Source organism: Rhodospirillaceae bacterium (assembly GCA_018660465.1).
In the GTDB taxonomy this organism is placed as follows: Bacteria; Pseudomonadota; Alphaproteobacteria; order Rhodospirillales; family JABJKH01; genus JABJKH01.
Window position 1 is genome coordinate 1 of the sequence record JABJKH010000090.1, and the last position, 52,955, is coordinate 52,955.

56 protein-coding genes are annotated in these 52,955 nt (G+C 51.9%); 33 read left to right on the plus strand and 23 right to left on the minus strand.

The window, feature by feature from the left end:
- Positions 1-107 precede the first annotated feature (107 nt).
- Both HOM51_15190 and HOM51_15195 read right to left on the minus strand, forming a co-directional pair.
- Complete coding sequence (locus HOM51_15190; GenBank protein ID MBT5035857.1) at positions 108-1,214, minus strand: ATP-binding protein; 1,107 nt, start codon at positions 1,212-1,214, stop codon at positions 108-110.
- A 146-nt stretch (positions 1,215-1,360) separates the two neighbouring features.
- Entirely contained in the window at positions 1,361-2,410 is a 1,050-nt protein-coding gene (locus tag HOM51_15195; GenBank protein ID MBT5035858.1) for a cyclase family protein, read from the minus strand.
- 65 nt (positions 2,411-2,475) lie between these two features.
- Between HOM51_15195 and HOM51_15200 the strand changes: the two genes are divergently transcribed.
- From HOM51_15200 to HOM51_15210, 3 genes are all read left to right on the plus strand, one after another.
- Positions 2,476-3,615, plus strand: a complete 1,140-nt coding sequence (locus HOM51_15200) for an amidohydrolase (protein ID MBT5035859.1) — start codon at positions 2,476-2,478, stop codon at positions 3,613-3,615.
- Between the two features lie 12 nt (positions 3,616-3,627).
- Entirely contained in the window at positions 3,628-4,716 is a 1,089-nt protein-coding gene (locus HOM51_15205) for a 4-oxalomesaconate tautomerase (protein MBT5035860.1), read from the plus strand.
- Between the two features lie 212 nt (positions 4,717-4,928).
- The gene (locus HOM51_15210) at positions 4,929-5,333 is read left to right on the plus strand and encodes a hypothetical protein (GenBank protein ID MBT5035861.1); all 405 of its coding nucleotides are present in this window, start codon (positions 4,929-4,931) and stop codon (positions 5,331-5,333) included.
- A 4-nt stretch (positions 5,334-5,337) separates the two neighbouring features.
- Here HOM51_15210 and HOM51_15215 read toward each other — a convergent pair whose 3' ends face one another.
- The gene (locus HOM51_15215) at positions 5,338-5,922 is read right to left on the minus strand and encodes a cupin domain-containing protein (GenBank protein MBT5035862.1); all 585 of its coding nucleotides are present in this window, start codon (positions 5,920-5,922) and stop codon (positions 5,338-5,340) included.
- 230 nt (positions 5,923-6,152) lie between these two features.
- On the opposite strand from HOM51_15215, the gene HOM51_15220 reads away from it, so the two are divergent.
- Positions 6,153-6,575, plus strand: a complete 423-nt coding sequence (locus HOM51_15220; protein ID MBT5035863.1) for a group 1 truncated hemoglobin — start codon at positions 6,153-6,155, stop codon at positions 6,573-6,575.
- Positions 6,576-6,584: 9 nt separating this feature from the next.
- On the opposite strand, the gene HOM51_15225 is transcribed toward HOM51_15220, so the two are convergent.
- Positions 6,585-7,424, minus strand: a complete 840-nt coding sequence (locus tag HOM51_15225) for a taurine dioxygenase (protein ID MBT5035864.1) — start codon at positions 7,422-7,424, stop codon at positions 6,585-6,587.
- Positions 7,425-7,532: 108 nt separating this feature from the next.
- On the opposite strand from HOM51_15225, the gene HOM51_15230 reads away from it, so the two are divergent.
- Positions 7,533-8,927, plus strand: a complete 1,395-nt coding sequence (locus tag HOM51_15230; GenBank protein MBT5035865.1) for an MmgE/PrpD family protein — start codon at positions 7,533-7,535, stop codon at positions 8,925-8,927.
- A 208-nt stretch (positions 8,928-9,135) separates the two neighbouring features.
- Positions 9,136-10,935, plus strand: coding sequence for a thiamine pyrophosphate-binding protein (locus tag HOM51_15235; GenBank protein ID MBT5035866.1), 1,800 nt, complete (start codon positions 9,136-9,138; stop codon positions 10,933-10,935).
- Positions 10,936-11,000: 65 nt separating this feature from the next.
- On the opposite strand, the gene HOM51_15240 is transcribed toward HOM51_15235, so the two are convergent.
- From HOM51_15240 to HOM51_15255, 4 genes are all read right to left on the minus strand, one after another.
- On the minus strand, positions 11,001-11,516 hold the full coding sequence (locus HOM51_15240; GenBank protein ID MBT5035867.1) for a hypothetical protein: 516 nt from the start codon (positions 11,514-11,516) through the stop codon (positions 11,001-11,003).
- Between the two features lie 104 nt (positions 11,517-11,620).
- A complete protein-coding gene (locus HOM51_15245) occupies positions 11,621-12,772 on the minus strand; it encodes a hypothetical protein (GenBank protein ID MBT5035868.1) in 1,152 nt (383 codons plus the stop codon).
- A 469-nt stretch (positions 12,773-13,241) separates the two neighbouring features.
- Complete coding sequence (locus HOM51_15250; protein MBT5035869.1) at positions 13,242-13,538, minus strand: hypothetical protein; 297 nt, start codon at positions 13,536-13,538, stop codon at positions 13,242-13,244.
- 35 nt (positions 13,539-13,573) lie between these two features.
- The gene (locus tag HOM51_15255; GenBank protein MBT5035870.1) at positions 13,574-14,302 is read right to left on the minus strand and encodes a transporter substrate-binding domain-containing protein; all 729 of its coding nucleotides are present in this window, start codon (positions 14,300-14,302) and stop codon (positions 13,574-13,576) included.
- A gap of 201 nt (positions 14,303-14,503) precedes the next feature.
- On the opposite strand from HOM51_15255, the gene HOM51_15260 reads away from it, so the two are divergent.
- The 5 genes from HOM51_15260 (at position 14,504) to HOM51_15280 (ending at position 16,695) form a co-directional block, all read left to right on the plus strand.
- Positions 14,504-14,641 (plus strand): redoxin domain-containing protein, encoded by a 138-nt coding sequence (locus tag HOM51_15260; GenBank protein ID MBT5035871.1) that lies wholly within the window; start codon positions 14,504-14,506, stop codon positions 14,639-14,641.
- Positions 14,642-14,644: 3 nt separating this feature from the next.
- Positions 14,645-14,956 (plus strand): redoxin domain-containing protein, encoded by a 312-nt coding sequence (locus tag HOM51_15265; GenBank protein ID MBT5035872.1) that lies wholly within the window; start codon positions 14,645-14,647, stop codon positions 14,954-14,956.
- Between the two features lie 161 nt (positions 14,957-15,117).
- Positions 15,118-15,603, plus strand: coding sequence for a MarR family transcriptional regulator (locus HOM51_15270; GenBank protein MBT5035873.1), 486 nt, complete (start codon positions 15,118-15,120; stop codon positions 15,601-15,603).
- 4 nt (positions 15,604-15,607) lie between these two features.
- Positions 15,608-15,841, plus strand: a complete 234-nt coding sequence (locus HOM51_15275) for a hypothetical protein (protein MBT5035874.1) — start codon at positions 15,608-15,610, stop codon at positions 15,839-15,841.
- A 68-nt stretch (positions 15,842-15,909) separates the two neighbouring features.
- Positions 15,910-16,695: an aldolase gene (locus tag HOM51_15280; GenBank protein MBT5035875.1), complete on the plus strand. Its 786-nt coding sequence runs from the start codon at positions 15,910-15,912 to the stop codon at positions 16,693-16,695.
- Positions 16,696-16,978: 283 nt separating this feature from the next.
- On the opposite strand, the gene HOM51_15285 is transcribed toward HOM51_15280, so the two are convergent.
- From HOM51_15285 to HOM51_15295, 3 genes are read right to left on the minus strand one after another with little or no spacing between them, the layout of a single operon-like run.
- Positions 16,979-17,770, minus strand: a complete 792-nt coding sequence (locus tag HOM51_15285; GenBank protein MBT5035876.1) for a xanthine dehydrogenase family protein subunit M — start codon at positions 17,768-17,770, stop codon at positions 16,979-16,981.
- A gap of 3 nt (positions 17,771-17,773) precedes the next feature.
- Positions 17,774-18,250: a (2Fe-2S)-binding protein gene (locus HOM51_15290; GenBank protein MBT5035877.1), complete on the minus strand. Its 477-nt coding sequence runs from the start codon at positions 18,248-18,250 to the stop codon at positions 17,774-17,776.
- Positions 18,251-18,273: 23 nt separating this feature from the next.
- The gene (locus HOM51_15295; GenBank protein MBT5035878.1) at positions 18,274-20,604 is read right to left on the minus strand and encodes a xanthine dehydrogenase family protein molybdopterin-binding subunit; all 2,331 of its coding nucleotides are present in this window, start codon (positions 20,602-20,604) and stop codon (positions 18,274-18,276) included.
- Positions 20,605-20,776: 172 nt separating this feature from the next.
- Between HOM51_15295 and HOM51_15300 the strand changes: the two genes are divergently transcribed.
- From HOM51_15300 to HOM51_15325, 6 genes are all read left to right on the plus strand, one after another.
- Positions 20,777-21,100, plus strand: a complete 324-nt coding sequence (locus tag HOM51_15300; protein ID MBT5035879.1) for an XdhC family protein — start codon at positions 20,777-20,779, stop codon at positions 21,098-21,100.
- A gap of 15 nt (positions 21,101-21,115) precedes the next feature.
- Positions 21,116-21,811, plus strand: a complete 696-nt coding sequence (locus HOM51_15305; GenBank protein ID MBT5035880.1) for an XdhC family protein — start codon at positions 21,116-21,118, stop codon at positions 21,809-21,811.
- Between the two features lie 5 nt (positions 21,812-21,816).
- Complete coding sequence (locus tag HOM51_15310) at positions 21,817-23,445, plus strand: NTP transferase domain-containing protein (protein ID MBT5035881.1); 1,629 nt, start codon at positions 21,817-21,819, stop codon at positions 23,443-23,445.
- Between the two features lie 85 nt (positions 23,446-23,530).
- Positions 23,531-24,133, plus strand: coding sequence for a carbon monoxide dehydrogenase subunit G (locus HOM51_15315; protein MBT5035882.1), 603 nt, complete (start codon positions 23,531-23,533; stop codon positions 24,131-24,133).
- Positions 24,134-24,239: 106 nt separating this feature from the next.
- Positions 24,240-24,791, plus strand: a complete 552-nt coding sequence (locus tag HOM51_15320; protein ID MBT5035883.1) for a TRAP transporter small permease — start codon at positions 24,240-24,242, stop codon at positions 24,789-24,791.
- Positions 24,792-24,874: 83 nt separating this feature from the next.
- Positions 24,875-26,194 carry a TRAP transporter large permease gene (locus HOM51_15325; protein MBT5035884.1) on the plus strand — a complete coding sequence of 440 codons (1,320 nt, stop codon included), beginning with the start codon at positions 24,875-24,877 and terminating at the stop codon, positions 26,192-26,194.
- Positions 26,195-26,205: 11 nt separating this feature from the next.
- Here HOM51_15325 and HOM51_15330 read toward each other — a convergent pair whose 3' ends face one another.
- Both HOM51_15330 and HOM51_15335 read right to left on the minus strand, forming a co-directional pair.
- Positions 26,206-26,856, minus strand: coding sequence for a hypothetical protein (locus tag HOM51_15330; protein MBT5035885.1), 651 nt, complete (start codon positions 26,854-26,856; stop codon positions 26,206-26,208).
- 126 nt (positions 26,857-26,982) lie between these two features.
- A complete protein-coding gene (locus tag HOM51_15335; GenBank protein MBT5035886.1) occupies positions 26,983-27,180 on the minus strand; it encodes a hypothetical protein in 198 nt (65 codons plus the stop codon).
- 143 nt (positions 27,181-27,323) lie between these two features.
- Between HOM51_15335 and HOM51_15340 the strand changes: the two genes are divergently transcribed.
- The 3 genes from HOM51_15340 (at position 27,324) to HOM51_15350 (ending at position 30,140) form a co-directional block, all read left to right on the plus strand.
- Positions 27,324-28,151, plus strand: a complete 828-nt coding sequence (locus HOM51_15340) for a CoA synthetase (GenBank protein ID MBT5035887.1) — start codon at positions 27,324-27,326, stop codon at positions 28,149-28,151.
- Positions 28,152-28,157: 6 nt separating this feature from the next.
- Positions 28,158-28,886, plus strand: coding sequence for a CoA synthetase (locus HOM51_15345; GenBank protein ID MBT5035888.1), 729 nt, complete (start codon positions 28,158-28,160; stop codon positions 28,884-28,886).
- 63 nt (positions 28,887-28,949) lie between these two features.
- Positions 28,950-30,140 (plus strand): CoA transferase, encoded by a 1,191-nt coding sequence (locus HOM51_15350; protein MBT5035889.1) that lies wholly within the window; start codon positions 28,950-28,952, stop codon positions 30,138-30,140.
- Positions 30,141-30,152: 12 nt separating this feature from the next.
- Here the strand turns inward: HOM51_15350 and HOM51_15355 are convergent, their stop codons facing one another.
- The 7 genes from HOM51_15355 to HOM51_15385 form a co-directional block, all read right to left on the minus strand.
- Positions 30,153-31,577, minus strand: a complete 1,425-nt coding sequence (locus tag HOM51_15355; GenBank protein MBT5035890.1) for a multicopper oxidase family protein — start codon at positions 31,575-31,577, stop codon at positions 30,153-30,155.
- 7 nt (positions 31,578-31,584) lie between these two features.
- A complete protein-coding gene (locus HOM51_15360; protein ID MBT5035891.1) occupies positions 31,585-31,767 on the minus strand; it encodes a hypothetical protein in 183 nt (60 codons plus the stop codon).
- 72 nt (positions 31,768-31,839) lie between these two features.
- Positions 31,840-32,118, minus strand: coding sequence for a hypothetical protein (locus HOM51_15365; protein ID MBT5035892.1), 279 nt, complete (start codon positions 32,116-32,118; stop codon positions 31,840-31,842).
- Positions 32,115-33,554 carry a thioredoxin family protein gene (locus tag HOM51_15370; protein MBT5035893.1) on the minus strand — a complete coding sequence of 480 codons (1,440 nt, stop codon included), beginning with the start codon at positions 33,552-33,554 and terminating at the stop codon, positions 32,115-32,117. Before HOM51_15370 ends, HOM51_15365 begins: the two co-directional genes overlap by 4 nt.
- A gap of 18 nt (positions 33,555-33,572) precedes the next feature.
- Positions 33,573-34,700: a PrpF family protein gene (locus HOM51_15375; GenBank protein ID MBT5035894.1), complete on the minus strand. Its 1,128-nt coding sequence runs from the start codon at positions 34,698-34,700 to the stop codon at positions 33,573-33,575.
- Between the two features lie 4 nt (positions 34,701-34,704).
- A complete protein-coding gene (locus HOM51_15380) occupies positions 34,705-35,100 on the minus strand; it encodes a rhodanese-like domain-containing protein (GenBank protein MBT5035895.1) in 396 nt (131 codons plus the stop codon).
- A 4-nt stretch (positions 35,101-35,104) separates the two neighbouring features.
- Positions 35,105-37,006, minus strand: a complete 1,902-nt coding sequence (locus HOM51_15385; protein MBT5035896.1) for a propionyl-CoA synthetase — start codon at positions 37,004-37,006, stop codon at positions 35,105-35,107.
- Between the two features lie 120 nt (positions 37,007-37,126).
- On the opposite strand from HOM51_15385, the gene HOM51_15390 reads away from it, so the two are divergent.
- The 7 genes from HOM51_15390 to HOM51_15420 all read left to right on the plus strand — a co-directional run bounded on the left by HOM51_15390 (position 37,127) and on the right by HOM51_15420 (position 44,095).
- A complete protein-coding gene (locus tag HOM51_15390; protein ID MBT5035897.1) occupies positions 37,127-37,996 on the plus strand; it encodes an alpha/beta hydrolase in 870 nt (289 codons plus the stop codon).
- A gap of 58 nt (positions 37,997-38,054) precedes the next feature.
- Positions 38,055-39,359: a chromate efflux transporter gene (gene chrA / locus HOM51_15395; protein MBT5035898.1), complete on the plus strand. Its 1,305-nt coding sequence runs from the start codon at positions 38,055-38,057 to the stop codon at positions 39,357-39,359.
- 77 nt (positions 39,360-39,436) lie between these two features.
- Entirely contained in the window at positions 39,437-39,760 is a 324-nt protein-coding gene (locus tag HOM51_15400) for a hypothetical protein (protein MBT5035899.1), read from the plus strand.
- Between the two features lie 3 nt (positions 39,761-39,763).
- On the plus strand, positions 39,764-41,782 hold the full coding sequence (locus tag HOM51_15405) for a tetratricopeptide repeat protein (protein MBT5035900.1): 2,019 nt from the start codon (positions 39,764-39,766) through the stop codon (positions 41,780-41,782).
- A gap of 37 nt (positions 41,783-41,819) precedes the next feature.
- Positions 41,820-42,299 (plus strand): peptide-methionine (S)-S-oxide reductase MsrA, encoded by a 480-nt coding sequence (gene msrA / locus HOM51_15410; protein MBT5035901.1) that lies wholly within the window; start codon positions 41,820-41,822, stop codon positions 42,297-42,299.
- A 39-nt stretch (positions 42,300-42,338) separates the two neighbouring features.
- Entirely contained in the window at positions 42,339-43,262 is a 924-nt protein-coding gene (locus tag HOM51_15415; GenBank protein MBT5035902.1) for a DMT family transporter, read from the plus strand.
- A gap of 74 nt (positions 43,263-43,336) precedes the next feature.
- Positions 43,337-44,095, plus strand: a complete 759-nt coding sequence (locus tag HOM51_15420; GenBank protein ID MBT5035903.1) for a DUF4197 domain-containing protein — start codon at positions 43,337-43,339, stop codon at positions 44,093-44,095.
- Here HOM51_15420 and HOM51_15425 read toward each other — a convergent pair.
- Entirely contained in the window at positions 44,092-44,853 is a 762-nt protein-coding gene (locus HOM51_15425) for an ABC transporter permease (protein ID MBT5035904.1), read from the minus strand. The genes HOM51_15420 and HOM51_15425 overlap by 4 nt on opposite strands.
- Positions 44,850-45,776, minus strand: a complete 927-nt coding sequence (locus tag HOM51_15430; protein MBT5035905.1) for an ABC transporter ATP-binding protein — start codon at positions 45,774-45,776, stop codon at positions 44,850-44,852. The genes HOM51_15425 and HOM51_15430 overlap by 4 nt, the downstream gene beginning before the upstream one ends.
- A gap of 161 nt (positions 45,777-45,937) precedes the next feature.
- Between HOM51_15430 and HOM51_15435 the strand changes: the two genes are divergently transcribed.
- Positions 45,938-47,269: a TAXI family TRAP transporter solute-binding subunit gene (locus HOM51_15435; GenBank protein ID MBT5035906.1), complete on the plus strand. Its 1,332-nt coding sequence runs from the start codon at positions 45,938-45,940 to the stop codon at positions 47,267-47,269.
- Here HOM51_15435 and HOM51_15440 read toward each other — a convergent pair.
- Complete coding sequence (locus tag HOM51_15440; protein ID MBT5035907.1) at positions 47,266-49,332, minus strand: 4Fe-4S binding protein; 2,067 nt, start codon at positions 49,330-49,332, stop codon at positions 47,266-47,268. The two genes, HOM51_15435 and HOM51_15440, sit on opposite strands and share 4 nt — an antisense overlap.
- 123 nt (positions 49,333-49,455) lie before the next feature.
- Here HOM51_15440 and HOM51_15445 point away from each other — a divergent pair, with 123 nt between their 5' ends.
- From HOM51_15445 to HOM51_15465, 5 genes are all read left to right on the plus strand, one after another.
- On the plus strand, positions 49,456-49,980 hold the full coding sequence (locus HOM51_15445; GenBank protein MBT5035908.1) for a DUF3305 domain-containing protein: 525 nt from the start codon (positions 49,456-49,458) through the stop codon (positions 49,978-49,980).
- 1 nt (position 49,981) lies between these two features.
- The gene (locus tag HOM51_15450; GenBank protein MBT5035909.1) at positions 49,982-50,551 is read left to right on the plus strand and encodes a DUF3306 domain-containing protein; all 570 of its coding nucleotides are present in this window, start codon (positions 49,982-49,984) and stop codon (positions 50,549-50,551) included.
- Positions 50,552-50,903: 352 nt separating this feature from the next.
- Positions 50,904-51,527 carry a molecular chaperone TorD family protein gene (locus HOM51_15455; GenBank protein ID MBT5035910.1) on the plus strand — a complete coding sequence of 208 codons (624 nt, stop codon included), beginning with the start codon at positions 50,904-50,906 and terminating at the stop codon, positions 51,525-51,527.
- 102 nt (positions 51,528-51,629) lie between these two features.
- On the plus strand, positions 51,630-51,833 hold the full coding sequence (locus HOM51_15460) for a twin-arginine translocation signal domain-containing protein (protein MBT5035911.1): 204 nt from the start codon (positions 51,630-51,632) through the stop codon (positions 51,831-51,833).
- Between the two features lie 23 nt (positions 51,834-51,856).
- A partial coding sequence (locus HOM51_15465; protein ID MBT5035912.1) for a molybdopterin-dependent oxidoreductase occupies positions 51,857-52,955 on the plus strand: 1,099 nt, incomplete at its 3' end.

A 52,955-nucleotide genomic window follows, 5' to 3' on the forward strand; every position in this document is an offset into this window, starting at 1 on the left:
CCTTGATTGCCTTGGCTGCACCCGTCTGACGTGTCTGCGATTTCTGTCTCATCTTCGTTCCCTTCGGTCACTACGATGAGCTAAAAATCCTCTCTTATGCAATCCCGCTAATTTGTTCCATAGGCGCTGACGTTAGACACTCCGTAAGTTTGTTTGTCTAAGCTCGATTTTGCACCCTCAACAAGAACAATTTTTCTTCCTAACGATATAATTCCGATGGATTGACCAAGAAGTTTTAATGCCTCATTAGTTTCATCATCATCTTTTACAATTATGGCTTGGTTATTCTCACTCGATTTTACCGGCGAGATAAAAACAACTGTGTTGTCAAGAGAAGCAGTGATGATATCAGGTGAGTGCGTACAGAAAACAAACTGATTCCTTTCTCCTACTGAACGTAGGGTTTGAATCAGTTTATAACTTAACTCAGGGTGCAAATGAAGTTCAGGTTCATCAAAGAAAACAATGCAGTCACTTGGGTTTCGGAGCAGAAAATCAAAAACAATATTTACGACCTCTCTTTCTCCAGAACTTAGGGCATTAATAGAGTGCCGAGAACCTTCAGATTCAAAGAAAAGGTCTTGTTCTTTTGCGGTTGCATCGAGAAGAATTTTTGGTGCAAGAAGTTGGCTAAAGGCTTCTTTGAAAGGAGCAAGAGGGTCTTTAAAATTAAGCTCCATGTTCTCTTCGCCAGCTAGTATTAAGGCTTCCGCTTTATCAGCGATTTTTTTACGTCTAGCCTCAACCTTTCGCAGGATGGCATGAAGTGTATCTTGCCACCTATTCTGAAGGCCGCCAAAAGTAAAATTCCAACCAATTGATTCTTCGTCAGGATCCGTAATATCCCATGAAAAAGCATAGGGTTTAATTTTTTGAATCGTCCTATTGCTTTCAAAATTGAGAACACTACTTTTCCAATTTCTCCTAAGTCTATTAGACTGAAGGGTTGCTGTAAGTTTTGTGCAATCTTCTGGAACTGATGTATTCAGTTCCCTCTGCCCCCATGCATCTAATTCTTCTTTCGTTGTGGCCTCAATGATGAGTGTAGACGTAAGTACAGGAGTGGGATTCTGCAGATGTGAAATTAGGGAATTTATTAAACGGCTTTTTCCTACGCCATTTGGCCCCGCAAGCACTACGACATCAGATAATTCATCAACCGAAAATGTCTGAATAGGCAACACCCCTTCAGATTGAATTGATTTTAAATACATAGGTTATCCTTCTGTAGTAGTATTTTATTTCTAATATTAATAAACATACAGAATGTAAAAATTCAATCATCGGTTTAATTGCAATGTATATCAAGACATAAAAAAAACTTAGTTTTAGGGGGCAAGTCTTGAATTGTGAATATCCCCTAAACAGTCCCCACCGGCATAACCGGAGACCCCACCGCCCCCGTCAATCTCAACGGCGGTGCCGTCAGTAACAGCCTCGACCGCTCATTCTCCCTCAGCCATCCAGCCAACTCCGTCAGATACCAAATCTCGCCTAGGTGTATCCCCAGTTTGAACAAACAGTGTTCGTGCAGCGGGAGTCTTGAGCCTTTTATGTTCTGGCGGGGCGGGCCGCCGATGTCTTCGACGGCCATGTTGTCTGAGGCGATGACAGCGATCCCGGAGTCGGTCACCCATTCGAGAATTTTGGGGTCGAGGGAGTCGAGCACGGCGCAGGAGCGGTGGAGTTTTTCGGCGTCCGGGTCGAGGTTCATCTCTAGGATCATCTGGCCCCAGCCGGTGTGGATCAGCAGCATGTCGCCGGGCTCGATTTCTATGGCGTCGTCGGCCATGATTTTTTCGAGCATGTCGTAGTTTACCCGCACCCGTTCGTCGCCATAATGCGCGTGGAAATCGAGCATCACGGCGCGGCCTTGCACGCAGGTTTCAGCCATGTTGTGAATGCCGAGTTGGTGCGCGGCGACGCCTTCGAAATCGCCATCGTCCAGAGCCATGACATCGGTGCCGGCGCGAAAGCCGTTGTAGTACATGCGTTCGGGTGTGCCGTCGTCCATGGCATCGAACTCGCCGCCAAAGTGGGCGAGGCTGTCCCATTGTGTCGAATACTGGGTATGAATGATCGCGACATCATCGGCGCTGACATCGGTCAGGCCGGGCACCAGTTTGGACCACGCCATGTTGTAGTATTCGTGGCCTTCATGATACGTCGGGCGCAGTTGCGGCGGGTGGCGTTTTGGGTTGACCGAATTGCCGCCAGGGTAATCCAACGGCAGGCTGAGGCAGAAGGATTTGCCTTCCTTGACCTCGGCCACGCCTTGCATGACTTTCTCAGGCGTCAGCAGGTTCAACCGACCCTTTTGGTCATCCGGGCCAAAATCTCCCCAGTTCGAGCCCCTGGGCCTAATTTTCCATCGTGAGTTTTTTTGGCGATTGTTCTCGTGATTGGCCATGGACTCCCCCTTTGTGTTGGGGGAAAGTATGCGATGGTTATTCCTCACCAAGAAAGAATAAAAAAATGAAGTACGAGATTATTTCCGCAGACTGCCACGTCGATCTGATCTGGCTGCCGCCTGATCTTTTTACCGCCAACGCTTCTGCCGCCCTAAAAGACCAAATGCCGCATGTGGTTGATGGTGAGATCGGGCCGGTGTGGGTGACCGATCAGGGCGCATCGTTTGGGCTAATGAACGGCATGGGCTCTGGCGGACGCGAATATAAGCCGGGCGAAATTCAACGCTCTGACCGGATGGCAGAAACCGGGCTTTATTCGGATGGCAAGGCGGGCATTCGCCGCCTGACTGATCCTGATCTACGGGTGAAGGACCAAGACTTGGATGGCATCCAAGCCGAAGTCCTGTTCGGTGTCTTGGGTGCCGCCCAGCGCATGGGCAATGCGGAAGCGGCGGTTGAGGTCACGCGTATTTATAACGACTGGCTGGACGGGTTCTGTAAGACCCATCCCGAACGCTTCGCAGGGTTGGCCTGTATCCCCAACAACGACATTGATTATGCGGTGGCGGAGATCAAACGGGTCGCGGCCATGGGCGGCGTGCGCGGGATCGAAGTGCCGCTGACCACCGGTATGGTGCCGTTGTATGATCCGGTGTGGCATCCGCTCTGGGCAGCGGCAGAAGACTCTGGCTTACCACTCAACTTTCACACCATCGGCGGCGGACGGCCCCCGATGGAGAAGCTGCCCCCCTTGCAGCAACGCCAAGCCTGGGCGGTGTATGTCACCGGGTTCCAGTTGGGCATGGGCCGGGTGTTGATGGAAATAATTTATGGCGGCGTATTGGAAGCCTTCCCGAAACTCAAGATCGTGATTGCGGAAAGCGGCATCGGCTGGATTCCCTACATCCTCGACCACATGGATTTCGAATGGGAGGAACAGTTCAAAGACCTGACCCTGACCATGAAGCCGTCGGATTACTGGAAGCGTCAATGCTATGCGACCTATCAAACCGACCCGATCGGGATCAGGTTGCTGGATGTCTTGGGTGAAGACAACATCATGTGGGGGTCAGACTTCCCACACCCTGATGGGGTCTGGCCGGATTCGAAGGAATTCATCCAACAAGAATTGGGCGACGTCCCCGAAGCAACCCGCCAGAAGATCATCTGCGGCAATGCGGCAGCGTTGTATGGCTTTGCATAAAGGAGGTTCAAAATGACAGACCAACGCGCGATACCTTTCATGTTCATGCGGGGCGGGACGTCCCGGGGGCCTGTGTTCAAGGCAAGCGATCTGCCCGAAGATCGCGATACATTGGCAGCGCTCCTGATCTCTGCTGTTGGGTCTGGGCATCCTTTGAATATCGATGGCGTTGGCGGCGGAAATGCGGTGACAACGAAGGTTCCCATATTATCGCCCTCAGATGATGACTGGGCCGATATTGACTATTTCTTTGCCCAGGTTCAGGTCGAAGACCGGCTCGTTGATTTCAGCGCCACGTGCGGGAATATGCTCAGCACCGTTGGACCGGCATCGATTGAAATGGGTTACATCGCGCCCGAAGGAGAAACGACTGAAGTGAAAATTCGCTCCGTGAATACCGGTGCGCGATTTGTTTCCACTGTGCAAACGCCTGATGGCAATGTGAAGTATGAGGGCGATGCGGCGATCGATGGTGTGCCCGGCACTCACGCCCCGATTAAGCTTAGGTTCATGAAGGTCGTCGGATCAAAGACCGGAAAGTTCCTGCCAACGGGAAATCTACGCGACACCTTTGATGGGACAGAGGTCACCTGCATGGACGTGACGATGCCGTGTGTCATTGGCCGGGCGTCAGATTTTGGGATCACGGGTTATGAAACCCAGAAGGAGCTTGATGCGAACAAAGGGCTCTTTGCCAAAATGGAGTCCATCCGCTTGCAAGCCGGTGAAGCGATGGGCCTGGGGGATGTGAGTAAATCAGTTGTCCCAAAGTTTGGTTTGTTCTCACCCGCCAAAAATGGCGGCACAATTTCTGTGCGGTATTTTATGCCCTGGCAAACCCACCCAACCTGTGCCGCGACATCATCGCAGTGTTTGGCGGCCTGTGCCCTCACGCCAGGGACGATTTCGGATGGGTTATTAGACCGGCCCGACGGCACGCCTGCGACAATTCTGATCGAACACCCGCTTGGTGCGATTGAGGTTGGTATCGATTATGAACTCACCGGGGACGATATGGATGTTCGTTCCGCTGAAATTCTCCGCACAGCGCGAAAGCTGGCCCAAGGAGAAATCTTCGTTTCGTCAGAAATTTGGGAATAAATCTGCCGATCCAGCGTTAATCTAAGTATTCACACATCTGTGATGCTGATTTGAGGGGCCGAAGGTTTGTAATTGGGGCTGTGGAAACCTAAATAAAGACCATTACAGCCATGGGCGGCAAAAAAATGGAGATGAAGATGTTAAAGAATACCGGTTTTAAAAGTTTAGGGGGCGGTGTCGCCCTTGCGGGTGCTTTTGTGATTTCATTTGCAATGGGCGCCCAGGCAGCAACCCCGACTGTCATTACGCTGACCCAAACGCCGTGTCAGTTTGTCGAGCCGGAACACGGCACCGACCATAAATTTAAATCGACTAAGAAAGCCGATTGCGATGCGATCAATGCCAAGTCGGGCAGTGAACGCCTGGCGAAGTCCAAAGTTATGAACCTCAAGGCTGGCGATTACATTTTCCGGGTGACCAATAAAAACGTGCCGTATTCACTCGGGTTCTGGATCCGGGGAGCCTCTTTGGTCGACCGGGCCTTGCTGCCCAGTACCTCCGGCGGTGGCCTCACGACGGGTAAAACCAAAGACTACAAGATAAAGTTGAAACCCGGGAAGTATGTTTTCTCGTGCCCGCTAAACCCCACCGTTAATCATAAGGTCGTTGTCGAATAAGGCGTTATTTGTCCGCCATGCGGTCGGCGAATTTAAAGCCAACGCTTCCCATAGCGTCGACCGTCTTTTCACCAAACTTATCGGCGATGGCCTTGCCCACATGGGGATGAAAAACAACCTCATCTCGGGGGTCGCCTTCGGGGATTTGTATGGTCACCAGAAGTCGCGCTGTTTCATCAGATATGTTCTCAAAATCACGATAAACACCGGCAGGGACGGAGATAAAGTCGAGCGGTTCCAATTCGGTTGAGTTCTCACCGTCCTCGCCCCAGGAAATTCTAAAGCGGCCGTTCAGGCATAAGAAATTCTCAACCGTCTTGGCGTGACTATGAAGCCCTGGTTTGTCGCCCGGCAGGCATTCAGCGATAACCACCGTCAACCCATCTCGGCCTTTGATCGGCGCAACTGCGGAGCGCCCTGTCCAGCCTTCCGGCGACATGATGGGATACACCGCCTTGGGTGAGACAAATCCAATCGCCTCGGCCGGAACCCCCGTACTTTCCATGATCGACTCCTTGTAAGGTTTCAAGTCCTTAAAGCGCGCAATTCGCTTCGTCATGTCTTCGGGGGATATGTCGATGGATGTCATTGGTTTTTCCTTAGGTGAAAGCGGTCCAAAATATCTTTGCGGAATTCGACTCCAAAGGCCAGAAACAAAAAATAAAGGCAAAGTCCCCGCCTTTTCGCGGTTAATTTAATGCTTACTGTTTTTTCATAAGTTGTTGTCTATGATGCGTGAGCCGTGTTGCCATTGATCTTGAGACTTCTTCCCACGGCTCGCGATTTGCTTGAGAACGCTAGAGACGGATTTTAATTAACATGACGACAAATTTATACGACGATGTTGGCGGTCGGCCGTGCATCGAACGGGTTCATAAAAGATTATACGACAAATTGCTCAGCCATCCTTGGCTTAAGGATTTCTTCAAAGGCAATGACCGGAACCATCTGGAGTCCCAGCAGACCGAATTCATGATGATGATTTTGGGCGGACCAAAAATTTACGGCGGGCGGCCACCGGCGACGGCCCATTGCCATATGTTCGTTACCGAAGAGGTTTTTCTGATCCGCCACGAACTCCTCAAGCAATCCCTCACCGAGGCCGGCGTAAGTCCAGAGCATAAACTGCGATGGCTTGAATTCGATTATGGTTTCAAGGCGGCATTGGTTAAGAAGTCGATCGACGACTGCGAAGGTCGCTATAAGAACGAACCGATTATCGTGGTGGATAAACCACGCTAACTTTATCTCCTAAACAGGACGATCTCCGGCAATTGTGATCCGGTGCATGACGCGTTTGTAGCCGTGATAATCGTTGACCGGATTGTGCTGACTGGCGCGGTTGTCCCAGAACGCGGCGGCACCTTCGGACCAGCGGAAACGGTATGTGAATTCCGGTTTATTCAAGTGAGCAAAAAGGAATTCTAGAATGGGCTGGCTTTCTTCGATGCTCAGTTCCTTGAAGCGGACCGAATGGGCAAGATTTACGAACAGCGCCTTTCGCCCGGTTTCCGGATGGGTGCGAACAGCGGGGTGCTCGGCGATGAGTTCTTTGGGTGCAGGTTCTTCTTGCTCAGCAACGCGATGTTTGCGGGTATCGCTGACGCGGGCCTTGGCCGATGTATTGACCACTGTCAGGCCGTCTAGAAATTTTTGATATGCGGGCGACAATGCTTCATAAGCCAAGTACATGTTTGCGAATTCTGTATCCCCACCGGATGGTGGCAATTCCCGGGCGAGCAAAAATGTACCTAACGGTGGTTCTTCAAGATACGTGGTATCGGCATGCCAAAGACCGCCGAAGTTAATTTTTTCTTCGGGCAGTTTTATGACGGGAATGACGTGGGGAGCCTCCTCAAGGCCCTTCACCAAGGGATAATCAACCAGCGGGCCAAACCGTTCCGCAAACTTCGCTTGCTGGTTGGGCGTGATATGTGCCTGATCGCGGAAAAAGATGACCAAGTGTTCAAGCAGTGCTGCGCGAATTTCAGCGATGGTTTGATCGCTCAGGTCTTCCCCCAAATCGACGCCGGAGATCTCAGCCCCTAACGCACCTGAAACCGGTTCGATTTGGATCGTTTGATTTGACATCCTCTGGATCTCCTTCTCACGTTGTAAAATCATACCCCCAAAAACCTTGCATTTGAAAGGCCGACTGCGCACGATTAAGGCACGTTTGGAAAAGATGAAGGACTAGCCATGACCATCGCTCACGACCTCGCAGAACGAATTCTGGATTTTAAGTATGCCGACCTGCCGGAACAGGCGGTGCGTTGGGCGGAGATCGCATTTCTAGACACGGTTGGTGTGACCTTGGCGGGGGCGACGGAAGACTGTACGCAGATTCTTGAACGGTTGCCGGGTGCTCTGGCGGCAGGCGGTCCTTGCCTCGCCTATGCTTCGGGCCGACGGACCGATCCGATGAACGCGATGCTGATCAATGGCACCGCGTCTCATGCGTTGGATTTCGATGATTTCGCCTGGGGGATCGGCGGTCATCCGTCAGTGCCGCTGGTCCCGGCGATTATGGCGGTGGGGGAGATGCAGGCGGTTTCGGGCGAAGACGCGATCACCGCCTATGTTGCTGGGTTTGAAACCGAAAGCCGCTTCGGCCATGCGCTGCATCCGTATCATTATAATCGTGGCTGGCATCCGACGGTGACGCTGGGAATTTTCGGCACGGTCGCCGCAGCCGGGCGCTTGATGGGTTTGGATAAAGATCAAATGGCAACAGCACTCGCCATCGCCGCGTCCATGGCCAGTGGTGTGAAGGCGAATTTTGGCACCATGGTCAAGCCGCTGCATGTTGGTCATTGCCTGCGGGACGGGATGATGGCGGTGATGATCGCCAAGGACGGTTTCACGGCCAGGGACGAAGCGTTCGAACACAAGCAAGGGTATTTCCAAGTCTTCAACGGCGAGGGCAATTTTGATGCTGCCAAGCTGTTTGAAAACTGGGCCGACCCGTTGGAGATCGTCAGCCCTGCGTTTGGCTTGAAACAATTTCCTTGCTGCGGCAGCACCCACACGGCGATTAATTGCCTGATGGAACTGAGCGATGAACATGACCTAACGCCGGACAACGTGGTGAAGATTGATGTGCTGGCGAACCCGAACCGGTTGCCGCATACGGATAACCCCAATCCGGAAACCGGGTTGGGTGGGAAATTTAGTCTGCAATACTTGATGGCGAGGACACTGACCGACCGGCGTGTTGTCCTGTCTTCGTTTGAAGACTCCGCCGTTCAAGATACTGCCGTGCGCGACCTGATGCCGATGGTTTCGATGGGGGCGCACCCTGACATGGCGTATGACGGCGACAATCAGTTTGGCGCGGAAGTTACCGTGACCAAGAAATCAGGCGAGACCTTCAACCGCCGGATCGATCACCGCCTGGGCCGTGGGCCGGATCACCCGATGAGCCGGGATGAGATGTGGGACAAGTTTTCTGACTGCGCCGGGCGGGTGCTATCAACAGAGCGCATCCCGGCGCTATTCGATCAATTGGATACGTTCCGGAAGCTGCCCCAAATCAGCGCCGTCAGCGATGCCATCGAAACCGCCTGGACCCAAAACGCGGCTGCGGCGGAGTAAGGCGCTTTACTCAGCATCCTTCGAGACACCGCTTCGCGGCTCCTCTGGATGAGGTTTATTTTTGAATGTAAAAAAATCCTCGTCCAGAGGAGGGCCACTTGGCGCGTCTCGAAGGATGCTGAGTAGAACTCGCTCGTCGCCCTTTACCCTTCCCGAAGAATGGTTAATAGTTCGCCTTTGATTTACCAATATTTCGGAGACCCTTCCCATGGCTAAAACCAACGAACTCAACGGCGGTCAGGTGATCGTTGACCATCTCATTAAAGAAGACGTGCCGTATGCCTTCGGGCTCTGTGGCCATGGCAACATTGGTTTCATCGATGCGTTGTATGAACGCTCAGACGAGATCGAAACCGTCTCCGTCCACCATGAAAGTGTGTCGGGCTTTATGGCCGATGTGTATTACCGGGTGACCGGCCAAGCGACCGCGACGTTTACGTCTTGCGGGCCGGGCTCGGCCAACATGCCGATCAGCCTTGGCAACGCGTATTTGGACTCTGTGCCGTTCTTTGCCGTCACCGGCAACGTGCCGACCAGCCAATTCAATCGCGGCGCGTTTCAGGAACTCTACAGAAAATACCAAGCCGATTTCCCCTCGACCGTGCAGGCCTACTGCAAACAAGTGTTCCAGCCAACCCGCGGCGAACAGATGCCACAGATGGTGCGCCAAGCATGGAAGACCATGGTCACGGGACGGCCCGGGCCGGTGGTGCTGGACGTGCCGTTTGATATCTTTAAAGAAGCCGCGGCGGAAGAAGTTCCTGATCCGAAAGAATGGAGCGGTAATATTTCGTGCCGCTGTGGCGCCGACCCGGAAGGGGTTGAGAAAGCCGTAAAAATGTTATTGGCAGCCGAACGTCCGGCGATCATCGTCGGCCAAGGGGTGAAGTACGGCGGGGCGACGGACGACCTGTTGGCGCTGGCTGAAAAACTCCACATTCCGGTAACTTGGTCGGCCAGTGGAGCGGGGGCGATCAGCAGCGATCATCCTTTGGCGATGGGGCTGGTTGCGCGGAACGGGTTCTATCAGGCCAATCAAACAACGCGTCAGGCCGATGTCTTGCTGGCGCTGGGCGTGCGGTTTGATGATCGGACGTCGAGCACTTGGATTCAGGGCTATTCGTTCAACATCCCCCCGACCAAGCTGATCCATGTGGACATTGACCCGGACGAAATCGGGCGAAACTACCCGGTTGCCTTGGGGTTGATGGCGGACGTGCGGACGTTTATGCGCCAAGTGTTGCACGCGGTGGACGGTCATGCGGAATTGCCCGCCTTGCCGGAACGCCGGGCCAACTGGCTCGCTGCCCTCAATGGCTACAAAGATGAATGGAACGCTTTCATCGCCCCTGGGTTCAAGGACGATTCCAGCCCCATTCACCCGCAACGCGCCGCCCATGTGATTGACAATGCCCTGCCGGAAGACGCGATTTTGGTCTCCGACATTGGCATCCACCACAACTGGCTGTTGCAGTTCTGCAATCCCAAACGCCCCGACTCGCTGATCGGCTCCATGGGCTTTGGCCCGATGGGCTTTGGGGTTGCGGGCGTGCTGGGTGCCGCGCTCGCCGCGCCGGATCGGCCTTGTGTTTCGGTCTGCGGCGACGGCGCGTTCTTCATGCACGCCAACGTTTTGGGCACCGCCGTCGAATACAACATCCCGGCGGTGTGGGTGGTGTGGAACAACTACGCCTATGCCTCGATCCGCGGCCTGCAACGGGGATATGTGGGAGGCCGCGAACTCGCCACCGACTTCAAGCACCCAGAAACCGGCGAACCCTACAACCCCGACTTCGCCGCCATGGCCCGCTCGGCGGGTGTCACGGGCGTCAGCGTAGACCGCGCCGACGACCTAGGCGACGCCATCAAAGCCGCCATCGCCGCCAAAACGCCGTACCTGATTGATGCGAATATTCAGGCAGAAAATAACCCGGCAGGGGCAGGGGTTTGGGAACTGCCAGGATTGGGGGTGAGTAAGCCTGGGATTGGGGAGCGGTTTGAACCCTAGGGTTGCGGGAGTAAATGGAATGATTATGTCTTAAATATTACCTAAAAAGTGGTCCAATGACTCGTTTAAGATGCATTGCATTGAGCATTCTCTGGAATTTTATAAACAGGAATAGCCTCTATATTTAACTCTACCTTTCGAGCAATTTTGCGGAGTATTCGATGCGATGACATTACAAAATTTCTTGTACGACATAAGACTAGCTTTGGATTGATTCCTTTCTTCGACCTTATCGTTTCCGTTAGGCGGCTTAAGTCAATCTGATATGACTTGATTTGATCGTTGATATCCTTAGTGCCAAAAATTATATCGTACTCCACTACACGCCATTGTAGTTTTGTAATTTGTTCTTCGATAATTAAAATAATTTTCTTTTTCTCTTTCTTATTTTCTAAATTATTATTTAGTTTCCGAATATTATTAAGGATATTTGTTGTTTCTTTATTTAAATCATTCAAATTATTAAGGATATAGGCAGAACGAATTTTTTCTTTTTCAAAATCTTGGTTTAATTTAGGTACGTAATAATTCGTAAGTATTGCGCCAACGATGATAAGAACGAGAGTTAGCCATACTGGCATACTTTCTTGCCTAATGATTCTCCATAGATACTTAGCAAATATTTTACCAAATCTCATAAAATTACTTTCACATGTCCTCGCTATCAGTAGTTACGAGCCATCGATTATTCGGTTCTTCTTACTGGTGTATCTAATCCAATTGTGGATCGAGCACTCATGCACTCAGTCCTAACTTTTTCAAATCCTTCCTCTCCAATGGACTGCATAATGCCTCTGTATAAATCGCAGGATTGGCGTAATTCTGGCAATTCGATTGTTACTCCGCCATTCGTAACATTTAAATTGTTTGTTGCTTCACTGAAGCTAATGTTATCAAGAGCAACTGCAATTACCAAAACAACGAAAACTGCGCCCATAGTATTAATGGCAACTTTGATAGCACCTGGCGAATTAAAGTTAAAACTAAAATATTGAACTGCAGCGGGGTCATAAAATTCCGCTATCGCACGTTCGTAACTTAGATTCGCAAATTCTTGTTGGCGCCCTAATTCCGCTGCCAGGTAAGCAGAATAGAAATATTTTATTATGGTTGCCGACGCAATTATACCTTCTGGGTCACGTGAATTATAGCGTTCTCCAAAGAACGTCGCTTTCGACCTTCCAGCAATCGTAAAATTGTCATAGACGCGCTGGTAAACTTCCATGGATATATCATTTAATGAAGAATTCACTCCTTCGTTTAGATTTATAATTGCGTGACGATTTTCCAGTCCTCTCGAAATGGCCCGGCTGAAACGCCGTTTTTCTATACTTTTTGATATCCACTTAACTTTACGGATTGGTACGCTTTCTTCATCAAACTGCACAACCCGGATTTCGTCGCGGGGCGAAAACTCAGAAGTAAATTCGCCAATTAAGACCCCCGCATACTGACCAACACCAGGGACCATCACCAAATCACCAACCTTTGCCTCTTTATATAGGCTCCGTACGTTCCCTATTGCGGAGTTAAACCCCCTTTCTCTTGCAATCTCCCGGTTTGCAGGACCAGAACCATAAGTATTTGGATTGTAAGATGGGGGTGTGTCAGTTCTACCCTCGCAGTATTGCTTTACGGAATCAGACATCCTCAGATGTTGCCGTATTGTTTCAATACTATCAAAAGTTGAAGGCGTTGCAGAAAATCCAGGGACTTCTAAAAACACACAATTGAATTCATTAAAGTTACTGTATTGCCGTTTCCTCCGCCCGGAGTGCAATGCCCAAATGCTATGATCATCGGGAATAACCCTCGTGGTTAGGTCAAATGTAGCCATTATTCTATTCCAAAATTAACAGATTATCTTCATGTAATATCATACAGTAATTGTGAGAAAATATCTATTAATTAATTTCTTGAATTAGTTATAACCTTATTTTTTATGCAGGTGTTAAATATCATTTTTACTAGTAAAAAAGGCAGGCCATGACCAACCCCATGGGGTCGGTCACACACAATAAGCCATGGGGTCAAGTCTTGAATTGAACCACGCAGGACCACGGGGTCAAGGACCACGGGGTCAATTCTTGAATTGTGAATTTATTGATTTAGGTCCTGCCTCTTAGCATCCTTCGAGTCCCGGCGCTTTGCGCCGCCTCTGGATGAGGTGGGGGAGGGGGATGTTATTTAAATCAAAAAAGAACCTCATCCTGAGGAGCGCTGGAAGCGCGTCTCGAAGGACGGGGAGTAGATATAGGTCTTCTTATCGGCTTAGGATTTTAGGGAACTCAGGTCGGGTCTTCTTCCTAACCCACTTTCCCCAACACCCCATTCGCCCGCTCTACCACTTCCTTCTGCGCCGCCTCTAATTCTTCAAAAGATATGCGGCCGATCATGCCCAGCGTGTTGTTCATGGGATCAGAGGCCTTTCCCGGCAGGGCGGTGAAGACGGCGATTTTGACTTCTTCGGAGGCGGTTCTTAAGGCGACCGCCAGGGTGCGTTCGTCAACCGATTGAATGAGGCGGGTCAATTGGGCCTCGCTCAGGGTGACGAGGTCTTCGATATCTTTGATCCCTGAATTTTCATTATCGGTTGGGGGCATGGTACTTTCCGTTGGGGCTTAAATATGGAATGCGCTTAGTTGATTATTTCGGGCAATAGCATCGGGTCAATTATTTCCTGGTAGGTTCGGTCCGCCTTCATTGCACGCAGAACCCTCGATATTTTAGAGACGAGGCCTTTATGCTTTTTATTTAGGTACAAGAACATATCCACCTTTTTAAGGGGAGGTTGTAGAATTCTTATCCCATCCAGCTTATTTTTCCGGATATAAAACTGTCCTGGCAATTTACTATAGAGTACAAGGTCTACGCGGTTGTGGACTAATATTTTGAATAGTTGATCCGCGTTCGTGGCCGTTGCAACTTGTCCCATAAGGGAGGATTTTTGTTCAAAGATTTTCCAGCCAGTAATAATGCCGACCGAAAAAGGACGGAGGCTTTTCCATCCATTGAGGCTAACGTTATTTTTTTTGGTAAATCCGACAAATGAAATTGTGTACAGGCTCTCGGGTACGGAAATTAAATTTGGGTATGATTTCTCTAGCCCTCCAATCCGAAAAGCATCGCCGTCGTCAAGGCCACTATTTGCGTTTAGCAGGGCTCTTTCCGCAGGGAGTTTGATAACTTTAAGGCGATGACCCAAGCGCCTGAATGCTTCCTTGAGGAGGCGATCAATTATGCCCTTCTCATCGGCAGTGTGAAAGGGAGGGTGCGCGGCAGTATTTATGATAAATGTTTGTTGCCCAAACGAAGGTTCGGCAAAAAGTAGAAGGGGCAATACGAGTATCACATAAGTGAATTTCATATTTCACACCAGACATTAATTAAAAGAAATCCTACAACATTATTATTAACTCCCCATAGAGTAACAAAAGTGCCTCGCCGTTGGAATAAAAATAGAGGCGCTGAGTAAAGTAACCACGTCTGCCAATTTCCCCTGGCGCAATCCGCTCCTCCTGCTAGCATGTTCCGACACGATCTAACTCAACCAAATAAAGGATACAAAATGGGTTTATTAGCAGTTGGCGAAGCGGCGCCGGCGTTTACGCTGCCCAATCAGGACGGCTCAGATGTGGCGCTTGCGTCATTTTCTGGCAAGTATGTTCTGATGTGGTGGTACCCCAAGGCTGACACGCCTGGGTGAACGATTGAAGGCAACGGGTTCCGTGATCGAATCCAAGATTTTAACGACAAGAACGCCGTAATCGTGGGGCTGAGCTTTGATCCCACGGGCGATAATAAAGCGTTTCGGGATAAGTTCGATTTCCCGTATGACCTGCTGAGCGACGTGGATACGTCGGTGTCGGCATCCTTTGGTGCGGCGGAGCAGGGTCAGGAGAAGGCGAGCCGGGTTTCGGTGCTGATCGCACCGGACGGCACGATTGCGAAAACCTACGCAACCGTCACCCCCGCCGATCATCCCGATCAAGTCTTGGCGGATTTAGACGCGCTCGGTTAAGGCTTACGAAAATTTAACCGTCAATAAGGGCCGCTCTCAAATTTGAGGGCGGCCTTTTTTTGTGCCGATACACCCGCTTATAAATTTCTTCAAAAAATATATTGACAATCTACTTGTCATTATGACATATAACTTGTCATTAACGAATTGTAGGTAGGCACATGAACCGTCAACAGGCTAAATCTTTCTATCCGTTATCCCTGTCCGTCAGATCGTTGTTTCACAAGATGGGAAACGCGGTCACGTTGTTGCACGAAGGCAGCGGGATTTCTGGCGGCATGCGCGCGGTTATGGAAAGCCTGATCAGCAATGGTCCCAAAACAGTTCCAGAAATTGCGCGGGCGCGGCCGGTGTCTCGCCAGCACATTCAGACGTTGATTAATGAATTGCTACCGTTGGGCTTTGTCGAATATCAGGACAATCCCGCACATCGGCGATCAAAACTCGTCGCCATTACCGAAGAAGGCCGCGCCGCGTTTGCTGCGCTGCGGTCGCGGGAGATGGAGGCGTTATCCAAGCTGTCGATCAATATCTCACCAAAAGAATTCGAAGATGCAGAACGCATATTAACCCAGCTAATCGACCGCTTTCAAAGCGCCGAATGGCATTCAATCGTTGAAGACCTCTCACCAAATGAAAAGGAATAATACAATGTCAAATCGAATACCCTTCAAACACTATGCAATCGTCACGGCGAAAGTCGTCGGCTGGAGCTTTCTGCTGGCGGCCCTAGTGCATATTTCCTGGAACATGTTTGCGCCGGACATGTTCGGGCTCGAACCCATCCGAATGAAACAAGCGCTTGGCTTGGTTTTGTTTGCGGCAACGTTCTCATTTTTAATTAAGCGCGGCGGTCACCGAAACGCACATTCTGCATCTGCGTAACAATTGCGGTTGCGCGGGCATGGCCTCTCCCGGCACTATCATTAAATTGATATCCAGGAGAACCCGCCATGCCCGACGCTGACCACAAATCGAAAGAAGAATACGACGCCGTTGCCACCCAGCAGATGAACCAGCATCTGATCAGCACCGATGAATGGACGCTGAAAGAAAAGCTGGCGCTGAGTTGCCGGATTTTGGATCGCCAAGACCAGGGGTCTGCACTGGCCGGGCACGTGACCGCACGGGGGCCGGAGCCTGAGACATGCTGGACCGTGCGTTTTGGTCTTGGCCTGGATGAGGTGACGCCGGATGATTACCTGCTGGTCGATAACGAATTAAATGTGCTGGAAGGCGAAGGCATGCCAAGCCCGGCAGCGCGGTTTCATCTCTGGGTGTTTCGCCGTCGCCCGGACGTCATGGCAAGCATTCATACCCACGCACCTTATACGTCTGCGTTGTCGATGATCGGCGAGCCGCTGAAGCCGTCGCATATGGATACGTCGATGTTCTTCGATGACTGCGAATTCTTGGCGCACTGGCCGGGGCCGCCGATTGGCGACGAAGAAGGCGATATTATCTCCGCCGCCTTGGGTGATAAGCGATCAATTCTACTGGCCCATCATGGCTATCTCGCGGCCTGTTCGACGTTGGAGGAAACCTTGGTGCTGGCGTACTATTTTGAGCACGCGGCCAGGCTGCAACTGCTGGCGATGTCGGCCGGGACCATTCAAGACCTTGATCCCAAAGCAGCCCAAGACGCGCATGATTATCGGCTGAAGCCGGCACCGATTGCGGCAACGTTTCATTACTTTGCACGGCGGGTATTGCGGGATGATCCGGGGTGTTTGGGCTAAGTTAAGTTCTTCGCAAACTAAAGCCCCATCAACTCAAAGACACATTTTAAGTGCCCGGATGGGGCTTTATTTACATGCTCGAAGCATGACCCGATTTTAGAACCGGGTGTTGTTATGTTTGGTTGGATATGTCTGTTATCTGGTCAGGTGGCGTCAATTTTTTAACCTCCATCACTGTTTCCAGCAGTCTAGCAGAAACAGGGTCCCGAAGGTAGATTGAACAAATTCCGATCCTAGGTACAAATGCCTGAATACTTGGAAAATAATGCTTGCGCCGGGAATATTATGCTAATGCCACCGCCCGCTTTGCCATGACCGTCACCAAGTGCGCGCGGTACTCTGCACTCGCATGAATGTCGGCATTTAGATCATCGGCGGGAATAGAAATATTCGCGACCGCACCGGCGGAGAAGTTTGCGGCCAAGGCCGCTTCCATCTCCGGGATGCGGAAGGCGGATGCTCCGGCACCCGTCACGGCGACCCGCACATCATCCCCGAACTTCGCAACCATCACGCCCACAACGGCGTAGCCAGAGGCGGGGTTGGGGAATTTGATGTAGCCCGCACGATCTGGGATTGGAAAGCGTACGGCGGTAATGATTTCCTGTTCGTTCAGGGCGGTTTCAAATAGATCGAGGAAGAAATCGTCCGCGGCGATTTCACGTTCATTGGTGACGACCGTTGCGTTTAGGCCCAACACACCTGCTGGATAGTCTGCCGATGGGTCAGAGTTGGCGATGGAGCCGCCGATGGTACCCCGGTGCCGGACGGCCGGATCACCAATGCCGCCTGCCAATACGGCAAGTGCCGCAATGGCCTTTTTGACATCGTCAGAGGCCGCGACATCCGCATGATGGGTCATGGCACCGATGGTCACGGTGCTGCCGTCGGTGGAAATGCCGGCCAAGTTATCGACGCTGGCCAGATCAATAAGATCGCTCGGCATGGCCAGGCGTTGTTTTAATGTCGGGATTAGCGTCATTCCGCCCGCCATTACTTTTCCATCTTCCGAGCCCTTTAACTTTTCGACTGCATCATCGACGGAGTTCGCCTTGGTATATTCAAATTCATACATCTTTTAGCCCTCCGCCTGCATGGCTTTTGCGCCAGCAACAATTGATTTCACGATGTTCTCATAGCCGGTACAGCGGCAAAGATTGCCTTCTAGCTCATGACGAACAGTGTCTGCGTCCACATCGGGAATGCGCCGCGCGATATCCAACGCCGACATCACCATGCCAGGGGTGCAGTAGCCGCATTGGAGGCCATGGTTTTCCTGGAACGCAGCCTGCATGGGATGGAGTGAGCCATCCGAGTTGGCGACACCTTCGATGGTTTTGATGTCGGCGCCTTCCGCCTGAACCGCCAACATGGTGCAGGATTTCACCGAAACCCCATTTACATGGATCGTGCAGGCACCGCATTGGCTGGTATCGCAGCCGACGTGTGTTCCTGTTAGTTGTAAATGCTCACGGATGAATTGGACCAGCAGGGTTCGATCTTCGACATCGCCCGAAACCTCCTTGCCATTCACGGTCATGCTTACTGTCGTCATCGTCTCATCTTTCCTTATTAACTTTATTTAGCGGCCTGAATTGCCTGCCACACCCTGAGCGGTGTGAGCGGCATGGCCAAATCTGTTACACCTAAATCTTTTAAGGCATCCAACGCTGCGTTCACGATTGCCGGTGGTGCACCACAGCATCCACCTTCGCCAGCGCCCTTAACACCAAGGTCATTGGTCTCGCACCGCACTTCGTTCGATCCAACGTTCAGGTCCGGAATCATGCTCGCGCGCGGCATGCAATAGTCCATGAACGTGCCTGATAGGAATTGCCCGGTGTCATCGTCATAGACCGTGTGCTCACACAATGCTTGGCCCAACCCTTGGGCAATCGCGCCGTGGACCTGACCATGGAAAAGCATCGGATTGATAATCACGCCACTGTCGTCAACGGCGGAATAACGATCAACCTCAATCACGCCGGTTTCCGGATCGATTTCCACTTCGGCAATGTGCGCGCCGTTGGGGAAATTATAATCCGCTTCCCGCTCATAATGTTCATTTTCATCGAGACCTGTGTCCGAGCCTTCCGGCAATTTATCAGGATCGTGTGCCGCCATGGCGACTTCGGATAAGGATATGCTGGCACCACTGTCCGTCGCGGTATAGACGCCGCTGGCGAACTCGACTTTGTTCTCGCCGGTTTGCAGCAAGTGGGCCGCAATGACTTTGCCTTTTACGATCACCTTCTTCGCCGCTCGTAAGATTGAGACCCCGCCCATCTGAGACGACCGCGACCCGCCGGTTCCATGACCACGGGGGATTATGGCCGTGTCACTGCCATCGATGAAATTCATCTTTTCGAAGGGCAGCCCTAGAGCGTCGTGTGCGATTTGTCGAAACGCCGTTCCGTGACCTTGGCCATGGGAGAAGGTGCCGACCAATATCGTCGCCGACCCGTCAGCTTCCATGCGAATCCGACCAAACTCTTCTGGCTTGCCGCCGGAACTTTCCATGAAGTAACCAAGACCAATGCCGCGCAACTTGCCGTTCCTTTTGGACTCAGCCCGACGAGATTCAACTCCGTCCCAGTCAGCCTTTTCCATCGCCATGTTCATGGTCTCGGTAAACTTGCCGCTGTCGATTGCGAGGTTTTGGGAATTGGTATAGGGGAAATCTTCTTCTTGGATGAAGTTAAGATTACGCATTTCGATCGGGGTCATGTCCATGACCTTGGCGGCTTCTTCCATCAAGCTTTCCATGATGAAGGCGGCTTCTGGCCGCCCGGCCCCCCGATAGCTGTCCGTCGGTGTGGTATTGGAAAACGCAACGCGTACCGATTGATAGACTTCGGGAAGTTTATAGACAGTGCCTGTGATCCGGCGACCGTTATGGGTTGGAATGGCAGGGCCATTTTCTAAAAGATATGCACCTACGGACGCAATTGTTTCAATCTTCAGGCCTAAGGCACGGCCATCTGCGTCCATCGGCAGTTCAGCATGGGTCACGTTGTCACGGGAATGATTGTCTGAAACCATCGATTCAAATCGATCACCCTGCCATTTTACCGGCTGCTTTAACTGCTTGGCCGTCCACATGAGAACCAAAAGTTCAGCATAGGCTTTGCTTCTGACCCCGAAGCCACCGCCGGTATCTTTTGAAATGATGCGAATTTTTTCAGGCTCAAGGGGAAACACCTTGATAATGTTAGAATGCATCCGGTTGGCACCCTGGCTGGGCGCATAAAGAATCATCGTTCCCGTATTGTCATCGTAATCACCAATGGCGACACGGGGTTCCATCGGGGCTGCGATCAAGCGATTGTTGATCAGGTCAACCTTAGCGACGTTCGGCGCAGACTTAATAATTGCATCAATCTCGGCGCTATCTTTATTCTCAAAATGGACGCAGAGGTTTCCTTTGGCTTCCGGCCAAATTTGCGCCGCACCTGGCTCCAGTGACTTGGCAGTATCAACAACCGACGGAAGTTCTTCGTACTCGATCTCAATCATCTCAACCGCATCGCGTGCTTGAACGTGGGTTTCAGCAACAACAATGGCAATCAAGTCCCCAACGAAGCGCACCCGTTCCGACTCCAAGGGCCTGCGGCGTGGATGATACATGGGATTGCCCTGTAGATCCTTGATGTTCGCGTTGCAAGGAACATCATTCACGTCACCCGCCGCGTCGATATCCTTGCCTGTATATACAGCGATGACACCGGGGCTACTTTTCGCCACTGTCGTATCCAAGGAGAGGATTTTTGCGTGTGCATGGGGCGAACGTAAGAAACAGCCAAAGGCCTGGCCCTCTAAATTAAAATCGTCCGTATAAACGCCTTGTCCCGTCACCAGACGCACATCTTCCGCGCGACGGACCGGCTGGCCCATTCCAAATTTTTCCATTTTTGCTTAACCGTTCACCGACTATTTCGAATGTTTAGATGAGGAATTATCCACGGCGCTTCCTTGAATGCAAATTATATTAGTTTTATTTCAGTTGGACTGGATATCACTTAATCATTTTCGCAAGTCTCTTAGGTGATTAGGATGTTAGCTTGGTAAGGGAGTTAATGAGATGACAATAGATAGCGAAGACGTCTTAGAACAAGCTTCAGCTTGGAAAGAGGCCGGTCGTGGCGTTGCTGTGGCGACGGTCATTCAGACCTGGGGATCGTCCCCTAGGAGAGCCGGGTCGCAACTGGCGGTCGATGACAAGGGCGCAATGATTGGGTCTGTATCTGGCGGTTGCATCGAATCCGCCGTGGTTCACGAGGCCCAACAGGTCATTGAAGACGGTGAGCCCCGGACCCTTAGCTTTGGCATTACCAACGAACAAGCCTGGGAAGTCGGCCTAACGTGTGGTGGCAAAGTAAAAGTCTTTGTCGAACGCCTCGATTGATTAACAGAGGACCTTATGAAAAGCACCACACTCAATACCCTTCTTGAAGCCCGCAAGGCAAAGCGTCCGATGGCGATGCTCACAGACCTGGCGACCGGCATTCAGCATTTGGTCTTTGGCGATGACGACGGCAATCAGCATGGCTTCAGCGATGAAATATTGAACGCGGTCCAAAAGTCCATCAAAGACGACAAAAGCGGTACACTGGAAACCGACGCTGGCAGCGAATATTTCGTTCACGTCCACAATCCACCGCTTCGTTTGTTCGTCGTGGGGGCTGTTCATATTACCCAAGCCTTGGCTCCGATGGCGGCGTTGGCGGGGTATGATGTGACGGTGATCGATCCCCGGGGTGCCTTCGCCACGGACGAGCGATTTCCCGGTGTGACCCTATCAAACGAGTGGCCCGACACTGTGTTGGACGCTGCGGACTTGGATGCGCGCACGGCCGTCGTGACCCTGACCCATGATCCCAAGATCGATGATCCGGCACTGAATGCGGCCTTAAAGGCGAATGTCTTTTATATTGGTGCGTTGGGCAGTACCCGAACCCATGCAAAAAGGGTCGAGCGTTTGCAGGAAGCGGGATATTCGGAAGATGACATCGCCCGCATTCATGCACCCGTGGGGCTTGATATCGGCTCTGTTCTGCCAGCCGAAATAGCAGTCTCCGTCGTTGGTCAAATGACCGAAGCCCTGCGTCGGGGTTGATGTGAATGCTGTTCGGTGAAACACCCCTGGATGAGGCAGAAGGTGCGATCCTGGCGCATAGCGTCCGATTAACAAATGCGACTTTTAAAAAAGGCCGTGTGTTATCAGCCGAAGATATAGATGTCTTACAGGCAGATGGCATTGCTTCCGTCATTGCCGCACGCCTGGAGAAAACGGATGTCGGAGAAGATGAGGCCGCCAGTCGAATTGCCGCAGTTTTAGCAGGCGATAATCTCCGTGCTGGCCCTGCCTTCACCGGGCGTGCGAATTTGATCGCGGAAACGCCGGGATTGGTGACTTTCGACAAGGATGTGGTTGAGCGTATCAATTTGGCACATGAATCTTTGACAGTCGCGACCTTGGCTGAATTCGAATTGGTGGAAGAAGGCGGCCTCGTCGCGACGATAAAGGTTATTCCGTTTGCGGCTCCGGTTGATGCTGTAGAGGAAATTGAGTCGATTGCTAAGTCTATGGGGGTGACTCCATTTATTCCGACTGTGGCGAGTCTCATCCAAAGTCGCTTGCCGCAAACCAAGGACAGCGTTCTCGATAAAACAGCGGATGTGACCCGGGAACGCATGGAACGATATGGCGGATCACTTGCTTTTGAGCACCGCTGCAATCACGACTCTGCAGACATTTCTGACACTATTGCCCAGGCGACCCAACAAGAAATTGGGTTGCTTCTAATCGCGGGAGCGTCCGCCATTACAGATCGACGCGACGCCATCCCTGCAGCGATTGAGCAGGCGGGGGGACGGATTGAACATTTCGGCATGCCGGTTGATCCTGGGAATCTTTTGTTGCTGGGGCGGTTGGCGGACGATACCCCGGTCATCGGTCTGCCTGGATGCGCGCGTTCGCCTAAGACCAATGGCTTCGACTGGGTATTGGAACGATTGTTGGCAGGGCTGGACGTCGCTGGAGATGATATAAAACGCATGGGCGTGGGGGGGTTGTTAAAAGAAATCCCGAGCCGTCCGCTTCCCCGCGATGAAACTGCTAGGGACACTGATATGACGGCAACTGCCCCGCGTGCACCCAGGATTGCAGCGCTGATTATGGCCGCAGGCCAGTCCCGGCGCATGGGGGCCGAAAACAAACTGTTGGCCGATGTGAATGGCACACCCATGGTCCGACGGGTGATGGATCAGGTCATGGCTTCAAAAACAGGCCCAGTCGCAGTCGTTCTGGGGCATGAGCCTGAGAGGGTCAGAGAATGTTTGGCAGGACCCGATGTTACGTTTGTGGAAAATCCAGACTTCGAACAAGGGATGAGCACGTCGCTGATAAAAGGGCTCGACGTGTTGCCGGACGATATTGATGGTGTGGTTGTTTGTCTCGGCGATATGCCGCGCGTGGCAGCAGAAGATATTAATCATCTCATCGCAGCGTTTAGTCCCATCGAAGGCCGTGCAATTTGTGTCCCGACCCACCGCGGCAAACGCGGCAATCCTGTTCTCTGGGCACATCGTTTCTTCGACGAAATGCGCCACCTTCATGGCGATGTCGGCGCGAGACATCTCATTGGCGAATACGCTGATGTGGTCGCTGAGATCGAGATGGAGGATGACGGGGTGTTATTAGATGTGGATACGCCCGAAAAATTATCTGATATCACGGCCCGCTCGTAAGTTTTTAAGGGCTGTTCTTGTCCGCCTGCCCGGATTGGTATACGACGTGGCTTTGAATTAGCTTAAATTTGGAGAACACCCGATCATGGATATGAACGGTGAATATCGCATCGCCGCCTCTCAACAAGTTGTTTGGGACGCTTTGAACGACCCTGAGGTTTTGCGTGCCTGTATTCCCGGCTGCGAAACCGTGGAAAAAGTTTCTGATACGGAATTTACGGCCAAGGTTACGTTCAAGGTCGGCCCTGTAAAAGCCAAGTTTACAGGGGATGTTACCTTGTCTGATATCAATCCCCCGGACAGCTATACCATTTCCGGCAGTGGTAAAGGCGGTGCGGCTGGCTTTGGTAAGGGCGGTGCTCAGGTTTCTTTAAAAACGGACGGTGATGAAACCGTTTTAACCTACACTGCAAATGCGTCAGTTGGTGGCAAACTCGCCCAAGTAGGGCAACGTTTGATTGATTCGACATCTAAAAAACTGGCAGCAGAATTCTTTTCCAGTTTCGCCGCACATTTGAGTGGTGACGCTGAGGTCGAGCAAGATGCACCTGCTAACGTTCAGGAAAAAAGCGCAACCCAGGATAAGAAAGAACCTGATGCTGGGGCAACCTCGAGCCAGTCGACTCTGCCATGGATAATAGCCGGTGCCAGTGTGGTGCTGTTGGCTGTTTGTTATTTTACCCGCTGAATGCGCGCCTGTTTCATAAACTTGTTTCCCTTTAGGTGGGCTCCCTCTATAAGTATCGCGGCCCGGAAAGGGCCAAAATGCTTAATAAGGACCAACAGGGGCTCAGATGGCGGGAAATAATCGGAAAGCGTTCGAGCAAAATCTAACGAAAGCGGCAAATGGTTTGAACGTTTTGGCGGCCGGCTGGTTGATGGCAATTGCGGTGCTTATTCTATACGACGTCCTTGTTCGCGAGGCTGGAATTCCGGCGGGTCTCTTTAAAGAGCCGTTTTATGGAACCAACGAAATCGTTTCAAATTCAGTCGTTGCCATTCTTTTCCTTCAACTTCCCCTCTCTATCCTGAACAGGAGTTCGCTCCGCACCACAATTTTTTATTCGCAAGCCGGTCAAAAAGGCAGAGGTTATATTGATGCCACGTCCTATATAATTGGCGCCGTAATGTTCCTCCTGATCGCCTGGGGTAGTTGGGATAATATGATCGAAGGGTGGGAAATTGGCGAGGTCGAAGGATCAGGCATTATCACCATTCCTGTCTATCCGATTAGAACACTGCTCTTTGCTGTCAGTGGAATTGTTGCAGCCGTTTGTTTGCTTCTGGCCTACGACGCCGTGGCGCACCCGGAAGAGACTGAAGAAGATTCTATCGTAGCAGGTTAATAGCAACATCAAAATTCACATCGAAATTCATGAAGTTTAGTACGGCGCATGCCGGGATTTTATTCGAGAGGGATCGTTAGGCGATGGATCAAAATACGATAATTTTGCTGATGTTAGGGCTTATGCTTGTCGCCATTACATCCGGCGTCCACATCGCCTTTGCCTTTGGCATTACCGCCTTTATCGGCAACTGGATCATGTTCGAAGAATTTGACGTAGCCCTCGCATCTGCGGGTAACGTTGCCTACGAACAACTCAGAAGTGAGGTCTTCGCGACCATCCCGTTGTTTATCTTGATGGGAGATTTCGTCAGTCGATCAGGATCTGCCCGAGATTTATATAATATTATCAATCATGGCTTGAAGCTGGTGCCCGGACGTTTGGCAGTCGCCACTGTTGCAGGTAACGCAGTCTTTGCAGCGGTTACTGGTGTCAGTATTGCCGCTGCCGCCGCGTTTAGCCGCATCGCCTATCCGCAAATGCGCCATCATGGGTATAGCCGAACCTTTGCCTTGGGGTCGGTTGCAGGGAGTGCCTGTTTGGGGATGCTAATCCCGCCCAGCGTCTTAATGATTGTTTGGGGCATCATTACGGAAAAATCGATCTCTCAGTTATTTATCGCGGGCGCGATCCCAGGGCTGCTGCTGTCGGCTTTCTTTATTGCTTACACGGTGATTTGGGCGAAGATGCGGCCCGATGTCGTGCCAAAAGTTGATCGTATGGATGACGATGATCAACAGTTATCGCGGGCAGAAGTCATTAGCGGCATCGGAATTCTTGTCCTTATTTTGATGGTTCTTGGCGGCATTTGGGGCGGCTTGTTCACGCCGACCGAAGCCGGTGGCGTCGGCGCAATTTGCGCGATGATCTTGGGATTGATTAAGGGGATGAAGGCACGAGCTTTTGTCCATGCGGTCATTGATGCGGGTAAAACTGCGGCACCGATTATGCTCCTCCTGCTGACGGCGGCGATGTACGCAAAATTCTTGGCTGCTGCCGGCATTTCTGACCTCATTCAAGCAGCGTTCTCCAGCTTCCAATTAGGCGAATTCGGCATTGTCATGGTGATGGTCATTATTTGGCTGATCCTTGGCATGATATTGGATTCAATTTCGATCATTCTGCTGACCGTGCCAATCTTCGCGCCGGTAGCCGAAGCCGTTGGTTTTGATCCCATCGCGTTCGGTATCTTTGGCATCTTGGCAATTGAAGCCGGTTTGCTGACACCGCCGTTCGGGCTGCTGGTCTATACGGTCAAAGGGGCCGTTGATGATGATGCCGTGACCCTATCGGAAATATTCGCGGGCTCAATCCCGTATTGGATATTGATGCTGGTTGTTATGACCATGATCTGGATTTGGCCTGAAATCGCCCTTTGGCTGCCGAGGTTGGCTATATCCTAGAGCGGCCCCAATCATTTTGCCTTAACGCGGAATTTCTTCGGCAAAAAGTAAAGGTGGTCATGGCGCTCCTTGGCGAGATGACAGCCAATGCAGTATTTAACCTTTTGCGCGTCGATACCTTTCGTTTCGCCCATTAGGCTGCCGTCTGGCATGATCATGATATAGCGCCAATCGGCGGTGACGTAATTGAACCCTTTCTTCATTTTTTCCATGATGAAAAGAGGGCCGTAGTTAACTTTACCATCCTCAGTCACCGAAAAGCTGTCTTTGGCAATTATCGACCCCACGGGAAGACGGCCTGCGTTTTCATATTTCCCATAGGCGTGAGCCTTTTTATTCGCGTAGTTATTGAGGTAGCGCTTGCCGTGGGTTGCCGAAATATAAGGTGACGTGTTGTATTTGCGCCAGTTCAAAAATTGTTTCGCAACAGGATGATTAGATATCCGATACAATCCGGCCATCTTGTCCCTGAGACCACTGTATATTTTCTGGGCCTCTTCTGGGCTTAGAGCAGCGGAATTTCGAACTCTGAAATGGCGCTTGGGTTTGTTGGCATCGCCACTGAATTGAGCAATTTGCAGATCAGCTTGGCTTGATGAGGGCCCGACAAGAGCCAAAGCGACTGATATTCCTGAAATTACGGTGAGTACACGCATATACATATGCGACCTCCTTCGCAGTTGAATTCACACTTTACAATTGAATAATAAGGCGGGTTTGACCCTGATTAAAATCAATAGGGTTCAAACCCGCGTGATGAATTCGCGATGAGGTTGGGAAGGGCTCTTTTATACGCGACGCTTCTTCCGAATGGCCGCAAAGCGCCAGTCTGCGTCGTTTCGCCGTTCCGCGCCGTTCCAGGAATTTCTTTTTGCGCGCCGGTCTTCACCGTATTTATAATCCATATTAAACCGCGTGTAGTTCACGTTGTCGGTAACGTGTAGGGGAACAGCGCGGAAATCTTCAAACTCATTCCAGTCAAACATTTTTAAATTCTCCATTTCTTGGATAAACCACAACGTTTCTGTTGTAAGGTCACCATATTGGGATGGCGTCTTGCCCGCTGTGACATCCGTCACATTGGCAATAAGTTTGTTGATAATTTTTGTTTGGGAGGCGACAAAAGAGAATGAGCGAGCGGGTTTATAGCACTGTAGACGATTTGGTGGCAGGCGTTCCCGACGGTGCCAAGATCGCCGTGGTGAAGGATGAATGCGGCGTGGCCATGGAAGCGACCCGTGCGCTAATCCGCAAAGGCATCAGACGACTTCACATTGTCACTGTCCCAACCAGCGGCCTTCAAACCGATCTATTCGTTGGTGCAGGTTCTGTCGCGACAGTAGAAACATCTGCGATAACTTTGGGCGAATTTGGCGCGCCACCTAATTTTGTTCGTGCCGTGAAAGCAGGCTCCATAACCCTTAAGGATGCCACGTGCCCAGCGGTATATGCAGGTCTACAAGCGGCGGAGAAGGGTATTCCCTTCATGCCGATGCGGGGGCTGATCGGCTCCGACATCGAAGGTCACCGCGATGAGTTCAAGATTATAGAAAATCCCTTTGCCGACGATGACCCGGTCATCGCTTTGCCCGCCATCCAACCCGATATCGCGCTCGTTCACGCGCCACTGGCTGATCGTCATGGCAATGTTTGGATTGGCCGAGAGCGAGCGTTGTTGACCATGGCCCATGCCGCCAAGGAGACATTGGCGACGGTAGAAGAAATTATCGATGGCAGCCTGCTTGAAGATGAAAAGCTGGCGCCGGGGTGTATTCCGTCACTTTACGTTTCAGGTATCGCCGAGGCCAAAAACGGCAGTTGGCCAATGGGCTTGCCTGGACGCTATGCGGTCGACGCGGAACACATGGCGCTTTATTGCGACATGGCAAAAACTAAAGAGGGCTTTCGCGACTACCTGGACCGGTTTGTCATGAACAGTCGCCAAGCGGCTGAATAAACCACCATGGAAATTAAAACCGAAGAAGTCATGATCGCCGTGATAGCGCGCTTATTAGACGGTGTGCGTCATGTGGCTGTCGGGAATTCATCGCCCGTTCCGGGCTCAGCGGCTTTGTTGGCTGAGGAACTGTCGGGCGGGTCTATGCGGGTTTCAATGTTGGGATCAGGCCGGGATCAATTCTGGACCGATGGCGGCGTTGAACTTTTCGATTGCGCCGGCCAAGGGCGGATCGATGCGTTCTTTCTAGGCGGCGGCCAAATCGACGGACAGGCGAATATCAACTTGGTCGGCATTGGCGATTACCCGCAACAGAAAGTCCGTTGGTCCGGATCGTTTGGATCGGCGTATCTGTATTTCGTTGTACCTCGGGTGATCTTGTTCCGCGATGAGCACACCCGCCGGGTGATGGTGGAAAAGGTCGATTTCATCAGCGCTCCCGGCGTGAGCAAGGAAAATGTCTATCGCCCCGGCGGTCCGCACGCCCTCGTGACACCGCTTTGTCACTTCTCGTTCAATAAGGAGAAGGGCCGTTTCAAACTCGAAAGCATCCATCCTGGCCATACGGTGGAAGAAGTTAGAGATAACACAGGCTTTGATTTTGAGTGCCCGAAATCGGTTATAGAAACGCCGGTGTTGGACGAGGCGACTACGACGTTGCTACGGGAAACTATTTCAGCCCGTATCGCCAAGACCTATCCAAAATTTGCAGAACGGGTGTTTGGAAACGATTGACGCGGGGTTCTTCATCAGCAAGGATTTTAAATATACTTTAAAAATACTCAGGGGGATTTCTAGATGTCTGACACCATGCCGCTATCGCGGTTCCGCGTGATCGATATGACTCAGGCTCGTGCAGGGCCGACGGCGGTGCGCCTGATGGCCGATTGGGGCGCTGATGTCATATTAATAGAACCCCCTTTGGATACCGGAAAAAACCGCGCGGGTCTCACCGGAACGCGTCATGAATTCGATTTTCAGAACCTGCACCGCAACAAACGCAGCATCACGCTTAATTTGAAGACGGAGGAAGGTAAGGAGGTCTTTTTCAAGCTCGTCAAAGATGCCGATGTCTTGATCGAGAACTATCGTTCCACGGTGAAACACAAGCTTGGGGTCGATTACGAAACCGTGCGCAAGGTGAATCCACGTCTGGTGTACGCCAGCATTTCCGGCTTCGGACAAAGTGGTCCCTACAATAACCGTCATGGTGTTGATCAAATTGCACAAGGCATGGGCGGGTTGATGTCAGTCACTGGTGAGCCGGGCTCCGGACCCATGCGTGTCGGCGTTCCCATTTCTGATTTATGCGCAGGGATGTTTCTTGCGCACGGCGTCCTAATGGCGCTGTTGGACAGAGAAGTCACCGGCGAGGGGCAATGGGTCCATACATCTTTGCTTGAAAGCATGATCAATATGATGGACCTGCATGCGGCGCGCTGGTTGGTGAAGGGAGAGGTCTCTAAGAGCGCTGGCAACAATCACCCGACCGGCATTCCCATGGGCCTGTTTAAGGCCAAGGATGCACACATCGTCGTCGCCGGTAGCGGCAATTTGTACCCCCGCTTTTGCAAAGCCGTGGGCTTGGAAGAATTTATCGACCACCCAGATTATGACACTGTTGATAAACGCTCAAATAACCGCGATGCGCTGAATGAAATCATCCAGAATAAATTCAACGAATTTACGCTCGCCGAATTAACCGAAATTCTGATTGAAGCGGGTGTTCCATGTGGACCTGTTAACACGTTGGATCAAGTGTTCGATAATCCGCAGGTGAAGCATTTAAAGATGAGCCGGACACAAGAGCATCCGACCCTTGGCGACCTCGATTTGGTCGGGTCGGCGATTAATCTCTCAAACGCGCCAAAGCCGGATACCTTCAAGCGCCACACCCCAGAGGCCGGGGAGCATACGGCGGAGATATTAGGTGAGCTTGGTTATTCCACCGACGCCATTGAAGAGTTACAAGGCAAGAAGGTTATTTAGATTAAAATTTGTCTAAGTCGTCACCCGAATAACCCCGGACATACCCGCCGCGTGGTGTTCTAGAATGTGGCAGTGATAGAGCCAATCCCCCGGGTTATCTGCAACCAATACGACTTCGGCGCTCTCGTTTGGTCCTAGCAGGACGGTGTCGACCCAGGGCGTATAGGGTTCTGGCTTGCCATTTCGGGTGCGAATTTGGAAGGCGTAACCATGAAAGTGCATGGGGTGAACCCACTGGGTGTCGTTTCGCATGGTGATGATGTAAGTCTGATTTTTCTTAAGGGTGAACATGGGGGGCATGACCGAACCGTGCGCGGCGATACCGTTCAAGGCCCAGATCTTGCCGACACCGACCAAATCCCTGATGCCCATCGCCTGACCTTTGTATGTGGCTTCGCGCATGCGCCCCATGGCACCGCCAGAAATGACGATCTCATGGCGACCAGGAGCGTTTAAATCGGGCTTGGCGAGAGGATTTGGGGGAAGCGTAATCGGGGTGCCCAAGGGCTTCTTTCGAAGCGGTTCTTTGGCATATACCACGGGCCCCAACTCGTAGGCAGAACGCGCATAATAGGCATCTCGGATGGGGTGCTGTTTGGCAGGGTCGGCAGTAAAATCGATGATGACATCTGCGCGTTGGCCCGGGCCGAGTATAATCTTACTATCTTTCGGCGCGTGCGGCTGAACAGGGTGGCCATCGAGCGCAACGATTTGTGGATCGTGCCCGTCGAACATTAGCCCAAAAATTCGGGCATTGGCGGTGTTGATGATCCTGAGCCGAATGCGCTCGCCAAAGCGCACAGGCAGGGTGTCTAAAAGCTTGCCATTGACGGTTACTGAATTACCGATACGCCCGCCATGACTGAGGTCCATCATGTGGTTAAAAGGCTCGGCAATGGCGGCTTCATTCGTCAGGCGCCAATCGTCCAGTACCCAGGTAATATCGCGGTCGACTTTGGGTGGATTTTTCTCTTCGATGATGAACGCGCCGTAAAGCCCGCGACCCTGTTGCTCTGACGTGCGGACGTGGGGGTGATACCAATAGGTCCCGGCATCAGGAAGTTCGAAGTCATAGAGAAAGTTCTCGCCCTTATCGATGGGACGCTGAGTCAAATCCGGCACGCCATCCATGGCATTTGGGATCCGCAGGCCGTGCCAATGAACCGTGGTTTTTTCGGTCAACCCATTGCTGACGGCGATCTGAACGCGATCCCCCTGGACTGCCCTTATCATTGGGCCAGGAACAGTACCGCTGTAGGCCCACACGGCGGTCTTGGGATGTTTCGAGCCGACCAGATCGATTGTCGTTGGCGCCGGGGTAAGCTGGAATGTTTTAGGCATTGATGCCCAAGCCCCAGTTGTTGGAGCTAACGCGGCAAATGAAGCGCTCGCACCCAGAAAGGTGCGGCGGCTGATGGGGTGTCGTGGGTACGTCATGAGTTCCTCAGGAAGCTATTTCAGCCCCTGATGTAATCATTTTTAAAATTCCCGCAACCGAGTCTGCTGCAATTTGTTTTAGTTCCTCCGGCGTTCGGTTCTGCACTGGGTGTGGCATCCAGAGAATCCCCGGCTCAAACCCCAGTGCCTTTGACTGGATCGCAGCTGCGTCTTTGAATTCCGTCGTCACCAAAAAAACCCCCGGCACCCCTTGTTTGTCCAATTCGTTTAAGTCATGCAGACCGCACGACGTGCAAGAGCCTCAATCCGATAAGGCTTCGACGACGACGTCAGCCTCCTTCACCATATGATCGATTACGGCCTTGGGTGCGGTCTTGACGTTGGTTGGTTTAGCGGCACGGGATACGTTCAGGCCCTTATCCAACAGCAAGGCTTCGATATGGTCTAAAAATTCATCAGACCGGGACTTGCCGATATCGAACAGCATGACGGTCTTACCGTCCAGGCTGGTCGGCGGCGCTTGCCGAGGTCGCTTGGTGGGCGCGGTTTCGCCCGTTGGGTCATAGAGGATTTGGCTCATAGTTTAATCTCCCGCGTTACAGCGTCACACGCGCCTTTTTTCTGGGCACCGGTCCAACTCGTTAGAATGCCAGAAAACAGTCCGGCAGGCCCGCCGGCACGAACAATCATAAGGCCGTCTTCATAAAACTTAGGGATCATCTCATCTGCGCGGGAAGGGTCTAGGCCTTCACCGACGCCATGGGCCCCCCGGATCAAGTCTTTGCCGGGTTTGATGGTCGCTTTGACCAACTCATCGGTAATCTTAAACCGGCTCCATCCCGCGTCACGATAAATCGTATAATGCTCAGGTGAGAGTACCAATACACCTAAAACCCATTCAAATAGTTTTGGATGTATGCAACCCTGTAGCGCCATGGCAAATGACTTGGTGAGTTCTTCCGGGGTGCGTGACCGGTTATCTGCAAAACCGTGAACACCATCACCTGGGAAAAGGGTCACTGTACTCGCATCTTTTGAAAACCCGCGTGAGACAGAGAGAGGCTCCCACGTCGGGTCGGTTTCATCTTCGGCAAAGCAGAAACCAATCTTGCCTGGATTGCCCAGCGTCGCTCGGTCAATCTCACCTGGAATGCCACCACCGACGTTGCGAACGATTAATTGTAACGCGCGACCGATGGTTGAGTTCGCACGGTTGCCTTGGCCGAGCGCATTGATGCCCCAGTTCATGCCGATCTTTTTGGTGATCGGGCCGTTAACAATAATGATGGGACCCGAGAAACACGTGGTGCACAGAAGCCCGTGCAGCGTGAACAGCGGGTCCAGTGCAGCATCTACGGCGGCCAAAACCACCGGCATGTATTCAGGTTTGCAGCCTGCCATGACCGCATTGATGGCAACTTTCTCGACTGTGCATTCTGTCAGGTTCGGCGGAATGCGCCCGACGATTTCCTGCGGATCGCGGGGTGTTCCCGTCAGCATTCTGAGAACTCGTTCCGGTGTCGGCGGCACCACGGGCAGTCCATCAGACCAACCCCGATCGAACATTTGTTCTATTTCGTCATCGAAACGACCGACTTCGATGGTACGAGACTTCATCGGCACGCGACCAAACTTTGCCTGAAGAAGTTCCTCTGCTCCGGGCGAAACGTTCAACGCACCGCAGCCCGGCTGGAAGGGTACCAATTGCTTGCCAATGTCATCGATGCCAGTGAACGTTTGCCAGTCTTCTTGCGACCAGCCGACAATACGTTCCACCTCAATGCCGTCTTCCATGCGGATCATGGTCGGTACAGTTTCGATGTCTAGATGATAGCTTTGTTCTAGGGTTGTATCGTCTTCGGTAATCGGCAAGTCACCTAGGAACGAAAGATCATCCTGCACATAAATAGAAAGGCTCTCACCAACCGCTGCCATGTCGCGAATAATGGGCTCAATTAGGGTGCAGGTCGGGCAATCTTTTTTAACGACAAGATGTAGTCCATCGGTAAATTGCAAGGGCTTGGTCTCCTTAAATCAAGTCGGTAATACGACACGGCCTTCCATCAGCCGGCGGGCAGTTCTAAAGGCGCGATTGGCGATGACCCGCCAGCGGCCGTCGATATTCTCAACCTCGGAAGATACCGGCAACAGGCCGGAAGGATGGCCAATAAAAGTATCTTCCTTATCATGGTTGGCAGCTATATAAGGGATGGTGCCTTCGATTTGACTGGCCGATGTAAGGCACATGGCGCCGGTCATAGGCGTCGCCCGATGGACCCGTTCAATGGAGATCATGCGAATCAAGATGCTGGCACTGTCACCTTTAATAAGACTGCCATCCAGGGTGTGGAAATCGGTAGGCTTGGCGACCACGGCGACCTTGGGAGTTGATTGCGGAACGTCTTCGGGGCGGTTTGCAATGCCAGCCAGGACTCCAGCCTGACGACGCAGTTCGTCCAACGCATCCATGATGCCCGGCATGGCTTCGATCTCATCTGGACTCTCAGTTCCCTTAAGACCAAATGAGTCTGCCCAGGCATACACGCAGCAGGCGGTGGAATCGATAACGCTGGCGTCGACTGACCCATAGCCAGCAATGTCGAACGTATCGATCAGGTTGCCGGTCGGCAGCAATTGTCCGGTGATCGCTCCGCCCGGGTCCAGATAATCGAGTGCGATCCGTCCGCCGGTTCCAGCAACCCCCGCAATTTCAAAGTCGCCGGTTTCAACAGGTAAATTATCGTGGACAGAAAACCTGGACCGGATGATCTTGTCTGTGTTGGTGTTGTAAAGCCGCAGGTCCGCTTCCCCGTCAGGTACCTTGATCAAGCCTTCCTCGACCGCGAAGTGACCGACGGCAGATGATAGGTTGCCGCAATTGGAATTCCGATCCACCAGCGCTTTCAGGATCGAGACCTGATTAAACGTATAATCAATATCCGCATCATCGCGGTCAGACACTTTGACGGCCATGACTTTGGACAGAGAAGAAATCCCACCGCCCATACCATTCAGTTGCCGCTGATAAGGATCAGGGCTGCCAAGGACTTGCAGGATTATCTCATCCCGCTTTTCAAGATCATCAGGAAGATCACCCTCATGAAACATCACACCCTTAGACGTGCCACCGCGCATGAAGACTGCTTGGACTGTTTGCCGCATGGTTTTAGTTCTCCTGTGTTTCTACGTCGCCACCCGCCTCTTTCCAGCCATTAAATCCGTCCTCTATATGGGCGACCCTTTCGAGGCCCATGTCTTGGACGGTTTTGGCGGTCAATGCAGACCGCCAGCCAATGGCGCAGAAAAAGACGATGCGTTTGCCGGACGAAAAAATTTCTTTGTGGTAAGGGCTTTCCGGGTCGACCCAGAATTCAGCCATGCCGCGCGGGCAGTGGAAGGACCCAGGGATGGAACCTTCGCGTTGCAGTTCGCGAATGTCGCGGACATCGATGAAGACAGTATCGTCGTCGCTTGCCAGGGCCAGGGCGTCTTTGCCGGGAATGCCTTCAACCTCGGCACTTGCCGTTGCGACTAAATCCTTAATGCCTTTTGTAACTGCCACGAAATTATTCTCCTGCGTAGCCGACTTTTTTAAGGGCCACTTCGATTTCATCCAAAATGACCGGATCGTCAATGGTTGCGGGCACATTATAGTCGTCGCAATCTGCGATCTTTTGCATGGTGCCGCGAAGTATCTTGCCGGAACGGGTCTTGGGTAAGCGGGTAACGACCGTCGCTGTCTTGAAGGCAGCGACGGGGCCGATCTTATCCCGTACCATGGCGACAACCTCGCCGACGATATCGGACTCGGCTCGGTCTACACCTGCAGATAAGACCAAGAATCCCAAGGGGAGTTGACCCTTTAATTCATCAGCCACCCCGATCACCGCACACTCAGCGACATCCTTGTGTTCGGCAAGAACTTCTTCCATGGCACCCGTGGAAAGCCGGTGTCCCGCGACGTTGATGATATCGTCGGTGCGGCTCATGACATACAGATAGCCCTCGTCATCCAAGTATCCCGCATCGCCGGATTTGTAATAGCCGGGGTAGTCAACCAGATAGGCTTCCTTGTAACGATTATCTGCGTTCCAAAGGGTAGGCAAGCAACCCGGCGGCAGCGGTAGTTTTGCACAGATCGCACCGATGTCGCCGGCCTTAACCGACTGATTGTTATCATCAAGCACTTGTATGTCGAAGCCTGGAACCGGCATGGACGGTGATCCCGGTTTTACCGGGTAGGCATGCAGCCCCATGCAATTGGCCGCCATCGGCCAGCCCGATTCCGTCTGCCACCAATGGTCGATCACTTGGGTGCCGAGTTTATCTTCGGCCCAGTGGAGGGTGTCGGGGTCGGTGCGTTCTCCCGCCAGGAAAAGAATCTTGAAGTTGCTCATGTCGTATTTCTTCAAGAATTCGCCATTGGGATCTTCGCGCTTGATGGCGCGAAAAGCAGTTGGCGCGGTGAACAGGGTTTGGACTTTGTGTTCAGAAATCACCCGCCAGAACGCGCCTGCGTCTGGCGTGCCGACAGGTTTGCCTTCGTACAAGACCGTCGTGCAACCATGTAGCAGCGGCGCATAAACAATATACGAATGCCCCACTACCCAACCAACATCTGAGGCAGCCCAATAGACTTCGCCCGGGTCCACATCGTAGACCGCCTTCATCGACCATTTCAGCGACACCATATGACCGCCATTGTCGCGGACAATGCCTTTAGGGACGCCAGTGGTGCCGGAGGTATAGAGAATATACAGCGGATCGGTTGCCAGGACAGGCACGCAATCGTGAGGGGCAGCAGCCTCTGTGGCGCTCTCCCAATCCACATCGCGGTCCTCAATCATGCTTGCGGTGACTTCTGGACGTTGCAGAATCACGCAATGATCGATTTTGTGCTGGGCCAGATCAACAGCACCATCGAGCAAGGGTTTGTATTCCACAACTCGTCCGGGCTCGATGCCACACGAAGCTGATACCATCACCTTGGGTTTCGCGTCATCAATACGGGTGGCGAGTTCATTTGCGGCAAATCCACCAAAAACGACGGAGTGTACCGCGCCCAGTCGTGCTGCTGCCAACATGGCAATGGCGGCCTCAGGCACCATCGGCATGTAGATGATGATTCTGTCGCCTTTGCCAACACCAAGGCCGGCTAATACGCCTGCAAATTTGGCGACGGTGTCTCTGAGTTCGCGGTAGGTATATTTTCTAACCGTGCCACCCGTCGCCGGACTGTCATAGATCAGCGCCAGTTGGTCGGCGCGTCCACTGTCTACATGACGGTCGAGGGCATTATGGCAGGTGTTGGTTTCACCGCCGACAAACCAGCGATAGAAGGGCGGGTTGGTGTCATCCAGCACCTTGTCCCATTTTTTGGTCCAATCGATTTCCTCCGCCGCAGCCCCCCAGAATCCTTCAGGGTCTTCCAGCGATTTCTGGTGTGCGTCCTCGTAGGCGTTTCCCATGTGGCTCATCCCTGTAGCGTTCGTTTTTTACAGCTTAGCAAAACCGAAGCCTTCCCGACCATCCCCTTCGTGTGTAATCTGCCTGTAAATCTGCTGTAAGACGAAATCAGGGGGAATACGATGGACGGCGATTTAATTTTTAGCGACTACACCCAGGAAGGTTTGGATGCTCAGTACGATAATGGGGCCGCAGTTCCGAGCGTTGATGACATCATGGAGCGATGGGCTGGAATGTCGACAGAAACGCTTGCGAAATACGACCATGCCTTGGATATCGCCTACGGCCCTAGCGCCATGGAGAAACTAGATATTGTTCGGCCCAACAACCAAGGGGTTGTCCCGGTAAATATCTTCATACACGGCGGATTTTGGATGCGCCGCGATAAAAAAGAATACAGCTTTATCGCCGAACGATTTGCATCATCAGGGGCGCTCACAGTGGTGATAAATTATGCGCTAATCCCGTCGGTGGATTTGGATGAAATCGTGCGTCAGTGTAGGGCCGCCGTAACCTGGGTTCATGGCAATATCGCTGAACACGGCGGTGATCCTGATTGGGTATTTGTCACGGGCAATTCAGCAGGGGGTCATTTGGTGTCGATGATGATGGCGACAGATTGGGCGGCGCATGGCGGATTACCCTCCAATGTCTTAAAGGGTGGCGTTGCCTTAAGCGGGATTTATGAGCTTGAACCCATTCAAAAATGCTTCATCAACGATATTTTGCACCTGTCCGATGGGGAGGTTGAGCGCAACAGTTCCATCACCCTACCGCCGACTAAAGAAGCGCCGGTATTGTTTGCGGTTGGTGGCGCCGAAACCGCAGAATTCAAACGCCATACCAGTAACATCACGGAAGCCTGGTCAGAAATGGGCTGCGATTGCAGAAGCATGGAAGTCCCCGGCAAAAATCATTTTTCGATCTTGGATGACTTTATCGATCCTGATAGCGCGCTGTGCTCAGCGACGTTGAAAATGATGGGGCTCTAGAGTGAACTCAAATGGCATCAGTTTCGGCGAAGCATTCCGCGTATGGGTGAAGATTGCGATGTTGAGTTTCGGCGGTCCGGCTGGGCAGATTGCCCTGATGCACCGGGTGCTTGTCGAGGAAAAGAAATGGATTAGTGAAAGCCGGTTTTTGCACGCGCTGAACTATTGCATGCTCTTGCCGGGGCCAGAAGCGCAGCAATTGGCGACCTACATTGGTTGGCTGCTTCATCGTACCCTTGGCGGCGTTGTCGCGGGTGTTTTATTCGTTATTCCTGGAGCCGTCGTCATCTTGGGGTTGAGCATTCTTTATGCCGGGTACCAAGACGTCAGTTTTGTCCAAGCCATCTTTTATGGCATCAAAGCAGCGGTCCTGGCCGTGGTGATTGAGGCCGTACTTCGCATTGGCAAGCGGGCTTTAAAAAACTCGGTCATGGCGGCGCTAGCATTAGCGGCATTTGCAGCGTTGTTCTTATTCCAAGTGCCCTTTCCTATGGTTGTTCTGGGGGCTGGTATTATTGGCTTTTTTGGCGGCCGCTTGAACCCTGACAATTTCGTTATTGTTAGCGGCCACGAGCCCGAAGGGGGTGAAGATACCCCTGCGGTCGATGCCGCGTTATCTAGTGGGAACCTGGATCATACCAAACCGTCACGTGCACGTGCGATTAAGGTATCGGTTGTGTGTTTAACACTTTGGTTAAGTCCGCTTGCGGTACTGATCGCGGTTCTTGGGTTGGGCCATGTCTATGTTCAGGAAGGATTCTTTTTTAGCAAGATGGCGGTGGTAACCTTCGGCGGCGCGTATGCGGTTTTGGCTTACGTTGCTCAGGAAGCGGTGAATTTTTACCATTGGCTGGCTCCAGGTGAGATGCTTGATGGTTTGGGAATGGCGGAGACGACTCCTGGACCCCTCATCATGGTCGTGCAGTTCGTTGGTTTCATGGGTGCCTATCGGAACCCCGGCATGCTTGATCCGATGTTTGCAGGGTTCTTAGGCGCGATGATTACAACGTGGGTGACGTTCGTACCGTGCTTCCTGTGGATATTCCTGGGCGCGCCTTATATTGAGGCCTTGCGCGGAAATAAATCCCTCAGTGCGGCACTTTCGGCGATTACGGCAGCGGTAGTTGGCGTCATATTGAACCTCGCCGTGTGGTTTGGGCTGCATGTTGTCTTTGGCAAAGTTGATGAGGTTCAGACGGCTGGGATGACGCTGCAGATACCGGTATGGGAGACCATTGACGGTATCGCTCTTGTCCTCGCCGCCGGGGCACTTGTCGCGATGCTACGGCTTAAGATCGGTATGATCCCAACCCTCGCAATGTGTGCGACGGCCGGGGCGGTTTATAAGATGGTCTTAACTTAATGATTACGGCTATAGGGTATTAGGGAATAAGCTTTTAATTTATAGAGCACTCTCAATTTGCAGAGAAGGAGACGATTATGATTTTTCTTCGGATGTTGGCGATTGTTGGTTTGGTTATAGCATTTTCCGCGCCACTGCAGGCAGAACAACAATCTCAGGCGGGGCTCACCTCAGCGGATGTCCTTCAAATAGCGCAAGGCGACCCTGTCAAATGCGTTATGGATTGCCGGGTGAAGCACCCATCGGCAACCTTGGACGCCTGTAAGCAGAGTTGTGTTAGCGCTCGACCTAGACAGGCGCGTGACTGCATGGGGACATTTAAGTCCTGTCGGCGCGGCTGTGCGAAGCGCGATAAAAAATGCCAGCGAAGTTGTAAAGCGGCTTTAACCACCTGTAAGTAAACCGTGGCTACAGAAACAAGTGCACCGCCTGATCAGAGGCTGAGCCAAGCGCAGGCTTGCTATCACGCGGGGAAGATTGAGGACGGGCTGGCCTTGTGTCGGCAAATCCTGGTCGATGTTCCTAACGATGCGGAAGCCCTGCACCTGATGGGATTGATCTGCCACCGCGGGGGTGATTCTGACTCTGCGGTGGGTCTGATCCGTCAAGCCATCTCTATTAACGCGTCTAATGCGGGATATCACAGTAACTTAGGGGTTATGCTGCGCGCATTGGGTCGGAACGAAGAAGCTGTGGCTGTGCTGCGTCGTGCGATTGAGATCAATCCGGAACTGGCGGATTCTCACTACAATCTTGCGAATGTCCTGAAGGTTTTGAGAGACTTCAAGGAAGCAGAGAGCCATTACAAAAAAGCGATCGAAATTTCGCCCAATTTTGCGAATGCCCATAACAATTTGGGGCAGCTTTATAAAGATCAGGCGAAAATGGACGCCTCGATTGAGGCACACCGTCAGTCTCTCATCGCCGATCCTGCCTCAGCCATGACCCATTCGAACTTGGGTATGCTGCTGCGCCAAGCCGGTCATTTGACCGAGGCGTTGTCGCATTACGGGATAGCGTTGGCGTTGGCGCCCAAAGATAGCCTGCGTGTTGATTCGGTCGTATCGCTACCGACGTTCAATAAATCAGTGGAAGAAATCCAACAGGTCCGCCGGGGGTTGGTTCGATCACTGACCGCCCTTCACCGCCAAGACCTGAAAATTGATGACCCGGCCAAGGACCTTAATACGACGACGTTCTTCTTGGCGTATCATGGCGAAGACGACCGGGAAGTTCAGCAAATTCTGGCGTCATTATATCGGAAAATTTGCCCGGGTCTGGACTATCAAGCACCCCACTGTACGACCCCGACGAAGCCGGAACCAGGTGCCCGCATTAAGGTGGGGTTTGTGTCGACATTTCTGCGCAATCACACAATTGGCAGGCTATATCGCGGACTGATTGCGAACCTGGACCGTGATAAATTTCACGTCAGTGTTTTTGTTCCGCCGCAAGCGACTGACCCGGTATTTAAAGCCATTACCGAAAGTGCCGACGAAGCAGTCGCCCTTCCCGAAAATATACAAGCTGCCCAGCAGACAATCGCCCAGCGGCAATTGGACGCTGTGGTCTTTCCTGATATTGGTATGGTGTTGCAGACCTATTTTTTGGCTTTCGCACGATTGGCTCCGGTGCAGTGCGTGTGCTGGGGGCATCCCGATACAACTGGGGTCAATACCATCGATTATTTCGTATCGTCTGAGTTGTTGGAACCGGAAGGGGCAGAGGAACATTATTCCGAAAAGCTGCATAAGCTTTCGACCCTGCCCACGTACTATTATAAACCAGAAGAGCCTAAAAAGCCCAAGACCCGATCCGACTTCGGCTTTGATGCCAAGGCCAATCTATATCTGTGTCCGCAGACATTGTTTAAGTTCCACCCAGATTTTTATCCAATGCTGGCCGACATTCTAAAAAAAGACAAAAAGGGTGTGCTGGTAATGGTGGACGGCCAGTTCAAGAACTGGGGCGTGCAGGTGAAGGCGAGCCTGCAGGCACACGGCAAAGGTCTCGCGAGACGCATTCACTTTGTACCCCCACAACAGCATGAAGATTTCTTAAGCCTGATCTTGTTGGCGGATGTGATGCTGGATACGCCGCATTTTAGCGGCGGTAACACGAACTATGAAGCCTTCGCTTTTGGCACACCTGTCGTGACATTGCCGGGGACTTTCATGCGGGGTCGGGTGACCCAGGCGCTTTATTCCAAGATGGGTGTTGCCGATTGCATCGCTGAAACGCCGGAAGACTACGTCCGAATTGCCGTTGAATTGGGGACAAGCAAGAAAATTCGTGCGGCTGTGAAGAAGAAAATTCTGGGTGCGAGCGATGCTATTTATGAAGACATAGAAGCCGTTCGGGAATGGGAAAGGTTCTTGGAGGGGGCGGTCCGGTCTGGCGAAGGCGGTATCGAAGCCTTATAGTTCAGGACGGTTTTAACAAACGAGTGTGGTAGGTCCGATGGCAGAAACCAAAAAGGCGATGTTTGGTGCGGGATGTTTTTGGGGTGTGGAGCACACGTTTGCCAAAGTGCCGGGCGTTGTATCAACAGCGGTCGGATACGCTCAGGGTGCAAAAGATAATCCCACGTATCAAGATGTCTGCACCGGCCAAACCGGCCATACAGAAGTCGTCGAACTCGATTATGATCCAGACCTTGTCAGCTTTGAGCAATTGCTTGATCTGTTTTGGCAACTCCATGATCCGACTCAACTCAATCGTCAGGGACCCGACGTCGGTACTCAATACCGTTCAGGTGTTTATGTTTACAGCGCTGACCAAGATGAATCCGCCCGGGTGTCCTTGGAAAAAGAAGAAAGTTCTGGTCGCCAAAGAGGTAAGATCATGACTGAAATTCGTCCCGCTGAAACTTTCTGGCGGGCCGAGGACTATCACCAAAAATATTTCGAAAAGCAGGGTCAAAAGCGCGGCTTCTTCTAATTAATTTTTTCACATTTAATTCGGCGGCTATCTAATTATATGCCTCAAATTATGAACCTATTCGGCGGTGAGAAAACTGCGCTCAAAGGCATGATCTTCATGCTTCTGGCAGCGTTTTTCTCTGGGACCATGAACTCTATGGTCCGGTATGTATCGGATGACATACATACATTTGAAATCGTATTTTTCAGGTTGTTCTTCGGATTTTTATTTTTCCTACCTGTCTTCATGCGCCATGGCTTCAAACCATTACAAACAGAGCGGTTTGGTCTACATCTATTTCGGTCATCGGTTACGGTTTTCAGTATGTCGCTCTATTTTGCGGCCCTGGCTCTGGCGCCTCTCGCCAAAGTTATCGCCTTAACTTTTACGGGCCCTCTCATTAGTACGCTTCTCGCAGTGGTTATACTTGGCGAGATCATTCGCATTCGGCGAATTGTGGCAGTGATTATTGGCTTTATCGGCGCCGTTGTGATTGTTCAACCGGGTGTGGTTGAACTCGATGCCGGCAGCATGTTTGCTCTGGCGTCCGCAACTACTTGGGCGGTCTTGCTGGTGACCGTAAAGATTCTGAGTCGTACCGAAAGCAGCGTTACCTTGACCATTTACGGTGCCATGCTATCGACGCCGATTGCCTTTGTTGCTGCTTGCTTTGTGTGGACGTGGCCGACCTGGGAGCAATTGGCGTGGCTGGCCGCAATGGGCAGCTTGGGCAGCATCGGATTGCTGTGCATGAGCCAGTCTTTTAGAAATGCCGACATGACTGTGGTCATTCCGATAGCCTTCACACGATTGTTGTGGGTGGCCTTGTTTGCTTATCTATTTTTTGCCGAGGTGCCGGGAATCTGGACCTTTGTAGGTGCTGCGATGATCTTTAGCGCGACGACATATATTGCCTTCCGAGAGCGTAAAACGAAGGACGCAGCTGATAAGCCACCGGAGACGGCTCCAGAAGCTCTATAATTTCTAAATAAAGATGTTGCAAAAGGGGCTGTTCGGCTAAATATCTATCTGTATCTAGATTAAGGAACCAAACCATGATCCAACGAAGTCTCACCCTCAAATATGTCGGAATTTTAGCGGCGGCCATTCTATTGTTTCCCAGTAGCTCTGGGGCTCAGTTTAATTTTCTTGATAAGGCCAAGTCGGCCATCGGCTTGGACAATGACAAGGACTCGGGCAGTGGTGGACTCAGTACTGGTGATATTAGCCTGGGTCTCCGCGACGCCTTGAAAGTCGGAACGGAGAGGGTTGTCGGGACTTTGGGAAAGGCGGACGGTTTCAATAAGGACCCAAGCATTCACATTCCGCTACCTGATAATCTTAAGACCGTTCAGTCGGCACTCAGCGCGGTTGGGATGGGGAGTCTCGGTGAAGACCTTGAGCTAAAACTCAACCGAGCCGCCGAAACAGCGACACCGATTGCAAAAGACATCTTCTTTGATGCCATCACGCAACTGACCTTGGATGACGTGAAAAAGATTTTGAATGGGCCGACCGACGCGGCGACGCGGTACTTTCAGGGAAAAATGACGTCTTCACTTCAGACTGCCATGCGGCCGATCATAAATTCTACCTTGAGCGAAGTCGGTGCCGTTCAATCCTATGATAATATGGTCGGGCAGTATTCGAACCTGCCGTTTGTGCCGGATGTGAAAAACAACCTGACCAATTACGCGCTGGAAAAATCCCTCGACGGAATTTTTTACTATCTGGCGAAAGAAGAAAAAGAGATCCGCGAAAACCCGGCCAAACGCACGACGGAAATTCTGAGCAAGGTTTTTGGCGGTAGCTAATTCTTGACTTGATAGCCGGTTTTAAAGATCCAACCCACGGTAAACAGGCAGATTGCTAAAAAGCCGAAGATCGTCGTCACGCTTGCAAGCATGCTGACGTCTGCGATTTCGTAAAAGCTCCAGCGAAATCCGCTGATCAGGTATAAAACGGGATTAAACAGCGTCACGTCCTGCCAGAACGGTGGCAGCATATTTACCGAATAAAATGTCCCTCCTAAGAACACCAAGGGCGTTACGAATATTAACGGAACGATCTGCAACTGCTCGAAACTGTTGGCCCAGATGCCGATGATGAATCCGAACAAACTAAATGTAATGGACGTGAGGATTAAAAACAGGATCATCCAAAACGGATGGGCGATCTGAAGTGGTACGAACAACCCTGCCGTGGCCAAGATGATGAGACCCAGAATGACCGACTTTGTGGTCGCTGCTCCGACATATCCAAGCACGATTTCAAATGATGAAACCGGCGCCGACAAAAGCTCATAAATCGTTCCGGTGAATTTAGGAAAGTAAATTCCAAACGATGCGTTCGCGACGCTTTGTGTCAGCAGCGACAACATGATCAATCCCGGCACAATAAAGGCACCGTAGCTGACGCCATCGACATCCAGAATTCGCGACCCGATGGCGGATCCGAAGACGAGAAAATAAAGCGACGTTGAAATAACCGGGGCGACGATACTTTGGAAGATCGTTCGCTTTGTTCTGGCCATTTCAAATTTGTAAATTGCTTTGACCGCGTGAATGTTCATTCGGATTCTCTCACCAAGGTTACAAAAATATCTTCCAGCGAACTTTGTGTCGTCATGAGGTCTCTAAAATTGACCCCAGACTGACGAAGCTCGCTCAGCAGCGCGGTAATTCCGGTTCGTTCTGCTTGGGTGTCATAGGTATAAATCAGATGCGTTCCGTCTTCATGAAGCTCAAGGTTGTAGGGCTCCAACTGAGTTGGAATTGCGTCAATCTTTTCCGCTAACTCAACGGTAAGTTGCTTCTTACCCAACTTGCGCATCAGCTCATCTTTTTCTTCAACAAGCACGATTTCACCTTTGTTGATGACGCCAATCCGATCTGCAATGGCTTCGGCCTCTTCGATGTAGTGGGTGGTTAGAATGATGGTGACGCCGGTTTCTTGGAGCTCGCGGACGAGCCCCCACATATCTTTCCGAAGCTCAACGTCTACCCCCGCTGTAGGTTCATCGAGGAACAGGATTCTGGGCTCATGCGACAACGCCTTAGCGATCAGCACCCGCCGTTTCATGCCGCCGGATAGCTCCATGATCATGTTGTCGCGCTTGTCCCACAACGTGAGGTCTTTCAGCACTTTTTCGATATGCGCCGGGTTGGCTTTTTTACCGAAAAGACCGCGGCTAAATGAAACCGTATCAAATACTGTTTCAAAGGCATCGGTGGTTAGTTCTTGTGGTACCAAGCCGATGAGACTTCGGGTGGCGCGGTAACCGCTGATAATATCGTGACCATCAACCACAACTGTTCCCGAAGTCGGCGTGACGATGCCACAGATCAGGCTGATCAGCGTCGTCTTTCCAGCGCCGTTTGGGCCCAGCAATGCCAGAATTTCACCTTCTTGGACATCCAAGCTAACGCTTTTGAGCGCGTGGAATTCAGAGGCATAAGTTTTCGAAAGGTCTGTTATAGAAATAAGCGTACGCATGAATTCTTCTTTGAGTCCTATATCAATGATCTCTATGAGATAGCGCTCTAGATCACAAATTAAAGCGTTAGTAAAATAAACCGGCGACAATTTCCCATCCGATGGGCTAGTGTGACGACACACGGCCTTAAAGAGCCGGTTGATAGGATGGGATTTTTCGAATGAATAAAGATCAATTAAAGATCTGGGTGCTGGGCGTTGGTCTAACGTTGGCGGGCTTTATGGTCGCCTACCAATTTGTTGAACCGGCACCTCCTAAGCATATCCGCATCGCGACGGGCAGCCTGACTGGCGCTTATTACAGCTTCGGTAACCTTTATAAAGAACTTCTCAAGCAAGAAGGGATCACCTTGGACGTTAAGCAGACTGCGGGCTCAGTCGCCAATATTGAACTGCTTGAGGACCCAAAATCAGGTGTTGATGTCGCCTTCGTCCAAGGCGGCACTGCTGATGCCTCAACGGGCGACCAATTGGTTGCCCTCGCCAGTCTTTATTACGAGCCCCTGTGGGTCTTTACCCGCGAAGGACTGGTTATCGATAGATTGACTGATCTACGCAGCAGCCGGGTCGCCATTGGACCGGACGGCAGTGGTACACGCGCCGTCGCGTTGGAACTTCTGGAAGCCAATAGATTGGATGAAAAGAATACTGAGTTAACCAAACATGGAGGTAACGCCGCGGCCAATTTGCTGATCAAAGGCGAATTGGATGCGGCCATGGTGATCGCGTCGCCACGGTCAGCCTTGGTGAGCAGGCTCATCCGTTCGCCAGGAATCTCGGTGATGAATTTCGCCCGGCACGAGGCCTATACCCGGCGCAATCGATCGCTTTCCAGCGTCACCTTGCCGGAAGGGGCCATTGATCTCGATCAAAATTTGCCGCCAGATAATATTACCCTGCTGGCACCGACGGCCAGCTTGGTCACCCGCGAAGATTTACATCCGGCGCTTATGACGTTGCTGGTTCAAACCGCCAAGAAAGTACATGGCGATGGCGGTTTGTTTTCCAAGCCTGGACAGTTTCCATCATCTGAATTCGTTGAGTTCCCGATGAGTGAGGAAACCGAGCGTTACCTTCGCGATGGCCCGTCATTTTTGCATCAGATTTTGCCGTTTTGGGCGGCGACAATGATCGACCGATTGAAGGTTATGCTTTTACCCTTGGTCACGCTGATATATCCCTTGGCTAAAATATTGCCACCGACTTATAAATGGCGAGTCGAGAACAGAATATATCGTTGGTACAAAGACTTACATGAGATTGAGGTTGAGGCTGCGGCAAAACCCTCGGCGACTGAATTAAAAGCGTTGAAGGCCCGAGTCGAGACAATTGAGAACGATCTCGTGGACATACACGTGCCGCTGTCCTACGCGTCCGGGCTTTACGACCTTAAATCTCATGTTGATGGTGTTCGCGAAAAACTTGGTCGAATTAAGCCGCCCCGTAAACCATCAAGTAAACAGCCAAGTAAACCACGCGCGAAGAAAACCTAATCGTCGTTATCGTTATTAGGCTTGTTATCGGGTTCACCCGTTTCTTTCTTAGCCTTTGCACGAAGTTCTTCGCGTTCGCGGAGATAATCGTCCGTTGTGCGCGGAACTCGGGGTTCCCCCATGGCGAACGGCTGATTGGTGTCGTTCATTTGTTCAACGACCCGGCAGTTGTCGCACATTTTCAGCAGTGCCAGCCGGCCTTCATCGGCGAACATCGCATGACCTGATAGCTTCTCAATCATCTTCTCAATCGATGATTTTGTGCCGAATGCCTTGCCGCAGCGGGTGCATTCGAAAGGTTCTTCTTGCTTGACAACTTCATGCGCGGTGACGCCGCCGGCGAAGCTGACCCTAGGTTTCAGAGTGATAACGCTTTCCGGGCAGGTGGTGCGACAAAGTCCGCATTGAACGCACAGGTCTTCGCGGAAGCTCAATTGCGGCTTGTCTGGATTGTCTTTCATGGCCCCGGTCGGACAAGCCCCGACACAGGCCAGACAAAGGGTGCAACCCTCGGCATTAATTAACGCAGCCCCTAAAGGTGCCCCCACCGGCAACTCAATCTCATCAACCGGCTTCGGTGCATTTTCATGGAGCGCCAACAGTGCACTCCGTAGCAATGTAGTTTTGCCACCGAGCGGCAGGAAATCACCACGGGCAATACCCGCCACTTTCTCCAGGCTGTGCAAGTGATCTTCTACCTGAGACGGATCGGCGTCGTCAATAATCTGGATGCGACCGTCGCCATAGCCAAGCCCTGCCAAAACCTGATCTGCGAGTTCGACTTGGGCCACAAGCCCGTCGGCGTCAGATCGTTTTTGCGGGGCGACCAGAAGTCGTAGTTCTGATGCGCCATAGGCAAACACCGATACTAGAAAATCAAGTCCGACTTGGGTGGTTTCGTTGACTGCGAAAGGAATTACGTTCGCCGGTAAGCCTTTGCCCATTCGCGCCATAATGCCAATGAGTTCGTCACCATGTTCGCCATCGTGAACCAGGATCACCGGGGCTTCGCCACCGGCGTCAAGATACGTTCCAACGATTGTTCGCAGCCGATTTAAAAGCTGATCGCCCGCTGGCAAGGTATAGGTAACCGCCCCCGTCGGACAGGTGCTGGCGCAAGACCCGCAGCCAGCGCAAATGAAGGGATCGATTTCGATATGATCACCTGCAGGGGTAATTGCATTTGTTGGACAGAGGTCGAGACAGCGAGTGCAACCGACTTGCTCGTTTCGGGAATGGGCGCAGATTGCCTCATTAACGTCTACGTAGCGGGGTTTTTCGAACTCACCAACCAGGTCAGCGATTTCAAACAGCGCTTTTTGAACGTCCGCTGGGTTGCCCGGGTCAGGATTAAAATATCCATCGCGTTTTTCTGGCGCATCAAACAGCGGTTGGTCACCGCGAAGATCAAGGATGATATCGCAACTGGATGTGCCGGACTGTGCGTTTTCATCGAAGCCTAAGCTGTCCCGTGACCACGGCGTGGCCGGGGCGTATTTTTCCAAATCGACCTGAAACGCGCCTAAATATCCTTTGGCGGATTTGGCCCTACCCGTGAAGATCGGAAAATCCATGCGTCCCGGTGGGATTAGATCGTCTGTACCCGACAGTAGAACCATGGGATTGAGACGCGATGACAATTGCTTGCCGGCCTCAACGGCGATTTCACCGACCCCCATGACCATAACTTCACCTTGCGATTCCATGCTGACGGTCGTGCCGGACGGAATATCAAGTGCAGCTTCGGCCAACAAAGCTGCCATTTTTGGGATGGCCTTGGTGCCGTCTTTGGACCAGCCTGCGCGTTCACGGATGTTGGCAAAGCGGACGTCGGCCTCTCCGTCAGCCAGGGTTTCAAGAAACAGCGGTGCTTCTTGGGTGCACGCGACTAACATGGGCAAACCCTTGGCGACGCTGTCTTTAAAATTTTCAATCTGTGCGCGACAGAGTTGCTTGTTTACCGCCAAGTTATCGCCGCCCAAGGCCTTCGCCAGGGCCTTGCCGTCCAGCGTCATCGTACCTTCGCAATCGCAGACGAGGATTGTTTTACCGTTAATTTCCATCCCTGAAGCGCCCCCCTATTCGACGCGAACTTAAAATTAGGTGTTGGCTGTAGGAAAACGCTTCGTGTACGAAAGTACAAGACGTGTTTTTATAAGCATTCTATTTTTTGAAGGGGCGCTAAGTTGAAACCGACTGACAGCATACCTTTTGGCATCGTGGTCGAACGCCGCAAAACGGACCACCCTTGGCAAGACCATGAGTGGCGTCCGGTCGCGGTGTTCCCAGGCGCTGAGCCCGTGGATGAATGGAAGGAACTAAGCCGCGGAGATGGCTGGGTGCAGTACCATGCGGGAACGCTGGACCTGGAGTTGTTCAAAGGCGAAACCGAAGGCTATCGGGTTAATCTGTCGCAGAACCCGCCGTCCGTTTACGTGGTGATGCGTCCAGGTGAAGAAGAAGGTGAACATGAGTTTGAACCGTTCCTGCTGACCGCCTGCGCATTTGAAACCCAGGATTATATGGATACAGGGGAAGAATTGGTAGAGGCCGTGCCGATGCCGCCGGAAACAGCCCACTGGGTCGAAGAGTTCATCAACGAACACCACGTTGAAATCCCCTTCAAAAAGCGCAAACGCAAACCCCACGATCCGCGCAAGCAGGCTGACACCGGCGGCGGGGATCCTGAATTCCGAAATAAGGGCCGCTGATATGGCGGAAGGGCGATTTTCGCGATGGTCTCGGTTAAAGACCGAAACCCAGGAAAAAGTGGAGCCTGAACTGGAAGAGCCAGTACAGGCCGCAAATCTGCCAGAGAGCCAAGCCGATGATGTCGTGCCTGAAGAAGTGGTGGCACCTGAATCAGAAGAAGTCGTCACGGTTCTGTCTGAGGATCTTCCCGATATCGAAACATTGGAAAAAGATTCAGATTATACGCCCTTCCTCGCCGAAGGGGTGCCGGAGGCTTTGAAAAAAGTAGCGCTGCGAAAATTGTGGGGGAGCGACCCGGTGCTGGCAAATCTGGATGGGCTCAACGACTACGACGAGGACTTTACGATTATTGAGGCGATGAAGACGTTTGTTTCAGAAGGGGCCGAGAAGCTTAAAGAGGCGAACGATAAGGTATCTGATGTGGGACCCGATGAAGTCGAAGATGTAGCCGAAGACGACCCGGAAGACATCGAAGATGTTGAGGATTTAGACGATGAGGACGGTAGTGAAATGGGCGACGCTGAGGCCCCTTCTTCACCCTCCGAAGAGGACCCAATCGAGTCCATTTGAACCAGCCAGAATCGTGCAAATTACAACTTCTATTTATTAGAAAAAGTTAATATAAAACAAGATGTTATAAGTGGGCGATTAGACCCCTTCAAATATAAGATTATTGCACCTGGGGACCTAACGGTTTGCCAAATGAACCGGTCTCGCAAAATTGAATGCTTTTAGTTAAGAATCTAATTGACTTGGGTATCAAAAGACTCCGATAGTTGTAACCGCAGTGGAGTCTTCCGGGAGTGGGTGAGGCGTCTGTTGCGTTTGGCATAAAGATTTCCGGTTAGGAAACGTGCCGCAGGTGGGCAAGTCCTTTAGGGCTTTAATCAAAATAACGCGTATTAATCGCGGTGGTTAACGAATGAACGAACAACAGGTCGAGGTGGGCAACTCCGTCGAACAGGAAATTCCTGAAGAGGATTTGTTGCGTGCGCAGTTTTACGGGCTGCTGGCGCGCTTGCTAACCTCACCACCGACGGAAGACCTTCTGAATGTTCTGCGCGACTTGGACGGCGATGATACGCCGATGGGGCAAGCGCTGGGGGCGCTTTCCTATGAGACCGCCAAAATATCTGAGGAAGATGCAGCCGACGAATTCAACACATTGTTTATTGGTATGGTCCGGGGTGAATTGATGCCGTTTGCATCGGTTTATCTAACAGGCTTTCTTCACGAAAAACCGCTGGCCGATCTTCGCGGTGATATGGAAAGATTTGGCATTGCGCGGTCTGACGATTTATCGCAACCCGAAGATCAAATCGGCATCATCTGTGAAATGATGCATGGCATGATTACCGGCGCGTTTGGTGCGCCGAAAGAGCTTTCCGAACAGAAAGAATTTTACGAGGCCCATGTTTCGACGTGGGCCTCGAAGTTTTTTGCGGATTTAGAAACCGCGAAATCGGCTGTGATGTTTAAGCCAGTCGGTACGTTAGGGCGCTTGTTCTTGGAGATTGAGAACGAAGCGTTTGGGATGACGAATTAACAATTGGGCGTGGCGAAACCGTTCGATTGGGCGTCTTTGGCGTTTTGGCCTTTTGATCAGAGGTTTTAGTTTCGTGGATTTGAAATGTGGGAGGTACATTCCATGAGCAATGAGAAAGAAAGCCAAAAGAAGTCACGCCGTGATTTCTTAAAAGGTGCGGGCTTAGCGACAGGTGCTGCGGGTGTTGCAGCGGTTGCGCTTTCGTCCAAAACGGCCCAGGCAAAGGTTACGAAAGCCGAAGCCGGTCAAGCGGGCTATCGGGAAACCGAACATGTCCAGAAGTATTACGAATTGGCTCGGTTTTAATTTAGTTTAACAGGAGAGACCTAATGCTTATCAAAAAGCAAAACGGGGTAGCGAATGGCCCCCGTTTGTCGAAAGCGTTAAGCGGTGTGGTCGGCGGATCCATGGATCGTCGAACCTTCCTACGGCGGTCTGGGTTGACTGCTGGCGGTGCTGCTATCGCCTCTACCATGCCTTTGGGAACGGTTAAGCAGGCATCTGCCGCTTCACCCGCCGCAACAGGTATGGCGATTAAAAAGTCAGTGTGTACGCACTGTGCCGTCGGGTGTACGGTTATTGCTGAAGTCGATAAGGGCGTTTGGAAAGGCCAAGAGCCCGGCTTCGATAGCCCGATCAACCTAGGCGCGCACTGTGCCAAGGGTGCGGCCGTCCGTGAACACGCACACGGCGAACGTCGGCTAAAATTCCCGATGAAATTGGAAGGCGGCAAATGGAAGCGGCTTTCTTGGGATGTAGCTGTTAACGAAATTGGCGATAAGATGCTTGCAGTGCGCAAGTCATCCGGTCCTGATTCTGTTTACTGGCTCGGTTCTGCCAAGTTCAGTAACGAACAGGCATATCTGTTCCGTAAGTTTTATGCATTCTGGGGTTCCAACAATGGTGACCACCAGGCGCGTATTTGTCACTCGACCACGGTTGCAGGTGTTGCAAACACCTGGGGCTATGGCGCCATGACGAACCACTTCAACGACATGCATAATTCCCGCGCTATTTTTATGATTGGCTCAAACGCAGCGGAAGCGCATCCCGTTGCCATGCAGCACATCTTGAAGGCGAAGGAAACCAACAATGCAGCGTTGATCGTGTGCGACCCACGGTTTACCCGCACGGCCGCCCATGCTGACGAATTTGTCCGGTTCCGTCCGGGCACTGACGTTGGATTGATTTGGGGCCTTCTGTGGCACATCTTCGAAAACGGTTGGGAAGATAAAGCCTTTATCCAACAGCGCGTTTACGGCATTGACGAAATCAAAGCCGAAGTGAAGAAGTGGACACCAGAAGAAACCGAGCGTGTAACTGGTATTCCTGGCTCGCAAATGAAGCGCGTTGCCCGGACCATAGCCAACAACCGTCCTGGTACGGTGGTTTGGTGCATGGGTGGTACCCAGCACACCAACGGCAACA

Excerpts from the sequence above, each read along its gene's own strand:
- HOM51_15385 (MBT5035896.1), bottom strand. The coding sequence starts at position 37,006 with ATGGGAAACGCCTACGAGGACGCACACCAGAAATCGCTGGAAGACCCT.
- HOM51_15375 (MBT5035894.1), bottom strand. The coding sequence starts at position 34,700 with ATGCGGCAAACAGTCCAAGCAGTCTTCATGCGCGGTGGCACGTCTAAG.
- HOM51_15460 (MBT5035911.1), top strand. The coding sequence starts at position 51,630 with ATGAGCAATGAGAAAGAAAGCCAAAAGAAGTCACGCCGTGATTTCTTA.
- HOM51_15350 (MBT5035889.1), top strand. The coding sequence starts at position 28,950 with ATGTCTGACACCATGCCGCTATCGCGGTTCCGCGTGATCGATATGACT.
- HOM51_15225 (MBT5035864.1), bottom strand. The coding sequence starts at position 7,424 with ATGTCAAATCAAACGATCCAAATCGAACCGGTTTCAGGTGCGTTAGGG.
- HOM51_15425 (MBT5035904.1), bottom strand. The coding sequence starts at position 44,853 with ATGAACATTCACGCGGTCAAAGCAATTTACAAATTTGAAATGGCCAGA.
- HOM51_15270 (MBT5035873.1), top strand. The coding sequence starts at position 15,118 with ATGAACCGTCAACAGGCTAAATCTTTCTATCCGTTATCCCTGTCCGTC.
- HOM51_15200 (MBT5035859.1), top strand. The coding sequence starts at position 2,476 with ATGAAGTACGAGATTATTTCCGCAGACTGCCACGTCGATCTGATCTGG.
- chrA (MBT5035898.1), top strand. The coding sequence starts at position 38,055 with ATGTTGAGTTTCGGCGGTCCGGCTGGGCAGATTGCCCTGATGCACCGG.
- HOM51_15220 (MBT5035863.1), top strand. The coding sequence starts at position 6,153 with ATGACGACAAATTTATACGACGATGTTGGCGGTCGGCCGTGCATCGAA.
- HOM51_15320 (MBT5035883.1), top strand. The coding sequence starts at position 24,240 with ATGGCGGGAAATAATCGGAAAGCGTTCGAGCAAAATCTAACGAAAGCG.
- HOM51_15195 (MBT5035858.1), bottom strand. The coding sequence starts at position 2,410 with ATGGCCAATCACGAGAACAATCGCCAAAAAAACTCACGATGGAAAATT.
- HOM51_15400 (MBT5035899.1), top strand. The coding sequence starts at position 39,437 with ATGATTTTTCTTCGGATGTTGGCGATTGTTGGTTTGGTTATAGCATTT.
- HOM51_15450 (MBT5035909.1), top strand. The coding sequence starts at position 49,982 with ATGGCGGAAGGGCGATTTTCGCGATGGTCTCGGTTAAAGACCGAAACC.
- HOM51_15415 (MBT5035902.1), top strand. The coding sequence starts at position 42,339 with ATGCCTCAAATTATGAACCTATTCGGCGGTGAGAAAACTGCGCTCAAA.
- HOM51_15240 (MBT5035867.1), bottom strand. The coding sequence starts at position 11,516 with ATGCCAGTATGGCTAACTCTCGTTCTTATCATCGTTGGCGCAATACTT.
- HOM51_15330 (MBT5035885.1), bottom strand. The coding sequence starts at position 26,856 with ATGTATATGCGTGTACTCACCGTAATTTCAGGAATATCAGTCGCTTTG.
- HOM51_15255 (MBT5035870.1), bottom strand. The coding sequence starts at position 14,302 with ATGAAATTCACTTATGTGATACTCGTATTGCCCCTTCTACTTTTTGCC.
- HOM51_15300 (MBT5035879.1), top strand. The coding sequence starts at position 20,777 with ATGACAATAGATAGCGAAGACGTCTTAGAACAAGCTTCAGCTTGGAAA.
- HOM51_15335 (MBT5035886.1), bottom strand. The coding sequence starts at position 27,180 with ATGTTTGACTGGAATGAGTTTGAAGATTTCCGCGCTGTTCCCCTACAC.
- HOM51_15245 (MBT5035868.1), bottom strand. The coding sequence starts at position 12,772 with ATGGCTACATTTGACCTAACCACGAGGGTTATTCCCGATGATCATAGC.
- HOM51_15325 (MBT5035884.1), top strand. The coding sequence starts at position 24,875 with ATGGATCAAAATACGATAATTTTGCTGATGTTAGGGCTTATGCTTGTC.
- HOM51_15420 (MBT5035903.1), top strand. The coding sequence starts at position 43,337 with ATGATCCAACGAAGTCTCACCCTCAAATATGTCGGAATTTTAGCGGCG.
- HOM51_15430 (MBT5035905.1), bottom strand. The coding sequence starts at position 45,776 with ATGCGTACGCTTATTTCTATAACAGACCTTTCGAAAACTTATGCCTCT.
- HOM51_15290 (MBT5035877.1), bottom strand. The coding sequence starts at position 18,250 with ATGACGACAGTAAGCATGACCGTGAATGGCAAGGAGGTTTCGGGCGAT.
- HOM51_15345 (MBT5035888.1), top strand. The coding sequence starts at position 28,158 with ATGGAAATTAAAACCGAAGAAGTCATGATCGCCGTGATAGCGCGCTTA.
- HOM51_15210 (MBT5035861.1), top strand. The coding sequence starts at position 4,929 with ATGGGCGCCCAGGCAGCAACCCCGACTGTCATTACGCTGACCCAAACG.
- HOM51_15440 (MBT5035907.1), bottom strand. The coding sequence starts at position 49,332 with ATGGAAATTAACGGTAAAACAATCCTCGTCTGCGATTGCGAAGGTACG.
- HOM51_15285 (MBT5035876.1), bottom strand. The coding sequence starts at position 17,770 with ATGTATGAATTTGAATATACCAAGGCGAACTCCGTCGATGATGCAGTC.
- HOM51_15250 (MBT5035869.1), bottom strand. The coding sequence starts at position 13,538 with ATGCCCCCAACCGATAATGAAAATTCAGGGATCAAAGATATCGAAGAC.
- HOM51_15315 (MBT5035882.1), top strand. The coding sequence starts at position 23,531 with ATGGATATGAACGGTGAATATCGCATCGCCGCCTCTCAACAAGTTGTT.
- HOM51_15365 (MBT5035892.1), bottom strand. The coding sequence starts at position 32,118 with ATGAGCCAAATCCTCTATGACCCAACGGGCGAAACCGCGCCCACCAAG.
- HOM51_15295 (MBT5035878.1), bottom strand. The coding sequence starts at position 20,604 with ATGGAAAAATTTGGAATGGGCCAGCCGGTCCGTCGCGCGGAAGATGTG.
- HOM51_15305 (MBT5035880.1), top strand. The coding sequence starts at position 21,116 with ATGAAAAGCACCACACTCAATACCCTTCTTGAAGCCCGCAAGGCAAAG.
- HOM51_15355 (MBT5035890.1), bottom strand. The coding sequence starts at position 31,577 with ATGACGTACCCACGACACCCCATCAGCCGCCGCACCTTTCTGGGTGCG.
- HOM51_15260 (MBT5035871.1), top strand. The coding sequence starts at position 14,504 with ATGGGTTTATTAGCAGTTGGCGAAGCGGCGCCGGCGTTTACGCTGCCC.
- HOM51_15190 (MBT5035857.1), bottom strand. The coding sequence starts at position 1,214 with ATGTATTTAAAATCAATTCAATCTGAAGGGGTGTTGCCTATTCAGACA.
- HOM51_15275 (MBT5035874.1), top strand. The coding sequence starts at position 15,608 with ATGTCAAATCGAATACCCTTCAAACACTATGCAATCGTCACGGCGAAA.
- HOM51_15340 (MBT5035887.1), top strand. The coding sequence starts at position 27,324 with ATGAGCGAGCGGGTTTATAGCACTGTAGACGATTTGGTGGCAGGCGTT.
- msrA (MBT5035901.1), top strand. The coding sequence starts at position 41,820 with ATGGCAGAAACCAAAAAGGCGATGTTTGGTGCGGGATGTTTTTGGGGT.
- HOM51_15455 (MBT5035910.1), top strand. The coding sequence starts at position 50,904 with ATGAACGAACAACAGGTCGAGGTGGGCAACTCCGTCGAACAGGAAATT.
- HOM51_15280 (MBT5035875.1), top strand. The coding sequence starts at position 15,910 with ATGCCCGACGCTGACCACAAATCGAAAGAAGAATACGACGCCGTTGCC.
- HOM51_15205 (MBT5035860.1), top strand. The coding sequence starts at position 3,628 with ATGACAGACCAACGCGCGATACCTTTCATGTTCATGCGGGGCGGGACG.
- HOM51_15215 (MBT5035862.1), bottom strand. The coding sequence starts at position 5,922 with ATGACATCCATCGACATATCCCCCGAAGACATGACGAAGCGAATTGCG.
- HOM51_15235 (MBT5035866.1), top strand. The coding sequence starts at position 9,136 with ATGGCTAAAACCAACGAACTCAACGGCGGTCAGGTGATCGTTGACCAT.
- HOM51_15230 (MBT5035865.1), top strand. The coding sequence starts at position 7,533 with ATGACCATCGCTCACGACCTCGCAGAACGAATTCTGGATTTTAAGTAT.
- HOM51_15310 (MBT5035881.1), top strand. The coding sequence starts at position 21,817 with ATGCTGTTCGGTGAAACACCCCTGGATGAGGCAGAAGGTGCGATCCTG.
- HOM51_15435 (MBT5035906.1), top strand. The coding sequence starts at position 45,938 with ATGAATAAAGATCAATTAAAGATCTGGGTGCTGGGCGTTGGTCTAACG.
- HOM51_15390 (MBT5035897.1), top strand. The coding sequence starts at position 37,127 with ATGGACGGCGATTTAATTTTTAGCGACTACACCCAGGAAGGTTTGGAT.